The organism is Sulfurisphaera sp. (assembly GCF_059755235.1).
In genome coordinates this window covers 1-56,372 of record NZ_DBPRYF010000046.1, presented here as the reverse complement: position 1 = coordinate 56,372, position 56,372 = coordinate 1, and the positions used below count along the sequence as shown (strand labels likewise).

Below are 56,372 nucleotides of genomic sequence, written 5' to 3'. Positions count from 1 at the left end.
ATCCGGTTTGATCGCAAATGAATATAATTTCTTAACCCAATCAAGACTAACTCCTCTAACTGTGTCTCTTGTATATGCTGTATACACATATCTATCACAAATTACTGCAAAACCAGATTTCAGCATGGGTAAAATATATCTCTCATATCTATCAGAAAAATCAGTAGCATGAATGAGACTAAAAGTTAAGGGGGTTAGTAAGTCTTTCTTTTTAGCTTCTTTAATGATGTCATGAATCCAGTCGGAGGAGTTCCATTCTGTCAAGTAAGCATCTTTTTTCATCTCAATCCAATCTTTTAGAAGAGATGCTTGGCTTGATTTACCTGATCCATCAATTCCTTCAAAGGCTATTAGAACTCCTTTTTTCATAACCTTACCCCATCAACGTATTTCTCTATCGAATTTTTCACAATATTTCCATAACTTAACAACTCTTTCTTACTTATGTCCTCTTTTAGAAGTTTTAATTGCTTCTTTTTGACTTTTTTATAAGCTGACCTACAGATCAAACCCATAAGTAACACTTCATCATACATGAAACCGGGAAAAATAGAGTTTTTAATAAACCTATAACACGCATCAAAAGGATTAAGATATCCTGCCATCTTAAAAACTAAGGTTAAAAACACAGAAGAAGCTACGTAAAAAGAATACTTACCAGTAACAGAATCCAAGATTTCATTAAAAACTTCATCTGGAGGTTCAATGGCATTAAAAAATGAAATGGCTTCTAACCATTCCTTTCTGCCTAATTTTTCCCCTTCTGTTAGAACCCCTTCTCTCATTCCAAAAGATGATACAACTAGTGACTTAGGATTGAAATATTTTATTAATTCATCAATTATAACTGAAGCAGAATGTATGGTGTAAGCTCTTTCCTTTCCTATTCCAGGCAGGGAGGCCCTAGCTTCAAGGTCAAGAGAAGGTAAAAGTGATGAATACTTAGAAATATTATTAAGAGATACTGAATATCCATGAATTGACTTCAAAGGTGAGGAAGACAATTTTGAATCCATTTTAGCTAATGCTCTCATATTACCCCCAGAACCCACAATTATTTCGTGTTTTTTGATATTTATTGTAGATAAATTATCGAGAACTGTTTTTCTTATCTCTTTTTCAGAACTATTCACAAGCTTTAATGCCCCAAAAGGCAACTGGAAAACCTTACTTACATTGCCATTTTCTATTTCTATTAATTCTAAAGAGCCACCTCCTAAGTCAAACGCTATGGCATCGTTAATAGGCAAAGTGTTCAATATACCTATTCCTGCGTATCTACCTTCTTCCTCACCAGAAATGACTTTAACTTCATGACCTATCATTTTACTTAGTGATTCTGCTACTTCTTTTCCGTTTTCCGCATATCTAAACGCACTTGTACCAACTATTTTTACGTCCTCAACTTTTTTATGTTCAATTATCTTTCTGAAAAAAGAAAAGGCTCTTTCAGCTTCCCTTATCTTTTCCTCGTTTATACGGTTGTTTTGTAATCCTTCTCCTAATCTTATGAAGAATTTTTGGGATCCTACTATTCTGAAAGTAAAATTTGAGAAAACTTGATACAGCATAAGTCTAAAGGAGTTAAACCCAGCATCTATTACAACGCTGTACATTCAAATCATCTTTAGCACCTTCTGAGTTAAAAGCATTTTTAGAACTCCTTTACTGTTGTTTAAATCATAGTCTACTAAAGCTATACCACCTTTCTTTAGTTCTATGTTAGCTCCAGTTAAGGCTTTTATCATATTTGAAAGATAAGGATCATGACCAACAATTAACACTGTAATGTTATCTTGGAGATCTTTCAATTTTTCTATAAATTGAGATGGATCTTTGTCTGGTGCGAGGTCCTCGTAAGTTTCAATCTTAATACTATCAGTACCTAGTTTATCTATAATCTCTTCTGCAGATTGATACGCTCTTAAGTATGGACTAGAGAGAACTTTATCTATTTTAATCCCATATTCATCTATGAAATTGGCAACTCTTTTCATTTGCTTTACTCCTTTCTTTACTAACTTTCTGTCTTTGTCATCTTTACCTTCTATCTGGGGTTCGGAGTCCCCATGTCTTACTATTACGAGACTAATCATTATGTATTAGTTATCTAATTTATATTAAAAGGATTTCTAAATAAAGTATAGAGATCTAAATAAAGTATAGAGTCCTACATATTTTTGTTTATAAACTAACAGTAGTTAAACTATATGTGAAGCAATTTTTAGGTGCTTTTCTCTCGACTTTTCTTCAGTGGCATGTATTCTTTTTATTCTCTCAACTCTCCTTTTTCGTGTTCCCTATTTACATTTTTGCTATAGGTTTTATCTTCAGGGTTATTGGGGGATATTTTGTTTGGTTATATAGGTGATAAAATAAGCAGGAGATCAGCTTTAATTTCCATTAACTTAGTTTTATCTACTTTCTCTCTTCTTCTTTTCTTCTTTCCGAACAACGCGAGTTTAATACTTTATAGAGTTATACAAGGGCTAACGTTAGGAGGAGAATGGGGAGGAGCTTCAACAGTATTAATTGAGACGTACTCTTCTTCACGATACAGAGGGTTTATATCTAGTATTATACAACTCACAGTTCCAATAGCAATAATATTTTCATCTATCTCTATTTTCTTAGTCTACGAGATAGGAGAAGAGGCATGGAAGCTCTTCTTAGTCCCAATTTCTATTTTATCATTAATCACTATTCCCCTTCTGAGAGATATAAGTAATGAAAGAAGCTCATCTTTTCCCCTTGTTGAGGCTGTAAAAGAGGATTGGAAGAATATAATAAAAGCAATAGGAATTAAAATAAGTGAAAGTGCCATATTTTATGTCTTTACAACCTATGTGTTTTTAACTGGAAAAGTTGCACTGTTAGTTTCTCTTGCAGTGATCATACAATTATTTGCTATGCCATTTTTTGGTTATTTGACTGATATTATAGGAAGAAAAAAGTGGTTTACCTAGGTGTTGGTTTGATGATTATTTCAACCTTCTTTTTCCCTGGTACAATCGGGGAGATTATAATGAGCATATCTGATTCTGCCCTTTATGCTCCTCAAGCGTCAATATTTACGGAAATCTTTAAAAAGAAATATAGGTATACGGCATCTAGTCTTTCTTATCAACTGGCAAGTTTAATTGGTGGTATAATCCCTCCTATACTTCTATCTGACATAAAACCATTCTTTGTTCTAGTTCCATATGCTATTATCAGTCTTATTTCACTGTATTTTACTCAAGAAACTAGGGGGAAGAGGCTTGAGTAATCTCATATTTACTTAAATATCTTAGCCTCTCTGAGAGGGACGGATGAGTTCTTAATAAAGTACTGTCCTCATAATTGCTTATCAACTCCTGCTTTATGAAATATAGCTGAAAATCTGGAATGTTCTTCAAAAGATAGTTTGGTATAGTTCTCCCTAAATAACCTATTTTTATTAAAGCGTTTTCAAGATACATTGTTAACCATCTGTTATCTTTTACTGCGGTAATATCAGCTCTTTTCTCCATAAGTCTATGAAAAAAGATAAAAATAGGAAACGCCATGATAAACATAATTATAACAAAGACATATGAAATATTAGCTAAGTAGATGTAGAGAATATTGTAACCTATTAATCCAAGCATTTGGACTTCCATATCATGATTCTTTAAGTGAGAAAGCTCGTGAGCTGTCACGGCTATAATTTCGTTATCTTGCAGAGAACTAAGAATGCCAGTAGTATAAGCAATAGCTTTGTAAAACATATTTCCAAAAGCAAGCGCGTTAGAGTAGTTAGTTCTTACAACGAAAATATTAGGCTTTTTCATTCTAAATAAATTCGTCGTATATTCAACTAAATGCTCTAAATTTGGATCGTCGTTTTTCTTTAGTTTAAGAGAAAATATCATTATTAAGGGAGAAATTGAGTACCATACAAAGAAAATAAGCGAGACTTCTCCTATTTCCAAGTAAAGATTTGAGGGGATAAATGTAGATAAAACTAATGAAAGAAAGAGTAATAAACTAAATGAGGCAAAGTAATATCTCAACCACCAAGATTTCATAATATAATCTTACTAAGTTATAGGTAAAATTATTTGTCCAAAAATAACAATACACGTTTCATATGAGTCTTAACTACTACTAGTACATTGAGAGTGTTAAGCAAAAGGATATTCCTTTTGCAAGAATTAATCTCTGTAAATAAGCTCTCCATGATATGGTATTAGAACTTTATAAGGTAATGATGTCAATAATTTAAACGAGTTAACAGCTTGTTCGTAATTCCAGCAGAAAAACTCTAGGGGCGGTGTTAATTCACCTACGTTTCTAACAGCATCGCCAGTTATTACAACTCCTTCTCCAAATAATGCAATATGTCCTTTAGTATGCCCTGGTACGTGAAGTACTTTAAACCCAGATAGTTCTTCTCCTCCTTTTAACTTAACGTCAACAGTAGGTATCTCAATTTTCATATTGTTAATTCTATCTAATGTTTTCTTTATCTCATCTTGATCAATGTCTTTTAACGTGTTTTTTACTTCATTAAAATCAACTTTTTCGACCTTAAATTCTTCAAGTTCATGAGCATAAATTTTTGCTTTAGCCTCTCTCTTAATTCTTTCTGCGTTTCCGAAATGATCAGGGTGGGAATGAGTAATCACGATATCGGAAATATCTGAAATTGAATAACCCCAACTCTTTAAGAATTTTTCCAAGACTTCAAAATTTTCCGGCAAACTCGTATCTATTATCATTAGACCTCCATTAGGTCCATTCTCTACAACGGTGACGTTATGATTTAAAACTGAGCCAAAGAACTCTGGTTCTAATAATTCAGCAATCCTTACTCTTTTAGTTATTCTCACCATCTTTTGTAAACCTCGGTATAAGCTCTATTGGTGGTTTTATTTCATTTTGCTTGGTAAGAGGTTTACCGTCTATTTTAACCACTTTTTCAGCAACTATATCACAATACCTGCACTCTTCACAACTTCTTTCCTCACATCTATTATATTTAAAATAGCTAAGCCAATTTGAAGGAAAGGCTGTGTTATCTATATACACCTTCATTAACGTCTCGTATTCGCTAGAGGCATTGATCTTTCTTAATGCTGAGGTTGTCGCTCTACCTTGAACATAACTTAGGATATCAATTAGGTTTCCTTCGTATTTTCTTTCCGAATAGGCTTTAACCACATTAACTAACCAATCCGTTCTTTTATTCCTTCCAGCAATCTTAAACCTATCAATACCTATTTCTTCGTAATAACGCAAATCTTCTGGTCTTATCCATCTCATTCTTATAAGGTTTGCAAAATCATTTCTTACCTCTGTTGCACAAAATAGAACGGGATATTCGAACCAAACATTCTTAACTCCATCTTTGGCAGAAAGATAGGATGTTACTTGATCATGGGTTAATTTATAAGGACATCCCCAAAGACAAGTGTTATTTGTAATAACCTCAATGTCAACGTTATACTTTTTAGCTAACTTTGAAGAGGCTTCAAGCAATGAGAAGTTCCTATTGGCATCTTCATCCATTATTATGGTATTTGCTCCCATTTTCAAATACTCTTCAACTTTCCTTATATTGGTAATCCTAGCAAAAGAGGAGATTGAAACCTCAATATCCGGGTATTCTCTCTTAATGAAATATACTAAATACGGTAAAGCTACAACAAATCCGTCCACACCAAAACTAACTAGTTTGTGAATTTCTTCTTTAAGATTATTAAGAAATTTTTCATCATATTCCTTACCGTGAAGATTTGCTGTGTTCATTGTGTAGAGGAATTTGATTTTATAAGAATGCAAAACGTTTATGTGTTCCTTTAGTTTTTCATCATCAACTTTAGGTAGGATGAACGAGGCTCTCCCATGACCGGTTAGTGACTCTGTCTGGCTTCCGTACATGTACTTTACTGGATAATTATGGATTTTTTCTGGTAACTGATCATCAAAGTTTGTTGCTACAACTAGCCTCATAATTAATACTATCATAATGAAAATTTAAAATTTGTGTATTTTTCTTATTATTGAAAAAATATAGTAGGACTCAAAGTGATAAAAACATCAATAGTTCAATTTGTCTTCTTCTTAGCTACTACAAAATAGAATAAATTAAATCCTTTCTCTTCATATACTAAAACATCCAGAAGTTTATGGAACAAGCCTTTATAATAACTGTTAGTGTGCAACCTTCTATATATATAGTATATATATTTATAGTCTTTTGGCCTTCCTCCTGCAAATATCGGAATGTAAGGCATTATAAATCTCAAATAAATTGAGATGTAAAGTCTCTTTAATGGGTTATCTGGCTTTTCCATAGCTATAAATCCAATAATATTCCTTGATACTCTGTTCATTTCTTTTATTACAGGTTCTAAATCATTAGCTGCATGCAAAGCAAAACTGCTCATTACAATGTCAAAAGCATTATCTCTGAATGGTAAAGCATCAAATGAAGCCAATACTTTATCATCTTCAATTAATGCATTCATAAGCATTTTCTCTGCATAGTCAGAAATAACGGGGAAAAAACGTCCTTTATAGATTTTCTTAAAAACATAAGTAAGTTCTCCTTTTCCTCCAGCTACATCAAGAGTGATCCTTGGTTTCTTACAATAGTTAAGAATTGTTTTTACTAGGTTAGCTCTCCATTTCACGTCTTGATTGAATGAGATAAATCTGTTTGCTCTATCATATGATTTAGGGATGTTATTGTAAACTTCTCTTAGCTCTTCATCAGTAGCCTTTATTGACATCAAGAGATATTATTTTTACAGTTTAAAAGATAAACTGGATTAGATAGGAAATGCAAAACATTTTTAACCGTAGCATGATAAATATGTATAATGAAATATATTTCCGTTAAGGACGCACTTGGAAAAAAGTTAGGTTATGATACTACTTTAGTGACTCCTCAAGGGGCATCAGTTCTTTTGCCGAAAGGTCATATTATAAAAGAGGAAGATATAAGTAAGCTGATGGATTCTGGCGTCTATTATATATGGATTGACGAAGGTGAAGAGGAAAAAGATATGGTATATGAGTGGGACATAACACCTTATATTGCATCTAAAATAGTTGGAGAAAACGTTAAGATAGTTCAGGGGAAGCAAGGAGCAACATTACTATATTCTAAATTGCCTGGGATCTTAAAACTAGATGTAGATGGGATAGTTAATTTCAATTTAAATCAGAGAGTCCTTGTAATAACTGGTTCCGAAAACGAAGCATTTGGCAAGGAAGAGTTAATAGGATTTGTCGAAGTCATTCCTTTCTCAATGGGAAAATCAGAGCTAGAAAGTCTTGCATCTTCAAGTAAAACGCTGATTGATATAATTCCGTTTAAATATAAGAAAATAGGATTAGTAATTACTGGAACTGAAATTTATGAAGGGAGAAAAGAAGATCAATATTACCCAGTGATAAAAGCAAAATGTGATAAATATGGCTGGGAGATCGTGAGTAAGGAAATAGTGCCAGATGACGAAGATAAGATAGAAAAAGCAATAAGAAATGCAAAAGATAATGGTGCTGAAGCGATAATCGTGACAGGTGGAACGTCCGTAGACGCCACTGACAGGACGATTTATGGTATTCAGAAAGTAGCTAAAATTGTTTCATATGGAATTCCAATGAAACCTACAACAATGTCCATAATAGCATATTGGGATTCAACTCCTATTTTTGGTGTCTCTGCAGGAGGCATTTACTATAGAGAATATAATTCTATTGATAAAGTCTTTACCTTGTTAATGGCGGGATTTGAATTGACACCAAAGGATATAGCAAAAACAGGCATTGGAGGTTTATCATGGACATTTAGGCAAACTATTAAAAGCAAGTAACATCTTTCCTTTTTATCTTTTCTTTTAAACCTATTTATATGCTTGAAAAAGTTAGATTCGACTTACCGCAAGAAGAAATACCAGACAAATGGTATAATATTTTACCGGATTTACCAGAGCCTTTACCACCACCTCAAGATCCTACTGGAAAGGCGTTTGAGATCTTAAAACAAGCATTGCCAAGCAAAGTATTAGAGTTAGAGTTCTCTCAAGAAAGATATATTAGAATTCCAGATGAAGTTCTTCAACGTTATCTGCAAGTTGGAAGACCAACACCAATAATTAGGGCAAGAAAATTAGAAGAATATCTAGGAGGTAATTTAAAGGTATACATGAAGATGGAAAGCCATACATATACCGGGTCACATAAAATAAATAGTGCCCTTGCTCATGTTTTCTATTCAACTTTAGATAATGCCAAATTTGTCTCAACTGAGACTGGTGCAGGTCAATGGGGATCTGCAGTGGCTCTTGCAGCTGCTTTGTTTAAAGTTCCAGCTCATGTTTTCATGGTTAGAACGAGTTATTATGCGAAACCTTATAGGAGATATTTAATGCAAATGTATGGTGCAAATGTTCATCCTAGTCCCTCTGATTTTACTAGATTTGGAAAAGAAGTACTTGCGAAAGACCCTAATACTCCGGGATCATTAGGTATTGCAATTTCTGAAGCCGTAACTTATGCGATAGAGAATGGTGGAAAGTATGTGGTAGGAAGTGTTGTCAATTCTGATATTCTTTTTAAAACAATAGCAGGTATGGAAGCTAAGAAACAAATGGAAATGATTGGTGAAGACCCTGACTATGTTATAGGTGTTGTTGGAGGAGGATCTAACTATGCTGCATTAGCATATCCGTTTCTGGAAGAAGAACTGAGAAAAGGTGAGATAAGAAGAAAGTATATCGCGTCTGGTGCTATAGAGGTCCCTAAAATGACAAAAGGCGTTTATAGATATGATTATCCAGATACAGGTAGAATTCTGCCAATGCTAAAAATGTACACAATTGGTTCCGACTTTATACCGTCTGCAATTTATGCTGGAGGTTTAAGATATCACGCTGTTGCTCCCACACTTTCACTACTTATGAATAAAGGAATTGTACAAGCCAGAGATTATGCTCAAGAAGAAGCTTTTGCCTGGGCTAAACTATTTAGTCAGATTGAAGGTTGGGTTCCCGCTCCGGAAACTAGTCATGCCCTGCCTATTTTAAAGGAGATTGCTGACGAAGTTAAAAAGAGCGGTGAAAAGAAGACAGTGTTAGTAAGTTTCTCTGGTCATGGTTTGTTAGATTTAGCTAACTTTGCTGATGTTCTAGGTTTTTCTAAGGAATAATGATTTATATTTCTTTTTCCATTTTTTTCTTATGAGTAATGATCAAGAAATAAGTGGATACTCGAATTTAAGAATAGGATTTGTCTTAACGTCTTTATCAGAGATTATACTTTTTGTTGCTCTTATCATTATATTGAATGAAGTATTTCAATTAATTTCTAAAATTCCACCAAGTAATTTATCATCATTGAATGCCTCTTCCATATCTAGCTCAGAACTGGGATCCCTTTTATCTTCCATAAGCTCAACAATAGGAATAGAGGTTTTAGGGATTGTTCTTGGAGTAATAGCGTCTATCTTTCTATATATAGGCTTTAATAAGGAAAAAGGATTCTACAATATAGGAAATGCGACTACTGGTGCTATTCTTGTTCTTATAGGCTTTATCCTTTACGCTCTTTTTTCTATTATAGGAGTTATTCTTGGAATTATTGGTTTTATTCTTATGAAAAGCGCTCTAGACTCAATAGGGAATAAATATAATGAGAATTTAGTAAATATTGGTGCCATTCTAAGTATTATCCCTATTATATCAATAATAGGTACTGTCATAGTTGCTGTTGGATTAACTAAGGTTATTAATAAAGCTAAAAGTGGTCAAATAGCTCTTACCCAATCATTATCTTTGCCTAGTGTATCACAGCCAATTCAACAAATCGGTTTAGGTGTTATAAAGGAAAACGGAGAAATTTCACTTACCTTATATTCTCAAGTCCAAGCTACAATAACAAGCGTTAGGATTGAGGGTACTTCATACTTCTCTATTTTATCAATACCTTTGCAAATCGGAAATAATAATATTATAATAAATCTTGGGATGCCAATAAGCTTAGTCAAAGCTACTACATATAAAATTACTCTAATGGTTTCTACCCCCTCTGGTTCGATGCCTGTAAGTGTAGACGCTCTATATAATCCTTAATCTCAACTTTTCTTTTATGTTGAGCTTAGCTTTAATACGGTTCTCAATAACTTTTAACCATGAAAAGGCTGGATGTAAAAGATCTACTTATAGCTGACTTCTCCCCGCTCTTAAGAGCGAGGATTCTCACGGTCTGGGTGGTCTTTTCCATCCTTCACTCTGTGAGCAGTCGAGAGGTGCAGAGTACCCCTCACATATAGATTAAGGACTGAAACAGAATCACGGTTTTCTTCAAAACCACACTTAGGACAACGAAAAGTCCTATAATCACCCTCTTTCATTAATGTACCACACTTAGGGCAAGTAGTTGAAGAGTATGCGGGATTAACCTTAATTACCTTCAAGCCATATTTTCGTGCTTTCCATTCAATCCACTTCTGAATCCTACTATATTGCATAAGATACAACTTCAGTCTGTAGTTTTTCCTTAAATTGTTAACGTGATATATCATTTTGTTTAGTTTTTCTAACACTATGACGTTAGCTTTCAACAGCAAAGCAATAGTTGCCACTAATAAAAATCCACATGGTGCTTTTAGAGGTTCAGGAACCCCACCTCATACATGGGCTTTAGAAAGAGTTATGGATGCAATGGCAGATGAATTAGGTCTTGATAGAGCTGAGATTAGGAAAAGAAACGCAATAGATACATTTCCTTATGATAGTGGTTTCGCCTATTACGATTCTGGTAACCCTAAGGGACTATTAGAACTAGCCTTAAGCAGAAAGGATATTTTATCGCTGAGAGACGAAAATACCGGTGTCGGTTTGCTCTCTCCACTGATCTGAGTACCCCCTCTGGTAGTGAAAGAGTAAAATTAAGCATAAAGAATGGTAAGGTCGTCGTTAAACTCGGCTTAGGGCCAGAAGGGCAGGGCAACGAGCATACGGCAATGCTTCTAGTTTCAAAACTTTTAGGAATTAGCGTTTCCCAGACCATTTCATTTCTAGATACTTCTTGATACTTCTCGATCCATGGTCTGGGTTAGCCCTAGGTGTGGAATCATTAGCTTCAACCACACCGCATGGGGCTCAGTCGAGGCTAACGCCATGAGCCTCCCATGTGCGGTTTTCACTGCCAGCTCCCCTCTCCACGCATAGCGCATCATCTAAGGGAGTTTCATTCAGCTTTACCTCAACGTAATTAATAGTGGTTGAAAGTATATAAATTTATCGTTATATTGGGAACAGCCTTTACTGCTAAATCGTAAGAATCCCCAGTAAAATCTGAAACTAACTGTACTCCATACTCCATGTAGTTGTGACCAAGTATAATTGCATTCTTTTCTTTTTTAAGTTTTTTAATTTCACTTATTAATTCCAAGACATCTGGCATTTCTGATCGAACATGTGTTCTGTGCATTTTAAGTTTTTAAATATTACTATCAAAAATTATTTAATTATATCTAGGGAGAGATCTAAGGATCTTGAGCTGTGGGTTATGTAGCCTGAGGAGATTATATCGACTTGTGTTTTCGCATACTCAGCTACATTTTCTGGAGTTATTCCTCCAGAAGCCTCGATAAGGATTTTCCCTTTTAACTCCTTCACTATGGGGATTATTTCATCTGGTTTCATGTTGTCTAAAAGTATTGCGTCAGCACCAGCTTCATATGCCTCTATTGCTTGGTCATAACTAGTTACCTCTACTTCAATTTTCTTGGTAAAGCTAGTAGCCTTCTTGGCCAACAAAACAGCTTCCCTTACACTACCTACTAAGGCTAAATGGTTGTCTTTGATTAACACAGCGTCTGATAGATTAAATCTATGCGGATCTCCTCCACCAACCTCTATTGCATATTTTTCGAATATTCTTAAACCCGGGGTTGTCTTTCTTGTCCCAGCTATTTTCACTCTGGGGTTGTACTGTTTAGCTATTTTTGTCATTAAATGGGTAGCTGTAGCTATCCCGGAAAGCTTACCTAAAAGGTTTAATGTAAGCCTTTCTACCCCTAAAACTGTCTCTGCGTCCCCTTCTATCTCTAAGATTATATCATTCTTTTTTATTTCTTTTCCATCTTCTATTTGTCTATTTACTTTTACGCTCAAGTACTCTAAAAAGGGAATAATGAACTTTTGACCGGCTAATATACCCTCGTCTTTTGAGACTATAACGGCTTTACATTTTTTACCAGAAACTATTTTACTTGTCACGTCTTCTGGGTAAATGTCTTCTTCGAGAAGCGAGAGCAGTTTATTGATGATTAGCTGATTTATCATCAATAGAATAGAGGTAAGAAGAAAATAAAAATAGCTTGTGGGAGAAAGAAAATAAACTTTAAATCTTATTGTTCAATATCTTTATTTGCCGCTGTAGCTCAGACTGGCCAGAGCGCCGGCCTTGTAAGGTAAGTCTAAGAAAGCCGGCGGTCCGGGGTTCAAATCCCCGCAGCGGCTTTCTTCTCCCTTAAGTATCTTTCTAGTGCTTCTCTTATTATTTCGCTTCTGCTTAATCTACTATTTAGTGCGTATAGATCTACTTCTGATAACAATTTTTCTTCTACTTTAAAAGTGACTACTCTCATTTTACCTCAAGTATTACCTACAAAAGGAGATTAGATAAAGAAATTTGTATATAAGTTAGAATAGAGAGACTAGACCGAAACTATTATCTTACTCTCCGTAAGTATTTTTTCGATTATATCTCTTAGTATTTGGGGGTCTCTTTCTTCTTCGATAAAGCCTTTTATAAGGAACGCCTCTGCTTCTTTTCTAGTTAGTCCTCTGTTTTGTAAGTAAAATATTAAGTCATCTGGAACTCTTGAGACTGAGGCTGAGTGTTTTGCCATTGTCACTCTCCCAGTTTTTACTTCTAACATTGGTGCAACTATTGCTTTAGCATCTTTTCCTAAAATGTATGCTCTTCCTATGATTGATGTAGAAGAGTCTAATGCAGTTTCATTTACTGAAGCGTCTCCTCTTACTACGACAAAAGCGTTATCTGTTGCTATACTTTTTAAATTCCCATCGCTGTAGCTCTTTACCCCTTCATGTTGCACACTTACTTTAATATCTATTTTATCGTCATCAGTGCCTATTGATTTTGCACTGAATATCGACCTTGCTTCTTTTTCTAATGTTGTTGTGTACTCTACATGCGCCATTTTTGATTTTGTTGCAAATACTATGCTATTTAGTTCTCCTTCACATTTAGCTTTTGCATAAGTGTATACGTAAGGTGTGTTTGAAATAAACGTGAAATTAGTTTGTGAGTCTCTTTTTGTGTTTAATGAAATAACTGATGAAATCAAGGAACTCTCTATTTGACTTTCTGCTACATATATTATATCTGCTATTGCTCCTTCCTTTACATTTATTTCTATGTTTGCGGGGGAAATATAATTTTTTTCTGTAACTGTATGATAAATAAATATTTTTTGGGAGTCTTCTACGTTTATTCTTATTTTCTTTGACAATGCTAAAGTTAATGCAACAAGTTTGTGTTCCTCTGGTTTTATTAATGCGTTAGAAGGATCATCCAGACTTTCAATTCCTTCTATGCTATCATTTTGTATGTAAATTTGTTTGTAGCCAGAGGGTAGAGATTCTTTTTTAGTTACTGAAGAAGGATAAATATCGAGGTTTAATTTATCGTATTCGCTCCATTCAGTGTAATGTTTCACAGTTGGAGAATCGTTTATTATTTGATAAGGAAGGGATTCAGATAATGAAAGTAATTTTTGCCTCTCTCCTTTATTTTCCAAATTAGAAATATATTTCTGAGCTGAAGAAAAATTTATTATCATTTTTATGCCACTGCACCTAATTTATCTAATTCAAGCTTTATAACCTTATTCAGCATTGTAGCATATTCAAATGGTAGTTCTTTCATTATTTCATCTATGAAACCTAAGACTAACATTGATACTGACTCTTTCTCGTCTATACCTCTATTCATTAAGTAGAATAATTGGTCTTCGTTCATTCTGAATGTGTGAGCCTCATGAGCTACATCTGCGTCTTCTTCAAACACTTGATTATGTGGGAATGTGTAAGCTTTTGTCTTTTCATCAATCATTAGTGAATCACATTTTACAAATGCTTTTGAACCTACTGCTCCTTTGTTTACCCTTATTAAACCTCTATAGATATTGACTCCGCCGTTAAACCCTATGTTTTTGTTTATCACTTTGCTCTTTGTATTTGGTGCAGCATGTATCATTTTTGAACCGCTATCTTTCCATTCTCCTTCCTCGCTTGCTAATGTTACAACTAAGCTGGTTGATGTTGCGTTTCTTCCTCTTAATATCGTTGATGGATAAGTAAAGCTGTATTTGGAACCGAGTGAGCCTTCTACCCATTCCACTGTTGAGTTCTCATCTGCCCATGCCCTCTTGTTGTTGAAGTTTATCACGTTTTTACTCCAGTTCTGTACTGTGGTGAATTTAATGTGAGCGTTTTTCTTTGCATAAAGTTCAACCATACCATCGTGGAATGAGAATTTCTTGAACTGTGGTGCTGAACATCCCTCGATGAAGTGAAGATATGAGCCTTCATCCGCTACAATCAATGTGTGTTCAAACTGTCCTTCCATTTCACTACCTATGATGAAGAATCCTTCCACTGGTGTTGTTATTTTTACTCCTTTAGGAACGTACATGAATACTCCACCGCTCCATAATGCTCCGTGCAATGCAGCAAATTTATGGTCTGATACAGGGAATATTTTAGTAAAGTGGTCTTTCATAAAATCTGGGTATTTCTGTATTGCTTCCTCAGGTGGCATCATCAGCACTCCTTTCTTTGCTAGTTCTTGTTTTACGTTAGAGTAAATTGATTCTGACTCAAAAGTTGCTACTAAGCCTCCTAGGTATTGTTTTTCTGACTCTGGGATTCCTAGCTGTTCATAATAATTCCTTATTTCTGGTGGGATTTCGTCCCAGTTAGACGTCCTTTCCACATCTGGTTTTATATAAATTTCCATTTTTGAAACGTCAAGCTCTGAGAGAAAGTCAGGTAACCAGTTTGGAGTAGGTAATTTTTCAAACAACTCAAGGCTTTTTAACCTTAACTTTAACATCCACTCAGGCTCTTTCTTCAGTTTTGATATTTCGGCTATGACGTCTTTACTTAACCCCGATTCAACTACACGTTTATGAAATTCTGACTGAGTGAGGTTATTGTTTTTAGCTTCAATCGTGGCGCTGATAAGTTCGTTTATGTCAAGGGAAAATTTCTCTTCTGGCATTTTGGTTTACCTATCATTAACTCTGTTAAAGATATAATATAAGCTTATCTATGAATAAGTAAAAATTTTAAAATATAGAAAATGAAAATAAGTAGATAAAATAAATAATTTACTTTAAAATACCTTCATATCCTTTCTCATCGATTAATCTTGCTAGCTCCATTCCTCCAGTTGCCACAATCTTCCCTCTATATAATATGTGGACTTTATCTGCGTTTACATGGTCCAATATTCTTCTATAGTGGGTTATAATTAGGTAGCCAGTGTTGTTTTCTTGCTTTAATTTCAGTATTGCTTCCGATATTGCTTTCAATCCGTCCACATCAACACCTGAGTCAGGCTCGTCAAGTATCGCTATTTTTGGTTTCATCAAAAGCATCTGTAATATTTCTGTCCTCTTCTTTTCACCACCGCTAAATCCCTCGAATACTCCTCTGTTCAACAGAGCATCTGTAACCCCTACTGCTTTGCTTAGCTCTTTTACATGATTTATTACTTGCATTACTGATTGTGATTGACCATAAATTCTGTTGTATTCAGCAACCAGCAGTGTTGATAGTTTTACTCCCCCTATCTCTATTGGGTTTTGGAAAGCTAGGAAAAGACCTCTCTTAACTTTTTCATTTGTCTCTAGGTTTGTTATGTCTTCGCCGTCAAGCAGTATTTTTCCTTCTGTTATTTTGTACTTTGGATGACCCATCAAAGCGAGTGAGAGAGATGTTTTACCACTTCCGTTTGGTCCCATTAATACGTGGATTTCACCAGAGTTTATCGTTAATGATACTCCTTTTAGTATTTCCTTTCCTTCTACTGTTACGTGAAGGTTTTCAATTTGTAATGTTGCCATACTATATATCACCTCTACTTCCTAACTTAAATTTCTCTCTATCCAAGGGGTTTCTTCAAGGAATAAGGAACAAGATGAATTCGATAATGCCTCTTCTAACATTGATATTAAGTCCTCTATATAGTTCTTTAGGAGTAAATTGTTGATATTAATTCCTCCTGCTATTTGTTTTATTTGTGATAATAAAGTGAAACCGTTTGTTATCCTTTTTATACTAGGGAACAGTATACTCATTATTATCTCGTCAAAGAGGTCATTAATTTTCTGAAATGTGTCTAGTAATGCTTGTTTTATTTGTTGATCAGCCACAACTGTCGAATCTGTCGACACAATCGTAAAAATTTTTTGAATTATATAGTATATTCTCAACAAAATAGAAGAATTTACTGATATTATAAAGTTCCTTATTGTATCCCTTTCGGAGTTATATTTACCTCCCATACTTCTTCTTAGTAGCATTAAGTAAACTCTTCTAAGGTCTTCTGCTGTTGTCTGTACGTCCGAAATAGATTGACCTTTTAGAATAGCTATTATATCATCTACCTTTTTAGCTACTATGTTTAAAATCCTCCTTAACAAAGATTCCACTCCTATTTTTTCTGTATCTAAAAGGCAGTCTAATTTCACTCTATTTTCTGTTACTTCTGCTACTTCTATTCCTACTAGTTGTTTGGAGAGACTAACCGTATCTTCTATTTCTTTATGATCAATGTTCTTTTTGGACTCAAAGATTATTTCATCATAACCGAGGCTATACAAACAAGGTATTGAATTGCTCATTGGCTGTTTATAGCTATCTATATCTATTTTTATTGCTCTTTTATTTGAGTTCATTTTTATTTTTTCTGCGACTAAACGTAAAGTGCCATCTTCAGAAATTTCCATGATTATCTTATCCCCTGGTTTTATTGTCCATTTATTAATCCATTTCTTAGGTAAGGTGATGAAAAGGGAGGATGAACCTAATCTTTGTACTTTCCTAGTTTCTACGTCTTTAGAAATTCTGCTTGTTTCATCAGACAAGAATTTATCCCTATTTTATCTACTTGAACACCGTTTATATAAATGTTTCTAAAGCTTAGTAGTAGTAAGATAAAAAACGTTTTTTCTCCTATTTTCTTTTCTTTATTGATACTTTTAATAACCATTTGGCTCTAGAAACCTCCATGCTTGAGGGATCTGCATCTTCTGGCAATGATATAACTAGTCTATACTCCCTCCCATCTTTAGTTTTGCAAGCTAGAAGGAGTCTTTGAGGTTTAGATTCCACTCTAAGAGTGGATAAATCGACTTTCGGTATATCTATTAGATAATCATACTCACTTTCGGTCTCAGTGAATGAATATAATGGGGAGTAAAAAGTTTTAGATAATCTTTCAAATTCTTTATTTATATCTTCCTCTATTCTTCTGAACTTCTTTTCTTCACTTTTTATTAGGTTTTTTATTAACTCATCTAAGTCTTTAAATACTGGCATTCTTGGTCACGCATATGACATTGGTCTACTTGAAGCGTAATTGGGCAACTCTTGTTTAGTTTGTTCCATTAACCCTCTAATTTTTTCTCTTATATCTTCTGCTTCTTTTAATAGTTCATCGACGTTAATGTTGAAACCTATGTATTTACTTAATATGTTTAAGGCATTTGCCGAGGCTTCTGGATCTGGTAAATCAAGAAAAGATTCTACTACAATGACAAAGTTATTTATACTGTTTTTAGATGCTTCAGTTAATAATGGTGCGTAAGGACCTGCAATATACCCATCTCCAAACTTTTCCATTAATCCAAGTTTTTGCAACTCGTTTGCAAGATCTTGCTGGTTTGCAATCCAATATGCGTTTAGCTTTTCTGCGTTTAATCTATCTTGTATCGGTAGACCAGTTATCGATATAATATGTGAAACGTTATATCTTTTTGCTACGTCAACTATCATCTTTGTTAATGGAACTATTGAAGGCGAAGGGATTGCTATCCAAGAGTGAAAGACTATCATATTGTGGTTATGATAAATCCTTACTGGTGATTTTGCTACACCGTCTTGAACATGAGAAATTGGCGGTAAGATTTCTGGGGCATAAATTTCAGCAAATTCTTTTAGCCCAAGTTTGTCAATCAAATATTCTGTAGCTATTACGCCAACTAATCCAGCATCTGGTAATCCAACAACTAAATACGTTGGTTTACTTAATTGAGGTTGATATTTTTCAATTATCTCATACTGAGTCATTTTAATCCCTCTTTTTGTTTTATTAATTCACTATATTTCTCCGCATTTAACAATTTTTCGATTTCGTTTTTGTTAGAAATCTCTATTTTAAATATCCAACCATTACCATAAGGATCTTTGTTCATTAGCTCTGGTGAATCTAACAACCTCTGGTTTGTCTCAATTATTTTGCCAGATAACGGGGAATATATATCTGCTGCAGCCTTAACTGACTCAACTACTGCAACAGCATCTCCCGATACAACTTCCTTACCTATTTCCGGTAACTCTACTCCCACAATATCACGTAGTTTTTTCTGTGCGTAATCTGTTATTCCTACTGTAGCAACGTTACCTTCTATTAAGATCCATTCATCAGTCTCAGTATAGTATCTATCTTGCAAAACTTTGTATTTGCCACCGACTACTATCTCGCTCATAGCTCATCACTAAATAAATGGAAAGTCTTGCATTTTAGCTTCAACTAGTTTATTTCTCACTTCAATATCCACTGAATAACCAAACAAGGAGTGCTTTGAATCTATATAGCCCATGCCTATTACCCTGTTTAAATACGGGGAAAATGTCGAACTTGTAACTTGACCAATTTCTTTGTCAAAGATTTTTATTTTGTTTCCTTTTCTAGGTATGCTTCTCTCACCTTTCTTTAGTTTTAGCCCTATTCTTATTTTATCAACTCCTGTTTTTAACTGTTCAATAATCCTTTCTTTGCCTACAAACTGCTTATCTAAAGAAAATACCCAATATCTTGCCTCTAATGGTGTTATATTTTCATCTATATCTTCTTCATAGAGCACAAAACCCATTTCTTGTCTAATGCTATCCCTACAAATTAATCCAGCTGGTTTCACGCCAACAGAAATTATCTTTTGTATAATCCTTGAGGCTACTTCTGGTGTCCCCCAAACCTCTACTCCATCTTCTCCAGTCCAACCAGATCTACTTAGCAAAAAGACGTCTTCACCTAGAAACTTTGTATTGAGCTTGAACTCAAGCGGTTGCAATTCAGTTTTTTCTATATAATTCCATACTGTTTTTCCTTGTATTGCTATCATAACATATTTAAAAGTTAAATCTTCTACGTTCAACGAGGAATTATTTTTTATCCAATTTATGACTTTTTCTCTATTTATTGCATTTGTAACTACCAAGAATTCGCTGTCATTAACTTTATATGTCATAACATCATCTATAAATCCAGCCTTATCATTAAGAAATGCAGTGGGGCCAACCATTTTGTTGTTTTGAGAGTTTCTGAAATTCTTAGCAATTAAGAAATCGAATTCATCTATTTTTCCAGTAACTTTTAGCCTACCCATATGTGATAAATCAAAGAATGCTGCAGATGATCTAACTGCCATATGCTCTTCTTGATAAGAAGAGTACTTCATTGGCATTTGCCAACCTGCGAACTCGCCTATATCAGCATTAAGTTTTAATTCAATGTCCAAAAGAGGCGTACTAAACATTTTTAATTCATGTTATGAATACTAGTAGGCATATTTATATGGAGATGCATCCTTGGTTACCTAATATAAAAAACATTAAAGAAATGCTAGAGAGCATAGGTGTCAGTAGAATCGATGAACTCTTCAAAGACGTACCAGAAGAAGTAAAATTAAAAAGAGAACTTAACATTGATTATAAAAAACCTCTTTCAGAATACGAAATATCTCTAAAGCTAGAAGAATTAAAAAATAAAAATAAGAAATTAGTCGCACCTCCGTTTTTAGGAGGAGGAATTTGTCCCCATTACGTGCCAGAAGCTGTTAAATTCATCATAAGCAGATCAGAGTTTTATACAGCATACACTCCCTATCAACAAGAAATTTCCCAAGGTTTACTTCAAGCTCTTTTTGAATATCAAAGCCTCATAGCTGAACTTTTTGAAATGGAAGTAGTAAATGCTTCACTTTACGACTGGGGGAGTGCTTTAGCAGAAGCTATCTTGATGGCTAACAGAATAAATAAGAAAAAGACCGTTTTAGTGCCTAGATTGATGAACCCTTACCATAAGGAAGTTGTGAAAACATGGACTTATGGCAAGGAAATAAAATTAGTTGATATGCCAGAGAAAAAAGACACTGGCACGATAGACATTGAAGAGCTAGAAAAAATGATGACCGATGATGTTTCCGCAATTTACATCCAGCAACCAAACTTTTATGGAGTAATTGAAGATGAAATTGAGGCTGTAGTTGACTTAGCTAAAAAGAAGAAAATTATAACTATTATGGGTGTTTCTCCACTTGCCCTTGGTTTAATAAAACCACCAGGGGAATATGACGTTGATATTGCAGTAGGGGATGGACAAGAACTAGGATTGCCTTTAAACTTTGGCGGACCTTTACTAGGAATTTTGGCTACAAGATGGGAAGGACAATTAGTCAGACAAATGCCCGGAAGAATTGTGGGCCTAACTAAAGATACCGATGGCAACAGAGGTTTTACATTAATTTTACAAACTAGGGAACAGTTTGCAAGAAGAGAAAAAGCTACATCTAACATAACTACTAACGAGGCTTTAATGGCTATAGCTGCTGCCGTATATCTTTCGTTGCTTGGGAGGAATGGTTTACAAGATCTTGCAGAAGAGATATATGTGAGGAGCCATTATGCCAAAAAGAAGTTGGAAGAAATCGGAGCTAATACAATTTATAGAGGAGACTTCTTTGAGGAGTTTGCTGTAGATTTTAACAGGGACTATGACGAAATTCACAGTAAACTTTTAGAAAACAGCATCCAAGGAGGATTAAACCTCTCGAAGACTCAAGCACTATTTTGTGTTACTGAAGTTCACACTAAAGAAATGATAGATAATTTAGTAGAGGTGATAAGGGAGTGAGGTGGCATCAAGCAGTATGGGATGAGCCGTTGGTTTTTGAGTATAAAGGGAAAGGAAGAATAGGGACTAAAATACCATCTGAAGAGGAGTTAAGGAAAGAGATTAAGGTTGAAATACCAGAAAAGCTTAGAAGAAAAGAAATAAACTTACCTGAGCTAAGTGAATTAGAAGTTGTAAGGCATTTTATCAGATTGTCCCAAATGAGCTTTGGTGTAGATAATGGTATGGTCCCATTAGGATCTTGTACTATGAAGTATAACCCTAAAATAGAAGAAAAAACTGGAAGCTTAACGCAAGATTTGCACCCATTACAAGACGAGTCAACCGTGCAAGGAGTTCTTGAAGTAATTTATGATATGCAAAGATGGTTAGCTGAGATAACTGGGATGGATCTATGTAGTTTGCAAGTCCCTGCAGGTGCATCTGGAGAACTAGCTGGTGTTCTGATGATTAAAAAATATCATGAGACAAAAGGAAGAAGGAACAGAGATGAAATGCTGGTTGCTGATACTGCACATGGAACTAATCCAGCAAGTGCCTCGATGGAGAATTTCAAAGTTATCTATATTAGATCTAATAATGAGGGGTTAGTTGATATAGATGTTCTAAAGGAAGTTGTAAGTGAAAAGACTGCTGGGTTTATGTTAACTAATCCTAATACGCTTGGTTTGTTTGAAGAAAACATACTTGAAATTGCAAAAAGTATACACAATGTCGATGCAAAACTCTATTATGATGGGGCTAATCTTAACGGAATTTTAGGTGTTGTAAGACCAGGGGATATGGGGTTTGATATAGTTCATTTGAATTTACATAAGACTTTCTCTGTTCCACACGGTGGTGGAGGACCTGGTGCTGGGGCTGTCTGTGCCAAAGGTGAGATGGTTGATTACTTACCTTATCCTTTGGTGGAGAAGAAGAATGGTAATTATACATTATCTTACATACCTCGTTATAGTATAGGTAAAATTGCTACATTTTATGGAAATATTGGTAACGTGGTTAGGGCATATTCCTATATCCTAGGTTTAGGTGCTGAAGGCATTAGCTTAGTTGGTAAGATGAGTACAATAGCAACTAATTACTTAATCTCAAAATTAAAGGAAACTAAAGGTCTAGAGTTAATTGCCCCTCATAGACCTAGAAAGCATGAGGTTGTATTTTCAGCTAAGCCTTTAGCTAAGGAAACTGGAGTTACTGCAAATGACATAGCTAAAGCTTTGCTTGATAGAGGATTTTATGCTCCAACGATTTACTTCCCACCAAATGTTGAGGAAGCTCTTATGATTGAACCTACTGAGACAGAGCCTAAAGAGGTTTTAGACGATTTTGCTAACGCTATAAAGGATATAATTGAACTTTCATACAAAAACCCGTCAGAAGTGGTTAATGCTCCCAGGAACACTGCTGTTAGGAGATTAGATCAAGTTGTTGCTAATCATCCTTCTAGCGTTACTCCTACATTTAGAGTTAAAAGATTAAGAGAAGAAGGAAAAATTGGTCCCTTAAAGTGAAGAAAATAATATGGAGATGTATCCTAGGTAAGGTATCGATATAACTAATCCGTTAACTTCAGCTACTTTTCCGACAACACGTGCTTGTGATATGCCATAAGGGGATTCTAAGCCTATTTTACTATCTGGCTGTGGATTTGTTATATTATCAACCCCTTGCGTTACATAGTATTTTTGCCCATCAACAAAATTTATCGCTATTACATGGTGAATGACATATGTATTAAAAGTAGGAGATTTATAAATTATTATATTACCGACGCTTATGTTATGTGACGTGGTATAGAATGTTAGGTCACCATTTTGAAAAACTGGATACATTGAAACTCCTTCTACACTTGCAGTCTGTACTATACCAGAGAGCACTACAATATATATCAAAACGATAACAACTAAAAGAAAAATATCACTCTTCTTCATCTAGGTCACTTAAATCTAACTCTATTACTTCTCCTCTATCTTCCTCTTTTTGTTCCTCTTCACCTATTTTCTTTACTCCTTTTTTACCTTCTACTTCAACAGAACTTCCTCCGGCTCTGATTTTAGAAACTACAGCTTTCCATTTATGTCCGTTAGGGCATTCAAACGATCCCATAACAGTTATTGTTATTCTTCCATATGCATCTGGCAATGGAGAAACTAATTGCCATGTCTTTACTGGTTTTTCCACTCTTGTTCCGCATACAGGACATACATTTGGGTCAGTTTGCTTTTTCCTAGGCATAATTTGTATGTTGAAAAACAAGACTATAAATTAATTCTCCTAATATTGCTGTTAAAAACATTGTTACGACTAGGAAATTTATCTTTATTTTTAACGCGAAAATATATGAGATAAAATTAAAAAAGAGAAGAAAAGGATATAGAAGAAAAGGAGAATAAAAATATGATATGAGATAAGGAGCTGTTGTCCAAGCTAAATAAAACCCTTTTTCATTACTTAATTTTCCTTTAAGGAGTTTAGCATAAAATGGAGTGAGAAAACCATAAACCACAAATGGCAAAAAGCAGAGACATAATGACATATTAATCCTTGTCTCTAAATATGAATGGGGCTTATTTATGAGTGATCTATTTAGAATTAAAAAAATAAAGGGATACCAGATACTTGATTCTAGAGGAAATAAGACAATTAGAGTGAAAGTAGAAACTTATGGAGAGATCTCAGCTACAGGTGACGCTCCAGCAGGAGCCTCCAAGGGAAGTAGAGAAGCTATAGAATTAAGAGATCAAGATGGTGGAGTTACCAGAGCCGTAGAGTTAGTTAACAGTTTGCTAAATGATTCGTTAAGAGATTTCGATGTAAGAAATCAGTTAGCTATTGATGAGACGTTAATAAAAATGGATGGAACGCCCAATAAATCAAAAATTGGTGGAAATACTACAATTGCTACTTCTATAGCAGTATTAAAAACTGCAGCAAAAACATTAGGGCTAGAGGCTTTTCAATACATTGGAGGACCTAGAGTAAAATACTTGCCAGTACCACTATTAAACATATTAAATGGAGGTTTACATGCGGGTAGTCAATTGAAAATTCAAGAGTTTATTATAATTCCTCTTAAGTTCGATACGTTTAGTGAAGCGTTATTTGCTGCTGATGAAGTTTATAAAAACCTAAAGGGGTTGGTCACGGAAAAGTATGGAAAAGTTTACACTATGCTAGGGGATGAGGGTGGAATAGCGCCACCACTAGAGAAAACGGAAGACGCATTAGATCTTGTGTATACTTCAATTAAGAATTCTGGTTACGAGGATAAGATCATGATGGGTATTGATGCAGCTTCAAGTGACTTCTTTGATGGATCAAATTATGAGATTGATGGTAAGAAGTATACTCCAGATGAGATGATAGATTATTATACCCAATTAGCTAACAGATATCCGTTATTATATATAGAAGATCCATTTAATGAGAATGATTTTGAGAGATTTTCTATTTTACAGCAAAAATTAAAGAAGAGCATAATTACGGGTGATGATCTATTTACAACTAATATTGAGTATTTAAAGAAAGGTATTGAGAAAGGATCTGCAAGAGGTACAATAGTAAAGCCAAATCAAATAGGAACATTGTCTGAAACATTTGAATATATAGAATTTGCAAAAAAGAATTCTATTAAAAACATTGTAAGTCATAGAAGTGGTGAGACAGAAGATTCTTTTGTAGCTGACTTGGCAGTAGGTGTTCAGAGCGATTTCATAAAAACTGGCGCTCCTGCTAGAGGCGAAAGAACTAGTAAATACAATAGATTATTAGAAATAGAAACAGATTATGGGCTAGAATATTATGGAAAAAATATCTCACTTTAAGGTAGAAGAATTCCTACAACTATCATGAATATGGCTAAGACAAGCATTAGCATTATGAACTGTCTAACTGGCATATTAGGTAACTCTTTAAACGCTTTAACTAAGCCGTATATTATTGCCCCTATTATAACCATAAGGGCTATTGATATCCCTACTACTATTAATGCTGTAGCTATTGGCGATGTATTAAAATGAAACATTCCTGCTATTTGAGAAGTAACATTAGCAAGATTTTGTAAGCTCATACCAAATCGTAAAGTATAATTTACTCATACACCTTTTTTAAGTTTTATTACATAATATTTTCCTAGCCTATGATGACGGTTAAAAGCGCTTATAGGTGCTGAGTCCCTACCTTCTGAGGTGCCCAAATCCTTTTAAATGTATTACTACAGAGCTCTTACTTTTGAGGAGTATTACCATGCCAGTTTCAGTTGATGTATTAACGAAATTTGTTGGGCAAAAGATTAAAGATATTTATGGAAGGGATGTAGGCAACATAATACATGTATATACAGAGATTGATGGCACGATAACTGGAATTGAAATTTCTTATGGTAATTCATTTGTTACTGTAAACCCTGAAAGCGTGAAATCTGATGGCGATAATGTCGTGTTATTGCCAGAGTGGAAAACTGATGCGATAAAAATCTTAGGTTATATGGATAAAATAAGAAGAAGACAGAAAGCATTAGAAGAGCTGTATTCCAAACAAGAAATTCCAAAAAGTATGTATGATGAAATGAAAAGAAAACTTGACGCGGAATTATTAAAGGTTAAAGAGGAACACGTTAAGTTAAAGAATAAGTTAAAGAATAGGCTAAATGAGATTGAAGACCAGTTAGCCAAAATAGATAAGGCTACTATATCGTTAAAAATGAGTTATATATCAAGCGAATTACCAGAAGTATCATACAAAAGTTCTATGGAAATATTAAGACAATCAAAGGAGAGCTATACTCTAGAGAGAGATGATATAAAGAAAACATTGGATAAATTGGATGGCTTAGACAAAGAAACAATAGATATTAAGCCTTCTCCCTCATTATCCACGACACAAGACCAATCTATAAAGAATGATAACAATAAATCGGAAGTACCGGTACCAATACCCGTAAGAGTAATAAATACTTTGTAACCAATTTAGTGAAATAGTATGTTTGACAAGTTTTCCTCTCTTTTTAACAATGATAAGAAGCGTAGGGCACAGTTGGGTAAAGTTATTATAGATATTTCTTTGAAGTTAAAAGAACAGCAAGATAGACTAGATGAGGGAATGAGAAGATTACGAGATCGGGATAAAGAGCTTTATGAGAAGGTTGTTAGGGCTCAAATTGAAGGAGATGTTGCAAAGGCTACAATTTACGCTCAAGAGATATCTGATATTAGAAAAATAATAAAAATTATATACACAGCGTATTTGGCTATTGAAAAAGTAAGAATAAAATTAGATACAGTAAAAGAGTTACAAGGTGTCTCGTTAGTCCTACTTCCGATTATGAAAGTCTTAAATCAATTAAAAGACCAAATAAGAGGGGTTTCCCCAGAAGTTGCAATGGCACTAGATTCTATCACTAGTAGCGTAAATAGTATAGCAATAGAAACTGGTGTGTTGAGCGAAAAAAGTGTAGTTCCTACTGTAGTTGACGAAGAAGCTCAAAAGATATTAAATGAGACAAAGAACATGGCAGAAAATAAATTAAAGGAATTATTACCAGAACTACCATATCCACCCTCTGAAAGTCCAAGAAGACAAGCCATAGAAGTAAAAGTAGAGTCAAAACAAAAAAGAAAAATAAGCGAAAACGAGCTGTTAGATTATATAAAGCAAACAGGCGGATTCTTAGACATAGATCATTTCTCTAAATTATATAATGTAGAGAAAGATGATGTGCTTAACCTCTTGAAGAGTTTGGCAGATAAGGGGCTAGTATCTTTGGAGGGGTAACATGAATGTCTGCACAATCAATGTTAGAGGAAATGGCAAGAAAATATGCTATTAATGCTGTGAAGGCTGATAAAGAAGGAAATAGTGAGGAAGCAATAAATAATTACAAGAAAGCAATAGAAGTTCTTTCACAGCTAATATCTCTTTACCCTGATTCCTCATCCATTAAAGTTTATCATCAGATGATTAATGAGTATAAAAGAAGAATAGAAGTATTAAAGGAGGCATTACCGGCTGAGGGAGGAGACTCCAAAAAACAAGTAGAAATTGACGATTTAATCGTAAAGGAAAAGCCAAAAGTCTCATTCAATGACATAATTGGTTTAGATGATGTAAAAGAGGCACTAAAAGAAGCAATAGTTTATCCAAGTAAAAGACCAGATCTATTCCCATTAGGTTGGCCTAGAGGAATTTTACTTTATGGTCCGCCAGGTAATGGAAAAACAATGATAGCCGCAGCTGTTGCAAATGAAATAGATTCCTATTTTATTCAAGTTGATGCTGCCTCAATAATGTCAAAGTGGCTTGGAGAGGCAGAAAAAAATGTTGCAAAAGTGTTTAATAAAGCAAGAGAAATAAGCAAGAAAGAAGAAAAACCCGTAATAATATTCGTTGATGAGTTAGACGCTATACTAGGTATCTATAGTAGTGAAAATGGTGGAGAGGCAAGGGTTAGGAATCAGTTCTTGAAAGAAATGGACGGGTTGCAAGATAAATCAGAGAATTACAAAGTATATGTTATTGGAGCTACAAATAAACCGTGGAGATTGGATGAACCATTTCTTAGAAGGTTCCAAAAGAGAATATATGTAAGGCTACCAGATTATCAACAAAGATTAGCATTGCTGCAGTACTATACTTCAAGGATAAAAATGGAAAATATAGATCTAAATAAGCTTGCAGAGATCACTGAAGGTTACACTGCAAGTGACATTAAAGATATTGTACAGAGTGCACATATAAGAGCTGTTAAGGAAATGTTCGTAAATAATCTAAATGAACCAAGGCCTGTGAATATGGAGGATTTCATTGAAGTGTTAAAAATAAGAAAACCAAGCGTTAATCAAGAAATGATTAAAGCGTACGAAGCCTGGGCCGAGAAATTTAAAGCGTTATAATCAGATACCCCAGAGTTGCTATCACCACTCAATCTGGCATGACTCACATCATCTGTGATATAATATCTTTTACATATTTCCCGGTAGACTTTGAAGTATAAATTTTTTTCAAAATTTGTTTCTCTTCTAATTTTGTCCTATTCTTCCATAGGTTTATCGCTTCTTTTAATTTAATAGATGCCTCGTAATGATACTTACACAATCCATTATACTCTGCCTCTAACTCACAGAATTTACATCTCTCATATTTCTTTAATCCTAGTATCTTAGAAAGTTTAATTCCTATCTCATCTTTAACTTTCTCGTAATTTTCTAAATAATTTGAAAGAGTGAGAGTGGTTTCTTTAACTACATCGTCTACCGTGACTTTGCCCTCTGCTATGGTGTCTAACTTTTCTTCCATTTTTGATGTAAATTCTACACTTGTTATATCCTTAAAATAGTCCTTAAGAATTTCTACTACCACTATTCCTAAAGGTGTAGGAGAAATTGAGCCTCTTTTTTGTATAAGATATTTCCTATCGAATAAGGTCTCAATAATTCTACCTCTGGTCGCTTCTGTTCCTAATTTTGAGTTTTCCATCCACTTTAGTAACTGTATTTTATTATACCTTTTTACTGTGGGTTTTACTAGATCCATCTTAATTGAGACTGCATCTATTTTTACTTCTTCCCCTTCCTTCACATCTAAAAACTCTTCATCTTTTATTTCATGATAAGGATACAATATTAGCCATCCTTTAAACTTGGTTTTTTGTCTAGTTATTTCTTGTGTTAAATTAATCCCTTTTAGTTCTATTGAAACTCTCTGAGTCTGAATTACTGCATCTTTTGATATACTAGCTAAAAATCTTCTTGTGATTAACTCATATAATTTATATTGTTGTAAAGGAAGTTTGTTCTGTATTTGATTTCCAGTAGGATAAATCGCAGGATGTGCAGGATCATCTTTGCTTCCTTGCCTAACTATGTATTCTCCTTTTGTTATGTTTCTTAGGATTCCAATCAGACTTTTGAAATTACCTTCTAAACCGCTAACGATTCCTTTAATATCAACTGAGGGAGGGATTTTTTGGCTGTTAGTCCTTGGGTAGCTTATTAATCCATCAAGATATAGCTCTTCTGCAAGTCTTTCTACGTAATAGGGAGAATAATTCAGATATCTGCCTGCTTCTACTTGTAGATCCCCTAGATTAAACGGTGGAGGTCTTATTAACGGTTTTTCTTCCAGTCTAATTTCTTTTACAATAGCTTTTGATTTTTTAATTTTATTAGCGAGTTCTTGCGCTGTCTCTTTGTTATCAAAAGTTCTATCTATGGAAAAACTAATAGTTTGATTACCTATTGCTATTTTGACGTTGATTTTGTAGAGTGGTAAAGGTACATATTGTTCCCTTGAAATCTCATTATCTACTACATGGATTAACGTGGGGCTTTGAACTCTTCCAGCACTTAGCACCACTCTCTTGTTACTGACTGACTTCACTGCTATCATCAATGCTCTACTTACATTAATTCCCCATAACCAGTCTACTTTATGCCTAGCAATACCTGCATTTATCATATTGTAGTCTAGCGAAGATAAATTAGTATAAGCGCTAAGTATATCGTGCTTAGTTAAAGCGGAAAATTTCATTCTTTTAGCTCTTTTCAGATCACCAAAGAATTTTATTATCATATAACCTATAACTGAACCTTCAATATCATAGTCACATGCGTTTATATATTCTAGAGCACTTTTTGATAAAGAGCTCAAAAGATAATAATATTTTTTTGTATATTTAGCTGAATCATCAATTTCCCACAAAGGTTTCCATTCCATTGAAAAAACAGGAAATGAGTTGTTTCCATAAAGGTTAAACAGATGACCAGCAGCTGGTGCAATAACATTAATTTTTCCTTTGTAGTTAACAATCCAATAATTAACAGAATATTTTTTACATGTTTTGGGTTTTTCAGCTAGTGCTTCTGCTATTTTTTTAGCAGCTTTGCTCTTTTCTGCTATAATTAAAACATAATTTTTGGGATCACAACTCATGTTATTTAAACTCGACCTTTTTAACGGAGACTAGTTTTACTTTCCCATTTGGATAAACTCTCCTTACAGTTATTGGTAAAACTCCACGTTTTAGTTCTTCTTCTGCTATACTTATCACATCGTTATACGGCAGATTGTTTGTATCAATCAAAGGAGAAGCACCCATTGCAAGTTGTAATGCTCTTGCGCTTATAATTCTCGCGATTTCGTATTTAGTAAGTCTATTTTCCCAGCTTTCCTCAAAAATTTTATTTATACTACTCACAGTTATTCACTTCGTAAGGTGTTAAATAAGATTAACTCCAGATTACTTCTTTTTGTAGCAGTTCGGGCAGTTTGCAGTCTTTTGGCGGAGTAAACTCATATTTTTTATCTAATATTTTTGCTGTAGCCTCTAATAGTTTATTGACTGCTCTATCATCTACCACTCCCAATAATCCAAACCTTACAATTTTGTCTTTTAACTCTCCTATTCCTCCCGATATCTCTATGTTAAATTCTTTCAATTTCTTTTTGTAGTCTGGGACTGGTGGTACTCCTGCAACCACTGTATTTGAGAAGTTGGTTTCATTGCCTAAAAGTGAAAATCCATATGAGGATGTCGCTTCCCTTACAAATCTTGCACAAGCTTCATGCCTCTTCCATCTGTTTTCAATACCTTCCACAGCTAGTAACTCTGCAGCTCTCAATGAGGAATTGAACACACCTACTGCTGGTGTAAACGGTGTTTCCCCTTTATCTTGGAACTTTAAATGAAGAGCTATATCAAGATATGATGGTAATGATTCTTTAACCAATTCATTCACACTCTCTTCAGATAAAGCAACAAAAGCCATACCAGGTACAGAAGCAAGAGCTTTTTGACTCCCTGTGGCTACTGCATCTATCTTCCATTCGTTCACAAGAATTTTATATGCAGCAAAACCAGACACAGAGTCTACAAGAATCTTTAATCCCCTTTTCCTAGCTATGTTCACGACCTCTTCTAAGTTCCTAAAAGCCATACCAGAGCTTGTCTCATTATGAACTATTGCAACTGTAGTTGCATCTTTATTTTCATCTAACGCCATTTTTATCTCTTCTAGTGAAGGTATACTGCCTACGGCTTTCTCATATATTTTAACATTTGTACCTCTTCTTTTTAGAGATTCTGCCAGTCTCTTCCCAAATTCACCATAAGGAAATGTTACTACTTTTTCATTAGGTTTTGTAAGTGAATAAACCATGGCTTCTACTGCTAGTGTACCTGAGCCAGTAAGGAGAGCAACTCTATTAGCACTAAAGTGTTTTTTCATTAAACTTTCTAAATTGGTCACAATCTCTCTGAATTTTTCACTTCTATGATTTATTACCAAAGTAGAAGCTTCTTGTACGCTTCTTGGTACTTCGACCGGTCCTGGTATTAACATCATTTTAAATCATCCCTAGTTCTCTCATGGCACTAACTAGGTTCTGTGCCGTAATGTGGGCTACTCTTTTTTGGGCTTCCTTGGTCTGAGCACCTATGTGAGTAGTTACTATTACTCTTTCATGTTTAAGTAACTCTAATTCCCATTCTTCTTTTGGTGGTTCGTTCCAAAACACATCTGTAGCATAGGCATAGACTTTGCCTTTTTTGATATAATCAAGTAGTGCTTTTCCGTTTACTGCAACAGCTCTACTTGTATTTACAATAATTACATCATTTTTCATCATTTCGAATTGAGGATAATCTATTATTGGCTTTGCATTTTTCCCAACCGTTACATGTAAGCTTATAACATCCGATTCTTTTACCAACTCATCTAAAGTTACAGCTTTAGCACCTATCCTTTCTGCTTTTTCTTTAATGTCCACAACGTCATAAGCTAACACTTTCATACCCATTGCACTAGCTATAATACCAACTTTTGTTCCTATTCTACCAAAACCCACTATTCCAATAGTTTTGCCAGCTAATTCAAGCCCTTCTAATTTTTTAAAGATACCAGATTTAGCGAGATTCATTGATGTATACATTTTTCTTGCACCTGCAATCATTAGACCTATTGTTAATTCAACTGCAGAATCAGTAGAAGCACCTGGTGCATATACAATTTTTATATTTCTTTTTTCAGCCTCTTCTGTATCTACGTTGTCTAAGCCTATTCCTGCCCTAGCAATAATCTTTAGTTTTTTGCCTCTTTCAATAACTTCTTTATCTACTTTTGTTCTACTTCTTACTACTATTATGTCATAGTTAGCTATTGTATTTAATAGCTCCTCTCTGCTTATATCTGGAATATAATCTACTTGTACTCCTTTATCTTTTAGTGTTTGAATTAGTATATCATCTATTGGATCTGTTATTAAGGCTTTTATAGTGTACAAGGCCATACATATTACACCCCTTTTAAATGAAGCTACAAAAGAAGTTTAACATGAAATTGATGATGATGAGAAGAAGAAAGAGTAGGAAGTATAATAGAATATGTTGCTTATCTTACCAAGAAGTTTGACCAATTTAGTTGTATTCATTTTTAACTCATGTTATCCATTTATTACTCACTTTTATATTTTTTTATTCTACTTTACGATTGTATTAGTCTGTTTAAAAAATATAAACAAGTCTAACAGACCTACTTGAATATTCAAATTAGAAGCGATCGACTTTAGTATACTTTCACCTAAATAATAATCCTTATTGCTTTTAAGTTTTAAATTACTAGTTCCTATTTGATTTAAGAATCTTAGCAGATGCCTATCTATAATAGCTAGGTCAAAATAACCTACGTTTCTTAGAAAATGGCTTGCTTCTTTTAATCCTAGTCCATATATATTTTCTATTATATATTCTCGAGCTTCCTCTTGTGATTCATTAGCCATTTTCTTTATTTTAACGGATAAATTACCGTACCATTGTTTTGCTTTATAAATATATTTCGATTTTAAATTATAAAATCTATAACCGGCTTCACGCAATCTTTTGCTTATTTGCTCTTGATCCAAATATAATACATCATCAAAAATATAATTTAGAGCCTTATAGGCTGATATAAAAGAACTATTAGAAGTTAAAATACATAAAATCAATTCTCTAAACCAAACGCCTTCTCCTGCTCTGTTGTTTAGCTTAAACTCTTCTGCTCTTTCTAGCACTCTTGCCCTTAGCTTTTTGTTTTCCACTAGATCTCTTAGCACTCTTCTTCTTCCTCTTAGTTTTCTTTGTCTTTCCCTTCTTTTCTTTTACTGATTTAACTTGGACTGGTACAGCTCTGGCAAATTCATCTTTGAGAATAACTTTGGTAAAGCCTTCCTCAAACTCTAAAACTACAAACGGTTTGTCAAAATTATCTGTAAGATCTATCCCTATCAGAATATAGTCTTTGTCAAAGAATGTGATATAGTCCATAGGAACTTGGTCTGGGTTATCTACAGATTTTGGTACACCTATTTTTAGTAATTTTAATGGTTTAGGAAGTACATATTTTACATTAACTCCTTGAACTAGAAGAGGAACAGAATTATGCACATATACAATTCCTTCTTTTAATTTAATATTTTCTATCTCATCTTCCGTTTTCAAATCTATTTCCTCTTCTCCTACTTTATTAACCTTAATACCTATAATACCATGGTATAATTGTACTTCTTCGCCCCTAAAATATTCTGCAATAGCTTTCAACATATCTCATATATTATAACTCAAAAGAACTAATTAAATCCACTTTTTGCGGAAAACAGTATAACTCCATCCTTCACGTTAAATATAAATATCTCAGTATTCCATTTTCTAACCATGAGTATTAGAATTAGAGGAACGAATGCTTATGGGCACAGCGGATGGTTTACTGTAGAATGCATAATATGTAATAGAAAGTTAAAGATAGGCACTGATTTAGTATATAAATGCCCTAAATGTGAAAAGAAATATAATGCATATTTCTGTGAAGCAGACGCAAGAGGCCTAAAGCATAAATGTCCATACTGTGGCACGGAGTTAGTGCCTGTAATATGAATACAAAGAAATTTTTTATAAACGACAAGCAAGTTACTATATTAAATGGTTCTTTAGTCTATATGGATACGGATTTTATTATTGATAGTAAAAAAGATTTTATAAGCAAATTAAATTTTGTGAATAATAAGATAGCATATGTAGACCTAAGTTATTCTACAGACAATTTTACTTTATTAAAGTTAATTTTCTGTAGAACTAGACTACATACTTACCTTTGTAATGTAGTTTTAAAGCTTAATAATGAAAATGTTAATTTTGAAAATATCTATGTAGAACTAGAGAAAGTCCTAGATAAAGTCATTACATAGCCTTCTTGCCTTATTTTCTTATTTATCTTATCGATTAATTGAACTAATGTCTGGGCGTCTAAAGATTCGACTCTTATGTAAACATTAAGTTGCTTAGTTTCATTAAACGCAGTATAAACAACTATCAGAGAATCCCTTGATGGAGCACACATAATGGTTGCTCCTGCTTTAATTGGAGTACAAACATCACTAAGTTCTCTTTCTATACTTTCTATGGCATAAGGTAGTTTTGACGTACTAAACGGATCAGAGCTCAGAAGAGTAAATTCTACTCTAAACATCATCTTACCTCTTTAAGATTTATCTTCTTGATTGGAATATTTAGTCTTTCTAATATACTTTTTACTATTTCCGCATAATTCTTATCTCCAGTGATTAGTTTTAACTTTAATTTTCTGTAATTCATTCTTAACTTTTCTTCCCCTCTAGAATAAACTATTACTCTTCCTTTAACTTTATTTTTGATGGTTTTTACTATAGTTATATAAACAAAGGTTTTATCGTTAGGTAGATCTATTATTTCTGCTTCTCCTATCCTATAAATACCTTGAACTTTTCTTTTTATTTTAAATTGCTTATATTCTATTATATTATTACCGTCAACAAGATAAATTAATGTTCTAATAGCATGTTTACCAGATTTACTCTTGCTGTTTTCAACGTACAATTCCATCTTTAATAAACCTCGCTGATTCCATAATTCCTTCTAAAGTTATTTTATCTTCTAAGTATGCATCTATAAGTATATCGCTCTTAAATAAAACCTTCAATAAAGATTTCCTTAATGAGAGAGAAGAGTTACGATAAAGCTTTAGTGCCAAGTGCTGTATGTTAAGAGCATTATACAATTTCTTAAGTGATTCGTCCATATGGGCTTCAAAATCTTTCTCCTTGTACAAGGCTTCGAATGCTTTTTCAGCTGATATAGCAGAAGGTCGTATCCCTTCACCGCTTAATGGAAAAACTAAACCCCTGGCCTCACCTATTTTGAACTTTTTGTCTTTTATCGGAGACACAGATATTGGAGCTCCTCTTATATCAAGAAATTGCGCATCTCCATATCTCTCTTTTATATAATTAAGGATTAGCTCTTTAGAATTCTTATACTCTAAAAATCCTGCACCTACATTTAATACCCCTTCTTCACTGGGAAAAACCCAATAAAAACCGGTATATTTTGTGTTGAATTCGAATATAGCAATGTCGTCAAACTTATTCGTTTTTATCAAAGCTCTAGTTGTGTAAACCACGTTTCTATCCATATCATAAGGGCCTTTAGCATCTATCACATAATCAAAGTCATTTTTGTTAAAAAGTGACACGTGGTTTACTCCTACTTTTTCCCTCATTTTGTTTATCCATCCCCACTTATCTATTACCAGCCATTTAGTATTTCTATACTCAACTTCATTCATTAATTCGCCATCAAGATAAAATGCGAACCTCTTTATTCTGAATTTCACATCCCAGGGTATTGGAGGTGAATAAACGTTTGGTACTATATCTCCACAAGGCTTTACATATTTTTCTCTCAAATCAAATAATTTTATATCATAATTAGTTCTAGTTTTAATCAAATAAGATAACAATGAACCGGAAACTCCACCACCTAAAACCGCTATTTTTGTCATTTTAAATGCTTTTTAAAGCAGATCCTAATAAATTAGTGTTAAGGTGATTTAGTTATTGTTATCCCAAGAAGAGATCAATAAGAAAATGGAAGAATGGCCTAAACATTATGACCCAAAAGAAATAGAATTAAGATGGCAAAAGATATGGTTAACAAAAGAGTATTGGGAAAAGGTATTTAGATTCAGAGATGAGGATGAGCAATCCCCAGTATTTGTGATAGATACTCCACCACCTTTTACAAGTGGAGAACTTCACATGGGTCATGCATATTGGGTTACGATAGCTGATACCATAAGTAGATTCAAAAGGTTACAAGGCTATAACGTACTTTTACCTCAAGGATGGGATACTCAAGGATTGCCCACAGAGTTAAAAGTTCAATATAAGCTTAAAGTGCCAAAAGATAATAGAGAGCTATTCTTACAGAAATGTATTGAATGGACAAACGATATGATAAGTAAAATGAAAGAGGCAATGACAAGATTAGGCTATAGACCAGAATGGGAAAAATATGAATATAAAACTTATGAACCTAATTATAGAAAGATAATACAAAGAAGCTTGTTAGATATGCATAAAATGGGATTGATAGAGCTAAGAGAAGGACCAGTATACTGGTGCCCAAAATGTGAAACCGCATTAGCACAAAGTGAAGTTGGTTATCTTGAAAAAGAAGGTCTAATCGCTTACATTAAATTCCCACTGAAAGATGGCGGAGAAGTGATTATTGCAACTACAAGACCAGAACTTTTAGGGGCTACTCAAGCAGTTGCTGTTCATCCGGAAGATGAAAGATATAAAAACTTGATAGGAAAAACCGTTATTGTTCCTATTTTCAATAAGGAAGTAAAGATAATAGCTGATGAAGCAGTAGAAAAAGATTTCGGAACTGGCGCTGTGATGATAAGCACTTACGGTGATCCACAAGATATTAAATGGCAACTAAAATATAATTTACCAGTCACAGAATTAATCGATGAAAGAGGAAGGATAAAGAATACTAATGGAATTTTAGATGGATTGAAAGTAGAAGATGCTAAAAAGAAAATGATTGAGTTACTAAAAGAGAAGGGCTATTTAATTAAAGTAGAGAAGTTTAAGCATAACGTACTTTCACATACTGAGAGAAGCGACTGTTTATCTCCCATAGAATTTCTTGTGAAAAAACAAGTATTTATAAAGACGTTGCAGTTCAAGGATAAATTACTAGAAGAGTATAAGAAAATGAAGTTTACTCCAGCTAGAATGGCATATTACTTAGAAGACTGGATAAAGAGCCTTGAATGGGATTGGAATATAAGCAGACAAAGAATTTATGGTACTCCTTTACCATTCTGGTATTGTGATAATAATCATCTAATCCCAGCTAAAGAAGAAGACCTTCCTATAGATCCAACAAAGACTAAACCACCATATGAAAAATGTCCATATTGTGGTCTTCCATTAAAACCTGTTACTGATGTAGCAGATGTATGGATAGATTCAAGCGTTACAGTTATTTATCTAACAGGATTTTATACTGATAAGGAGAAGTTCAAGAGGACATTTCCAGCTTCCTTAAGAATGCAAGGAACCGATATAATCAGAACTTGGTTGTTCTACACGTTCTTTAGGACATTAATGCTCACGGGTAATGTACCATTTAAAGAGGTTCTGATAAACGGACAAGTCTTAGGACCCGATGGAACAAGAATGAGCAAAAGTAAAGGTAACGTGGTAAATCCGCTAGACAGAGTTGATGAATTCGGAGCTGACTCCATTAGGCTGACTCTACTTGATGCGAGAATAGGAGATGATTTTCCATTTAAGTGGGAGACTGTGAAAGGAAAGAAACTGTTATTGCAAAAAATATGGAACGCAGGAAGGCTTTCGTATCCTTTTATAGGGAAAAAGAAGTTTAATAAGCCGAATGTTATCCATCCAATTGATCAATGGATTTTACAAGAACACAAGAAATTCGTAAAGAAAACAATAGAAGCTTATAACTCATATGACTTCTATACAGTAGTAGAGTCCTTATACTCATACTTCTGGGAAACTATAGCTGACGAATACTTAGAATTGATCAAGCACAGACTATTTGAAGAAGATAAATCGGTATTATACACGCTAAGCAGAATATTCAAGGATTTATTGATTTTGCTTCACCCAGTGGCACCGCATATAACGGAGGAAATCTATGGGAAACTTTATGGAGACAAAATGTCTATACTTCTGGAGTCATTACCAAACGTAGATGATATAGCAGAAGATCCTAGGATAGATACTTTAGGAAACTATATAAAAGCGACCACTTCAGCTGTAAGAACTCTAAAAATTCAGAATAGAATTCCTATGCCAGTAACTATAAATGTAAAGTTGCAAGGGCCAAAGGACTATATAGAGACTATAAAAAGCATAGAACAAGATATAAAGAAAACACTAAAGATCGAAAAAATAGATTATGAAGAGCAAAAAGAAATCAAAGCCGAACTCATTAAGTAATCAGCCCATGGGAGTTTCGTTCACCTTTTCACGCTGTTAAGATGTCATCAACATTTCAATAAACTCTTTCATCCTTTTTATACCTTCTCTTATATCGTCTTCATTAACAGCAAAGCTCAATCTAACGAATTCTTTTCCTACATCTAATGGGAAGACCTCGCCGGGTATTGTTGTAACTCCCTTTTCTTCAATTAATTTTAACGAGAAATCTTTTACATTAAGCTTACTTTTCCTAAGTACTTCCCCTATGTACGGAAACATATAAAATGCACCAGAGCTCTTATATACTTGTATACCTTTTATTTTCTTTAACTCTTCATACATTACATCACGTCTTTTTCTGAATAACGATATCATGTCTTTAACATCCTCAAAATCATTAAATGCTTCGACTGCACCTTTTTGTGCGAAACTTGTAGCACAAGTATAGATATCTGCTGCAATCGATGCCATTTTCTTTATAACATTCTCTTTTGCAACTACGTAACCTAACCTCCATCCGGTCATCGAAAAAGTTTTACTAAATCCATTAACGTAAAGCACGTAATTTCTCCATTCTGGGTCTTCTAATACACTCTTCATCTTTCCTTCATATATAAAATAGTCATAGATCTCATCTGATAGAAGAATAACTTTCTTTTCTTTAGCTATTTGCATCAGTTTCTCTATCTCAATAGGATCAAATGTCATACCGGTAGGGTTGTGAGGATTATTTAACACTATCATTTTTGTCTTCTTAGTTATTTTAGACTCAATTTCAGATAAGTTAAGAGAAAACCCTGTGTTTTCGTTAAACTTCATCTTTACATAGACCGGTACTCCTCCTAACATCTTAACTACTTCTGCATAAGAGTAGAAAGAAGGATCGAAAATTATGACCTCATCCCCTGGATTAATGTAAAGGAGAAAGGCTAAATATAATGCAGTCTTGGCACCAGGGGTTACTATTACTTCTTCTTTTTTCACTTTCTCATATCTACTACTTAAATGCTCAGCTATTTTTTGTCTTAATTCGTCAATACCATAAGCTGGGGTATACGCAGTAAATCCATCATCTAACGCTTTCTTAGCCGCATCCCTAATCTTCTTAAAAGTCGGTAAATCGGGTTGACCTATACCAAAATTAATTATCTTTATTCCTTTATTTTTCTGCACTTGTCTGGCGAAGTCTTGATATACTAAAGTCGACTCACCAGTTATACTGTTTGCCGAAGATGAAAACTGGTCTAATGACATATGAAAAAATTATATTAGTTCCTTAATTTTGTTTGGGTCTCTCATTAAGGTCGTGCCAATAAGGAAAGCATTAGCGCCAGCCTGTTTTAACTGCATGATGTCTTCTCTTGTTTTTATCCCGCTCTCAGCTATTTTAATGATGTCTTTAGGGATTAATCCAAGAAGATTTTTGACGTGTTGTGTATCTACTTCTAGGGAACTTAAGTTCCTTGAATTAATACCTATAATATTAAAATTATGTCTTAAAGCTATTTTAAGATCATCTTCATCCGTTATCTCCACAATGACTTCTAATCCAAGAGCTGTAGCATAATTGTACAAATCTACAAGCTCTTTTTCTGTTAGTATTTTTACGATTAAAAGAATTACATCTGCCCCTAAGTCATAAGCGTTATCAATTTGCTTTTCAGTGACTATAAAGTCTTTCATTAGAACTGGAATCTTAACTAAGCTAGCCACTTTTTCTAAATCAGAATAACTACCTCCAAAGTACTTTTCTTCAGTCAGTACACTTATTCCAACAGCTCCGTTTTCCTCCATAAACTTGACGTATTCTACGATATCTCTATTCTCATTTAGACCAGAAGGAGATCTTCTTTTAAATTCAGCTATTATTGGATTTCTCTTACTTTCGGTAGCCTTTATAAACCTAGAAAGGGAATAAATAGGTCTTTCTCTTACTTTCTTAACTCTTCCTCTAGCTAATGATAAGTTTACTACATCAGCTAACCAACCTTCTAAAAAGCGTGGCATCAAGTTATACTTTATTTAGGAAATTATAAAGGATTCTTCTCCCTAACGACGTACCAACACTCTCTGGATGATATTGTACACCGTATATTCTTAGCTCAGAGTGGTGTAAACCCATAATTTCTTTATCCTCGGACGAATAAGCGTCAACAATTAAAGGCTCCTTTATATTATCTACAACCAAACTATGATACCTTGTAGCTTCAAATTGTTTTGGAAGGCCATCATATATCGCTGAATTACCCACAACTTCAATTTTACTTATTTTGCCATGATATACTTTCTTAGCTTTCCTTATATTTGCACCAAAGGCATAACCAATAGCTTGATGCCCTAAACATATACCTAGAATTGGAATTCTCTTACCTAATTGCTTTATCACATCTATAACTATTCCAATATCTTCTTTTTTATCTGGAGATCCTGGGCCGGGGGAAATTATTATTCTATCCGGATTTAATCTTTCCACCCCTCTAACAGTAATCTCGTCGTTCCTTATTACTATAGGATAACTTCCTAATTCACCAATAATTTGTGCAATATTATAAACAAAACTGTCATAGTTATCAATAATCAGAGTTAAGTCCATTAAGCAACACCCATTGCAACCTTTAATGCTCTCATTTTATGTTCGGTCTCATAATACTCCATTTCTGGGATAGAGTCATAAACAATTCCGGCTCCAGCTTGAATTCTAAACAAATCCTTGTTAGCAAATGCACTACGAATAGTAATTGCAAATTCTGCATCTCCATTAGCTGATACAAATCCAACTCCTCCTGCATAAGGACCTCTTTTATAAGGCTCTAATAGCTCAATTATATTCATAGCCATTGGTTTTGGAGCCCCACTCACAGTGCCAGCCGGGAAAACAGCTTTTAAAACATCAAAAGCATTATTGTTCCTTTTTAATGTACCAACTACTTTAGTTACAATATGTTGTACATGGCTATATTTTTCTATATACATAAACTCTGGCACTTTCACAGATCCCATATAGCATACTTTTCCAATGTCATTTCTTGCAAGATCAACTAGCATTATATGTTCTGCTCTTTCTTTCTCAGAAGCTAATAGTTCTTTTTCTAATGCTAAGTCCTCTTCTGGTGTCGCTCCTCTTGGCCTTGATCCTGCTATTGGATAAGTCTCAACTATCCCATCTTGTAAACTAAATAATGTCTCAGGGCTAGAACCTATCACTTGTCTGTCATAAAATTTAAGATAATACATGTAGGGGGATGGATTTATTTTCCTTAGATTATAGTAAAAATTCATTAAATCACCCTTGTAACCATATCTTAAAAACCTAGAAATTACTACCTGGAAAGCATAGCCATTTTTTATGTAATCCAAGATGTCTGAAACTGATTTTTCAAATTCCGTTTTCCCTAAAGATTCGGTTTCAAACTCGAACTTTACGTTACCAATATCCATACACGAGAAAATCCTAGGTAACTCTCCTTCTACGTAGACTTTACCCTCTACATGATCATAAATTATTACATTTTCTGGAATGAAGAACTCCATTTGTGGCCAGTTCTCTGCCTCGGGTTTCAAATTCTTTATAGTCTCCCAATATCTAACTGAATCATAACTTGCATATCCAATCATCCCTCCCTTAAATTTGCCAGGTAAATTAAGTTGGGGGGCCTTGCTAAGAAACTTCTGAAGTACTTCTATTGGATCATAAAAAGAGTCTGTTATATCACCATAAGAGGAATTCCCTTGAATGCGGAGATATCCTCTCTTGCCCCAAGCTATTATACTATACCTAGCCTTATGCTGAGGACCTGCACCGCTTTCAAGTAATCCGGCTATGTTTTCCTCTTCGGTTATGCATTTAAAAACTTCATAGGGTTGAGCAAAGGATGTTATTGGGTAAATATCCATGGTTTCACCTTTTCTGCAATTTTAACCATCTTGCCTTGATCTTTTTTTGACTTAAACTTCTCAATACCAGACGATATATCTAACCAATAAGGTTCTAATTTCAAAAACTCATCCACGTTCTCCGGTGTTATCCCTCCTCCAATTCCGACCTTATCATGTTCCTTAACCCATTTTCTTGCGATATCAAGATTTACTTTCTCTCCTTTCTTTTCTGAGTCTATAAGCACTAAATGATTAGTTTTCTTTACTATTAAGTTAAAATATTCCTCGTATTTAGGTGAAGAAGGCACGTAAAGAATAAACTTCTTTTCTCCGTATGAAAGGGTATTTTCAAGTTCCTCTACAGTTAGAACTCTGTGGATTTGTATATAGTCAGCATTTGATTCTCTCACAATATCTTCAATTTTGCCATTCACTTTTACATTAACTACCGGTCTATCCACAAGAAGTTTTACTATGCCAATAAACTCTGGTTTGACAAATCTAGGGCTTATAGGATCTGTTACAATACCAATGAAATCAGCATATTTAGATGCAATTATAGCATCTTCTACGTGAGAAATTCCACAGAATTTTATTTTAATCAATTGTAGACACCAGGTTCATGAACTTGTTTATATCACCATTCTTTTCTACTAAAGACCTAATATGTGGAATTCCATTATCCATTAGTTGTAAAGAGTATTCGTATCCGTCTTTCAAATCTTTAACTTTTCCAATCAGATATAATGCCATAGCTGTATTGATTCCAATAAATTCCCTCGCCTCTTTATCTTTTCCTTTAAATGCCTTTAGAATTCTTATTGCAGAAGTTGTTGAATCATCTACTGTAAGCTTAGCAATTGGAACCTCTTCTTTTAAGCCAAAATCCTTGACAGAAATTGTATAATTGTCTATTTTCCCCCTTTGAATCTCATAAACATGTGTCTCTCCTTGAGGAGAAATCTCGTCAAGTGAAGGATAGCCGTTGTATAAAACTACTCTCTCATAATCTAGTTTAATAGTCGCTTCAGCTAATTTTAGTAAAAAGTCTTTGGAAAATACTCCTATCATTTGATATCTTGCAGAGGCTGGATTTGTTAGAGGACCTAAAATATTAAAAATTGTACGAATGCCTAATGTTTTTCTTACATTAGCTACATTTTTCATTGCAGGATGATAAAGCTGAGCAAAAAGGAATACGAAATTTTGTTCTTTCAATAATTTTTCTGCAATCTCTGGTTTAACGCTTATGTTGTAACCTAGAGCCTCTAATACGTCTGCACTACCAGATTTACCACTTACTGCTCTATTGCCATGTTTTGCTACTGGGAAAACTTGACTTACTAATAAGCCTACAGCTGTACTCACATTTAATGTGTTAAAACTATCTCCTCCAGTTCCAGCAGTGTCAAGTGCGTTAGGAAAGTTAATATGTAGTCCGTTTTCTCTCATTGCTTTAGCGAAACCCACTATTTCTTCAACACTTTCGTTTTTTGTTGCTAGTCCAACTAAAATCCCTGCGCTAAGAATTTCTGGTACTTCTCCTTTCATTATAGCATTTGCAATACTTCTAGCCTCTTCTTCTGACAAATTTTCTCTCCTAACAATCTTTTTTAGTAAGTCAACCGTATTCATCTAATATTCCCCTTAAAGTCTTAACAAGTTGTAATGCGGATTGAAGACCATTCTTCTCTATTTCTTCTATAAAAGCTGTTCCAATAGCTACTCCATCAGCGCCTGCACTTAGAGCTTTTCTCATATCATTAAAATCATTTAATCCAAATCCGACAACTAATTTGTTTTGTACAAGGTTTCTGACTCTTACTATGAGGGAATCTACACTTACTGGTATTGGCACACCAGTAGTGGGTCTAACTCCATAGTACAAGAATAAATCTGAAATTTTAGATACTGCAACGATTAAATTATCTGGTAATGATGGTCCAGTAAATAATACTGCTTTCACCCCTTTTTCTTTAATGCGTGAAACATAAGTCTCATAATCATCAATATAATCTATTAGTAAATCTGGGAAAAGAATCCCGTCTATACCTATTTCATGTAGAGTAGTTAAAAAGGAATCTAAGTTAGGTAAATAGTCTTCTAAATAAGTTAAAATAACAATTGGTACGCTCACTCTTTTCCTAACTTCTTTTAATGGAGATATATAATCCTTTAACCAACTTGTTACAGCCTTGTAACTTTTTCTTATCACGGGTCCGTCATATTTTGCGTATTTTGGTGGTAAACCTACTTCTAAAATATCAGTCCCAAGTTCTACGCTTTTTTCTACGAACTGATAAAAAGTCTCTAGGTTTGGATACCCTAGTGTCATATAGGTTACTAGCATTCTTTTCATTTTCCAACCCTTTTCCTAATTGAATCGTAATTTCCAAGGTCTAATAGCCCATGCCCGCTTAGATTAAACACAATTACTCTTTTCTCATTATTCTTCTTGGCTATTAATGCCTCTTCAATTACTGCTCTAATTGCATGTGCTGACTCTGGTGCTGGCACAATACCTTGAGTTTTCATAAATATTTTTGCTGCCTCATATATTTGTTCCTCCATATATTCTCTCCATTCAATAATTTTCTCTCTAACGAGCAAACTTAGAGTAGGCGCAATACCATGATATCTTAGTCCTCCAGCATATATCGATGGTGGCACATAATCTTTCCCTAGAGTTATCATCTTTACAAGTGGTAACAAACCAGCAGTATCTGGGTAATCATACTCATATCTTCCAGTGCTAAACTTAGGTATCTCTGCAGCTCCAACTGCTATAAACTTCTTACCTTTTTTGGCTCCAATAAATGGATATACAAACCCACCAAAGTTACTTCCCCCTCCTACACACCCTATTAGCGTATCTGGCTCTTCTCCTAGCTCGTCAAGTTGAGCTATAGTTTCCATTCCTATAACAGATTGATGAAGTAAAACTACGTCAAGTACGCTACCGACAAGATATCTATAATTGTGATCTAAAGCATATTCAATAGCTTCACTCATTGCCACTCCTAATGAGCCAGGGTGGTTAGGATTCTCTTTTAATACCTTTCTTCCAAACTCTGTTAAATCAGTTGGACTTGCATAGACTTCCCCACCATAAAGCTCCATTATTGTCTTTCTCATAGGTTTTTGCTCATAACTTACTTTCACCATGAATATTGTTGATGTCAAATCATACATTGATGCTGCTAGGGCTACTGCAGTACCCCATTGTCCAGCTCCAGTCTCGGTTACTACATGAGAATTCCCTTCTTCTGACGCAAAATACGCTTGTGGTATAGCGGTATTTATCTTATGAGAACCGGTTGGTGTTGCTCCTTCATATTTGAAATAGATTTTTGCTGGTGTACCTAAATATTCTTCAAGTCTTTTAGCTCTCATTAATGGGGTTGGTCTTCCTATAACTTCATATCTGTCTCTTACCTCTTCGGGTATCTTTATAAATCTCTCGATAGTGAATTGTTGTCTTAAAACTTCCTTTGGCAAAATCTTCTTTAATAATTCAATTCTTGAGAATTCTGCATCTGGAGGATCTCTTGGTGGAGGTAAAGGCTTAGGCAAATCTGGTATTACATTATACCAATACTTTGGTAGTAGATCTGAATTTACCATTGGTGCAACAAAAACACCTAATAGACTAAAAACCCATCTGACTTATAAGTTTTGATGGTCTCATAGTGTATCAAAACCGTCAAACTCTCCTTTATATTCACAAAATCTATAATCTATCTTTTCAACTCTAGATAAAGGTGGGCCGCGCTTTATGTATTCTAATAATTTCTGTAAAGCTTCTTCATAACCTTCTGCTATAACCTCTACCGTTCCGTCTTCGAGGTTTTTTGCATACCCCTTAACCCCAAGTCTAACGGCATGAATTTGAACATATCTCCTAAAGCCTACACCTTGAACCATTCCATAAACCCTTACATACATCCTTCTTAGCATAAAATCACCTCAGAGTCGCTCCACTTCTTCATCAATCTGTTAATTTTTTTCATCACGCGGTATATTTTATTAACTACTTTTCTTGTTTAAAAACATATGATTAGAGTAGCAATAGCTGGTCTAGGAAATTGTGCATCAATGTTAATTCAAGGAATTGAATATTATAAGCAAAAAGGAGATAATTACTATGAAGGACTTATAACTCCTATAATAGGAAATTATAAGGTTACCGACATTGAAATAGTTGCTGCTTTTGATGTTTCAAAGAACAAAATTGGAAAAGATATAAGTGAAGCAATATTCGAAAAACCAAACATAACACCAAAGATAGTCGATATGGAGAGAAAAGGAGTGAAAGTTAAACCTGGACCGGTTCTTGATGGTGTAGCTAATCATATGAAAGATGTATTTAATCCTAGTAAGAATGGTACAACAGAAAGTGTAATTCAAGAATTAAAGGATAGTAAAGCGGAAATTCTCATTAATTTGCTACCAGTAGGAAGTGAGCAAGCTAGTAGAGAATATGCAAAAGCTGCATTGGAAGCGAATGTTGCATTCATTAACGCAATTCCTGTTTTCATAGCAAGTGATCCAACGGGTAAATTCCCTCAGATGTTTAAAGAGAAAAACTTACCAATAGCTGGAGACGATATAAAGGGACAAGTAGGTGCTACAATTCTTCACAGAACTTTAACCTCACTATTTAGGCTAAGAGGAGTAAAAGTGGAAGAAACTTATCAGTTAAACGTAGGAGGAAATACTGACTTCTTAAACATGAAAACTGAAGAAAGACTTTACTCAAAAAGGATAAGCAAAACTAAAGCAGTTACAAGCACACTTAATGATAATAATTACTTGGAAAAAGAAGGAAAAATTAGAATAGGACCTTCAGACTACGTACCTTTCTTAGGAAATACAAAAGTAGCATATATATATGTAAAAGGATCTGGGTTTGGAGGAATGCCGATAAAAATTGAAGCCTCATTAGAGGTAGACGACAAATCCAATTGTGCAGCCGTTCTTTCTGACGTTACTAGAGCAGTAAAAGTTGCATTAGATAGAAAAATAGGAGGGCCATTAGTTGAAGTTTCTGCATTCTACTTTAAACATCCACCAATACAGGCTAAAGATGATGAAGAAGCCTACAGATGGTTTAGGAAATTCCTTGAAATGTGAAATTTGTGAAGAAAGAGAAGAAAAGTATACTTGTAAAATTTGTGGTAGGAGAGTCTGCGAAGAGGATTACCTAAAAGTAAAAGAGATTTGTAGAGTATGTGAGATGAGTCTCTGTGAAATCTGCAAAATAAATCTTGCTATTGGAAAATGTGAAAAATGTGGTAGAATTATTTGTGAAGAATGTACCGCATATTTTGATGGCACAAGAAGAATATGTAAAGAGTGTTTTACTTCTTTTTCTTAAGACCTTCTAGCATAATCTTCTGTTCTATCGAAGCTACATGCCTTCTCACTTGAACTACTGCATCTGGGTTAACACTTATACTATCGATCCCTTGCCTAACTAAGAAGTCTACTACTTCTGGATAGACACTTGGTGCTTGTCCGCATATTGATACAGTCTTACCGTATTTATGAGCGGTCTTAATCAGTTTCTTTATAGACTCTAATACAGCAGGATCTCTCTCGTCATAGTAACCCATCCTTGCTAAAAGGTCTGAATCTCTATCAACACCTAGAGTTAATTGTGCAAGATCGTTACTGCCTATGCTAAACCCATCAACAATCTGAGAGAACTTATCAGCTAATACAATAACAGAAGGCACTTCTGCCATAACCCACACCTTGAAGTCTTGCCCTCTTCTTAAACCTTCATCTTCCATAATCTTAATAGCCTTCTCCAATTCCCAAGTTGTTCTTACAAACGGGAACATAACCCAGACGTTCTTTAATCCCATCTCTTCCCTAACTTTTCTAATAGCTCTAACCTCTAATCTAAATGCTGGTTCATATTGAGGACTAACATATCTAGATACTCCTCTCCATCCTATCATTGGGTTTCTTTCTTCCGGTTCAAATTCTTCTCCGCCAATTAACCTCTTATATTCATTAGTCTTAAAATCAGAAAATCTGACTACAACAGGTCTTGGATATATTGCTGATGCTACTAATGATATCCCTTCTGCAAGCTTATCTACAAATACTTGTGGTTGACCAGTCTTTATTAAATATAGAGGATGATACTTTATCCATTCGCTTACTATAAATTCTATTCTCATTAAACCTATTCCATCAAACGGTAAATCAAGATATTTATGAACAATATCAGGCTGACCTAAATTCATGTAGATTTTAGTTGCTGTAACAGGATATAAACTGAGTAAGACATCTCTACTAATTCCACTAACTGCTGTTGTTGTCTGCTGGGCAGTAGTTGTCTCTTCTTTATGTTCAGTTTCGAATGTTAATTTCCCTTCATATATTATACCTCTAATGGCGTCGACTGTAATCTCTTGTCCGTCCTTAATAACCTTAGTAGCGTTACCCGTTCCTACAACTGCAGGAATCCCTAACTCTCTGGACACTATTGCAGCGTGACTTGTCATCCCTCCCTCATCGGTAACAATTGCTGAGGCAATTTTCATTACTGGAACCCAATCTGGATCAGTCATTCTTGTAACCAAAATATCGCCTTTTTCGAATTCCTTTGCGTCTTTTACATCAAGAATAACTCTTGCTTTTCCATATGCTATACCGGGACTAGCAGGTAGTCCTCTCGTTAATATTTTTCCGACACCAAGTTTTACTTCCTCTTTCTTCTCTTCTTTCTGTTTACTCGTCCAATAGGTCTCTGGTCTAGCTTGTACTATAAATACATTATCTGGGAATTGTATATCGGCATCTATGGCCCACTCAATATCCATAGGTCTGCCATAATGCTGTTCTATTTTCAATGCTAATTTTGCTAGTTCTATTGCCTCTTCATCTGTGATTGACATCTTATCTGCTTCTTCTCCAGTTAAGTTTATGATAACATTTTCTCTTTTCTCTCTATCATAAACAATTTTCAAAATTTTATGGGATACTTTCTTTTCAACTATCTTTAGGGACGGCTTTTCAATCAAAACTTCGTCTGGCGTTACTTTACCACTTACAACAGCTTCTCCTAATCCCCAGCTGGCCTCAATCATAATATAGTTTCTATCTCCAGTAGCTGGATGTAAAGTAAACATAACTCCAGCTGCTTTTGAATTAACCATTTTTTGAACAACAACTGCCATCTCAACTGTTACTTGGTTAATGCCCTTAGATCTTCTATATGAAATTGCCCTTACAGAATATAAACTAGCCCATACTTTTTTAACTGCATTAATTAATTCATCTCTTGTAACGTTTAAGTAAGTATCTTGTTGCCCAGCAAAGCTTGCAGACTCTATATCCTCTGCAGTTGCAGAAGATCTAACAGCAACAAGAATCTCTTTTCCAACCATTTTAGCTAAACTATCGTAAGCGAAAAGGATTTGATCGCGTAAATCATGAGGAATTTCTCCATCTAAGACCAATTTCTTTATTTTTTCACTTATAACTTCATCGTCTTTTTCTTGTTCAAGTAGTTCCCTAATTTTTTCATCTAATTTATTATATGAAATGAAATACTTATACGCTTGAGAAGTTATAACAAAACCAGGGGGTACTCTTATTCCCATTGATATTAATTCTCCTAAATTAGCTCCCTTACCTCCTGCTATATTAATCATATCTTTTCTTATATTTTTAAGATCGACCACAAGAGCGCCTTCAATAAGGGAAGAATCCAAATTTGTCTCCCAATAAAAAATACGACTTATACATTAAAAAATGTTTTTGACTCTTCAAAAAACCTAAATACAATTGATTATTTTTGATTTTCGTTAGTTTTTTGTGCAGACGTTGAAGTGACAAACGATGGTAACGAGGGGAATTTCTCTTTCATTCTTTGCTCTGCTACAGTTGATGCTTCATCCAATATCTTTCTTGCTTCTGGTGATGTTATTGTGTAATCAACACCCGAACCAGTGAATTCACCAGCTTCTATTACAACTTCTTGTAATCCGTCCTCTAGTTCTCCTAATTCCACGGAAAGTTCTGGCATAACTCCCTTCATAGCTTGCCTTAATTCTCTAACTACCCCTAACACTGGGATTATTGAAGTAAATACATCTCCTAATTCGCTTACTGTTTCTAATCTCAACTCAACTTGCTCTAAAGCAATCTGTGTAGTTAGCAACTGTTTTGTGACTTTTCTTATTTCAGCGATCTCATTTGCGTACATTGAAGCCCTAGCAGTATCTTTATTCATCTGAGCTTCAACTACTTTTTCAAATAATACTCTATCTCTCTCTTGAAGTTTTGAGATGTAAACATCGAGTCTGCTTATAGTAGTCTTTAACCTATAATGGGCCATTATTAGTCTATATCTTAAAGGTTGCTGTGGTTTGAAGAGAGACTTTACTTTTTCAGCTATACTTGGCTCTTGCTTTCCTCCGCTCCAATTCCTTACAAAATCGTCTACGCCAGCCATTTTACTCAATTTATCCATTGAATACAAAATCCTTATAAACAAGGAAACCAAATAATACTAATGAAGAGAGTGATTTCTAATGCGTCAAATTGATGTAAGCTTACAAGACGGATCATTAGTACTAACCAATAAAAGCAATAAAAAAGTTCTAATAAAGACGATCATCCTTCATTATCAAGTAACAGTTATTACAGTAGAAGAACAGAGAACTACTAGATCGATAAGCGAAGAAAGAGAGATAGAAAAAGAGCTAAAGCCAAATGAAAAAATACAAATACAAAACGTGCTCCCAGAGATAAAAATGGTTAGCGTTATTTATACTGTAGATGATAGAACGCTCAGAGACGATTTTGAGATTTAATTTTTTCCCATAAAGGCGTGATCTTTTTCACTGTATTTTCATCACTAGTTAGCTCTTCTGGCCATTCTTTACCAAGTTCCTCTTTAAATTTTCTAGTAGCGTCTATCCCGATCTTACTACCTAATGGAGGATAAGGGGTTGTATGATCTAAGGAGTCTGTTATAACGTTATCTACTATAAGTACATCCCTTTTAGGATCTACAGTAGTAGAAATTGCATATAGTACTTGATTTAAATCTTGGACATTAACATCTGAATCTACAATAATAACCATCTTTAACAAACTAAGTTGACCTAACCCCCATATACTCATCATAGTCTTTTTAGCTTGTCCAGGATAGCGTTTCTTTATGGAGAAAATTCCAATCCCGGTAAATAATCCATACTCTGGTAAATTCATATCCACAATCTCTGGGATAAGCATTCTGATAAACGGCATGAATAGTCTGTCAACAGCTTTGCCAATCCATGCATCTTCTAAAGGGGGTTTACCCACGGAAGTAGCATGAAATATAGGATTTTCTCTAGCATAAGCTCTTTCTATCTTAAACACCGGGTAATAATCTGGAGGAGTATAGTAACCTAGGTGGTCGCCAAAAGGCCCTTCAAGCCTCACATCATTTATATCAACGTAGCCTTCAAAAACAGTTTCAGCCGAAGACGGAACAAGTAAACCGTTATCGAGTTCATGAACTGAAACGCCTTCATTACGTAGTATACCTGCAAACAGATACTTATCTAATCCAGGAGGGACTGGAGAAGCCGCTACAAATGCCAATATAGGATCGACACCATTCACTATAGCTGCAGGAATTTTAGTAATCCCTCTTTCTTTATATTTAAATGAGGTAAGCGCACCTCTTTTTAATGCCTGCCAATGTACAATAGCTTCCTTTTCATTTAGTAACTGTATTCTATAAACACTCAGATTATGGACACCAGTATCTGGATCTTTAGTTATTAAAATGGAAAAAGTCAAATATCTACCAGCATCCTTTGGCCAAGTTTTAAGTGCAGGTATTTTGTTAAAATCTAAATTTGCTTCCTTAAATTCAGGTTTCTTACTTTTAGGAAGAAGTTTACCAAGCTTCAACATATCAAATAGACTTCTGATCTTCCCAGAAAAACTAAGAGGCATAGCTCCAAGCATATTCTCTAGAAAAGAAGCAGTTACTTCTTCTAAGTTGTTTGTGTTAAAAAGTTCATAGAAAGCTTCTATTGAATAGTAAATATTAGTAATTACAGACCAGTTAGGGTAACCTTTTACGTTTTTAAATAGTAGAGGAGGTAAGTGACTATATGTAGCTCTTCTAGATATTTCAGCAATCTCAAGTATAGGATCCACTTCGTCATTAATTTCGATAATTTTTTTCTTTGAACGCATGAAATTTATATATTCACGCAAATCATCAAACGCCATTTTTAATCACTAAGATAATACACATAAGATAAAGCTTATAATTTAGTATACAAAAGAGCTTAACGTTAGTGGTGAGCTATAGTTGGAAACATGCAAGGACATCTAAAATGCTTAGATTGTGGAACAGAATATCCAATTGAACAAGATCTCATAACATGCCCCAGATGTGGAGGATTACTCGAAATAATACTAGAACCTAAAAAAGATTTCTCCTTTAACAAGTTAAAAGGAAAAGGAGTATGGAGATATAAAGAATTAATTGCTGGTGAATACAAGGAAATAGTAAGCCTTAATGAAGGAAATACGCCATTAATAAAGTCTGCGTATAACTCTAATTTGTACTTTAAATTTGAAGGGGCAAATCCAACTGGGAGCTTTAAAGATAGAGGAATGACAGTAGCGATAAGCTCAGCAAAATCACTTAATTATAAAGTAGTCGTAGCTGCGTCTACTGGCAATACTGCAGCGTCCGCTGCTGCCTATGCTAGTAGGGCCTCTTTAAGGAGCTATATAGTTTTACCTAAAGGCAAAGTAGCTATAGGTAAACTAGCTCAATCAATTCTTTACGGTACAACGATATTAGAAGTTGATGGTAGCTTTGATATCGCAATGAATAGCGTAATGAGATTGTATAAAGAGCTAAAAATAGTTTATCCATTAAATTCATTTAACCCATGGAGACTTGAAGGACAAAAGACCATAGCTTTCGAGATAACTGAAGATATAGGCGTACCAGATAATGTAATAGTACCAGTAGGTAATGCTGGAAATATTTATGCTATTTGGAAAGGATTCACAGAGTTGATGAGCATGGGAATAATAGATAAAGTTCCTAGAATGATAGGAATACAAGCTGAGGGGGCTGCCCCCATAGCAAAAGCAATAGAAAAAGGATTAGACAAACCAGAGTTTGTAGATTCGCCAGAAACTGTAGCTTCTGCAATAAGAATAGGAAAACCAGTAAATTGGAAAAAAGCAATAAAGGCAATAAGATCTTCTAATGGATTTGCAACCTATGTGTCAGATTCTGAAATTCTTGAAGCACAAAAAGAATTAGCGAGAAAAGAGGGAATAGGCGCAGAACCCGCTTCAGTAGCTTCTTACGCAGGTTACTTGAAACTTCTAAAAGAAGGTAAAATAGATAAAAATGAAAAAACGGTCCTAATTCTAACAGGACATGCACTAAAAGACCCTGATGCCATGACCAAGGCGGAAGCTAGAAGAATATTAGTTAACCCAGAACATATAAGCGAGATAATTCTAGGTGATCTAAAATGAAAGTGATTAAAATAGGTGGATCAATTCAAAAAGATGAAAAAGATTATGAATTAATCCTAGAAAAGTTAAGAAAAGAAATAGATAGTAATGATAAAAATATTATAGTTACATCTGCAATAAAGAACGTAACTAATCAGCTCTTAGAAATCATAAAGAACATGGATAAATCGATGGATATTATTACTGATATTTATGATAGACACATAAGATTGTTATCAAAGCTATCGAACGGAATTGAATTTGAAAGAACATTTAAAGAGTTATCAAAGCTATCAGATGAATTATACAAAATAGCCTGGTCAATTAGAGTAATAGATGAAGTAACCCCTAAAGTAAAGGATTATATTTTATCATTTGGAGAAAGATTTGCAGTTGCACTACTTTCAACTTTCTTAAAATCAAATGGTATCTCGTCTACGTATATTTCTGAACCAGTATTAATTACTGATGAAAATTTCGGCGAGGCAAACGTTCTGTTTTCACAGTCTAAAGAGAATTTGCTAAAGAAGATAGATGGAATAAAAGAGAATGTAATAGTGGTGCCAGGTTTTATTGGCAAAAGTATGAATAACAAATACACGACAATAGGACGTGGAGGAAGCGATTATTCGGCTACAGTAGTAGGAAAGATACTGGGAGTAAAAGAAGTAAAACTAATAACTGAAGTTCCAGGGATAATGACAGCCGATCCTAAAAAGATTCCAGAAGCGAAAACAATACCTAGGTTATCACTAGAGGAAGCCATAGAGTTGTCTCAATTAGGAGCTAAAAAATTGCATCCTAGAACATTTGATCCTATATTTAATACAGATATAAAAGTAGTGATTGAGGGACTATATGAAGAAGGGAATACGGTAATTGAAGGGAGTTGCACAAAAGAGGATACATTAAAAGGTATAGCTACAAAAAACAACCTTGAACTAATTACAATAGAAAGTACAAATATTGTAGGTAAAATAGGTTCTGCAGCAGCTATAATGACTGAAGCACGGAACTCTGACGTTAACATAATAGCAATTTCACAGCCAGTATCAGAAACAGTTATCCAACTAGTAATAGATTCGGAAGATAAGAACAGATTAATGGAAGGACTAACAAGGCTAAGTAATCTAATAGAAGATATTCAGTCAAGGAAAGTCAGTGCAATAAGCATAGTTGGCTGTGGATTAAGAAACAAAGAAATTTCCTCAAAAGTGATAAGCAAAGCTTCTCCTTTAGACCCATTATTTATTTCTAGAGGATTAAAAGGTGTTAGCTTAACATTTATAGTTGATGAAAAAGATGAGAATGAATTAGCAAAAGAACTTCATGAGGCGGTTTTAGAATGGCAGACAAAATAAAAGTCTCTTTACTTGGTTCTACTGGAATGGTAGGACAAAAAATGGTAAAGATGTTAGCAAAACATCCTTACTTAGAACTAGTTAAAGTTAGTGCATCACCATCAAAAATAGGGAAAAAGTATAAGGATGCAGTAAAATGGGTTGAACAAGGGGACATACCAGAAGAAGTCCAAGATTTACCAATTGTTTCGACAAACTATGAAGACCATAAAGATGTAGATGTTGTTCTTTCAGCATTACCTAATGAATTAGCCGAGACGATAGAGCTTGATCTAGTTAAAAATGGTAAAATAGTTGTATCAAATGCTAGTCCATTCAGAATGGATCCTGATGTCCCATTGTTAAACCCTGAAGTAAATTGGGAACATTTGGAGCTCCTCAAGATCCAAAGAGAGAAAAAGGGATGGAAAGGACTGTTAGTTAAAAATCCAAATTGTACGGCAGCAATCATGTCAATGCCATTAAAACCGTTACTTGACATAGCGCAAAGATCTAAGATCTTGATAAATACGTTACAAGCTGTAAGCGGTGCAGGATATAATGGGATATCTTTTATGTCGATAGAAGGGAATATTATACCTTACATAAAGGGAGAAGAAGATAAAATAGCCAAAGAATTAACAAAGCTGAATGGGAAATTCGAAAATAATCAAATTATACCAGCTAAACTTGACTCTAGTGTTACCTCGATAAGGGTGCCTACAAGAGTAGGACACATGGGAATAATAAACATAATTACAGAAGAAAAAATTAACATTGAGGAAATAAAGAAAACTTTAAAGAATTTTAAATCCTTCCCACAACAAAAGAATCTACCAACTGCACCTAAACAGCCGATAATAGTTAGAGAAGAAGAAGACAGACCACAGCCAATAATAGATGTAGGTGCAGAAAACGGAATGGCAGTTAGTGTTGGAAGAATAAGACACGAAAACAACGTTTTAAGATTAGTAGTCTTAGGGGATAATCTGATTAGGGGGGCTGCAGGTATAACTATATTAACAGTAGAAGTAATGAGAGAATTAGGGTACATTTAATGCTAAAAATTGATTTTCATACACATACTTTTTATAGTGATGGTAAAGAATCCCCTCAAAC

General features: G+C 34.4%; 62 protein-coding genes, 1 tRNA gene and 2 pseudogenes (1 of these 65 running past the window's edge). 21 read left to right on the top strand and 44 right to left on the bottom strand.

The features are described 5' to 3' along the window. The 3 genes in view from tmk to sixA are tightly spaced (each overlapping or abutting the next) and all read right to left on the bottom strand, a layout consistent with a single transcriptional unit that may run on beyond the window. Nucleotides 1–369: the 5' portion of a dTMP kinase gene (gene tmk, locus AC3OCB_RS07180; RefSeq protein ID WP_498341673.1), read on the bottom strand. 273 nt of this gene lie to the left of the window's left edge; the window shows 369 of its 642 coding nt (coding positions 1–369); it begins with the start codon at nt 367–369; its stop codon lies off the left edge, out of view. Further along, nucleotides 366–1,616, bottom strand: coding sequence for a Ppx/GppA phosphatase family protein (locus tag AC3OCB_RS07175; RefSeq protein WP_498341672.1), 1,251 nt, complete (start codon nt 1,614–1,616; stop codon nt 366–368). Before AC3OCB_RS07175 ends, tmk begins: the two co-directional genes overlap by 4 nt. Continuing rightward, nucleotides 1,617–2,096 carry a phosphohistidine phosphatase SixA gene (gene sixA, locus AC3OCB_RS07170; protein ID WP_498341670.1) on the bottom strand — a complete coding sequence of 160 codons (480 nt, stop codon included), beginning with the start codon at nt 2,094–2,096 and terminating at the stop codon, nt 1,617–1,619. It lies immediately after the preceding gene. Nucleotides 2,097–2,351: 255 nt separating this feature from the next. On the opposite strand from sixA, the gene AC3OCB_RS07165 reads away from it, so the two are divergent. Both AC3OCB_RS07165 and AC3OCB_RS07160 read left to right on the top strand, forming a co-directional pair. Continuing rightward, a complete protein-coding gene (locus tag AC3OCB_RS07165) occupies nt 2,352–2,966 on the top strand; it encodes an MFS transporter (protein ID WP_498341669.1) in 615 nt (204 codons plus the stop codon). Nucleotides 2,967–2,977: 11 nt separating this feature from the next. Further along, entirely contained in the window at nt 2,978–3,268 is a 291-nt protein-coding gene (locus tag AC3OCB_RS07160; RefSeq protein WP_498341668.1) for a hypothetical protein, read from the top strand. On the opposite strand, the gene AC3OCB_RS07155 is transcribed toward AC3OCB_RS07160, so the two are convergent. From AC3OCB_RS07155 to AC3OCB_RS07140, 4 genes are all read right to left on the bottom strand, one after another. After that, nucleotides 3,246–4,049, bottom strand: a complete 804-nt coding sequence (locus tag AC3OCB_RS07155) for a M56 family metallopeptidase (protein WP_498341667.1) — start codon at nt 4,047–4,049, stop codon at nt 3,246–3,248. The two genes, AC3OCB_RS07160 and AC3OCB_RS07155, sit on opposite strands and share 23 nt — an antisense overlap. Nucleotides 4,050–4,175: 126 nt before the next feature. Next, nucleotides 4,176–4,856 (bottom strand): MBL fold metallo-hydrolase, encoded by a 681-nt coding sequence (locus tag AC3OCB_RS07150; protein ID WP_498341665.1) that lies wholly within the window; start codon nt 4,854–4,856, stop codon nt 4,176–4,178. Further along, a complete protein-coding gene (locus AC3OCB_RS07145) occupies nt 4,840–5,976 on the bottom strand; it encodes a U32 family peptidase (RefSeq protein WP_498341664.1) in 1,137 nt (378 codons plus the stop codon). The genes AC3OCB_RS07150 and AC3OCB_RS07145 overlap by 17 nt, the downstream gene beginning before the upstream one ends. 95 nt (nt 5,977–6,071) lie before the next feature. After that, nucleotides 6,072–6,758: a class I SAM-dependent methyltransferase gene (locus AC3OCB_RS07140; protein WP_498341663.1), complete on the bottom strand. Its 687-nt coding sequence runs from the start codon at nt 6,756–6,758 to the stop codon at nt 6,072–6,074. A 90-nt stretch (nt 6,759–6,848) separates the two neighbouring features. Here AC3OCB_RS07140 and AC3OCB_RS07135 point away from each other — a divergent pair, with 90 nt between their 5' ends. Genes AC3OCB_RS07135 through AC3OCB_RS07125 form a run of 3 tightly spaced genes read left to right on the top strand, consistent with a single transcriptional unit; the run spans nt 6,849 to nt 10,103 of the window. Further along, nucleotides 6,849–7,847, top strand: a complete 999-nt coding sequence (locus tag AC3OCB_RS07135) for a molybdopterin-binding protein (protein WP_498341661.1) — start codon at nt 6,849–6,851, stop codon at nt 7,845–7,847. Nucleotides 7,848–7,885: 38 nt separating this feature from the next. Next, nucleotides 7,886–9,181 (top strand): TrpB-like pyridoxal phosphate-dependent enzyme, encoded by a 1,296-nt coding sequence (locus tag AC3OCB_RS07130; RefSeq protein WP_498341659.1) that lies wholly within the window; start codon nt 7,886–7,888, stop codon nt 9,179–9,181. A 31-nt stretch (nt 9,182–9,212) separates the two neighbouring features. Then, nucleotides 9,213–10,103, top strand: a complete 891-nt coding sequence (locus tag AC3OCB_RS07125) for a DUF973 family protein (protein ID WP_498341658.1) — start codon at nt 9,213–9,215, stop codon at nt 10,101–10,103. A gap of 110 nt (nt 10,104–10,213) precedes the next feature. Here the strand turns inward: AC3OCB_RS07125 and AC3OCB_RS07120 are convergent, their stop codons facing one another. Continuing rightward, entirely contained in the window at nt 10,214–10,594 is a 381-nt protein-coding gene (locus AC3OCB_RS07120) for a zinc ribbon domain-containing protein (protein WP_498341657.1), read from the bottom strand. Between the two features lie 10 nt (nt 10,595–10,604). Between AC3OCB_RS07120 and AC3OCB_RS07115 the strand changes: the two are divergent. Then, nucleotides 10,605–11,062 (top strand): annotated as a pseudogene (locus AC3OCB_RS07115) (molybdopterin cofactor-binding domain-containing protein); the annotation flags it as partial. Here AC3OCB_RS07115 and AC3OCB_RS07110 read toward each other — a convergent pair. From AC3OCB_RS07110 to nadC, 3 genes and pseudogenes are all read right to left on the bottom strand, one after another. After that, entirely contained in the window at nt 11,051–11,179 is a 129-nt protein-coding gene (locus tag AC3OCB_RS07110) for a hypothetical protein (RefSeq protein ID WP_498341656.1), read from the bottom strand. The pseudogene AC3OCB_RS07115 and the gene AC3OCB_RS07110 sit on opposite strands and share 12 nt — an antisense overlap. 110 nt (nt 11,180–11,289) lie before the next feature. Continuing rightward, a pseudogene (gene nadA / locus AC3OCB_RS07105) lies at nt 11,290–11,439 on the bottom strand (quinolinate synthase NadA); the annotation flags it as partial. A gap of 56 nt (nt 11,440–11,495) precedes the next feature. Beyond that, nucleotides 11,496–12,323 (bottom strand): carboxylating nicotinate-nucleotide diphosphorylase, encoded by an 828-nt coding sequence (nadC, locus tag AC3OCB_RS07100; RefSeq protein ID WP_498341655.1) that lies wholly within the window; start codon nt 12,321–12,323, stop codon nt 11,496–11,498. Nucleotides 12,324–12,410: 87 nt separating this feature from the next. Here nadC and AC3OCB_RS07095 point away from each other — a divergent pair. After that, nucleotides 12,411–12,500: transfer RNA gene (locus tag AC3OCB_RS07095), tRNA-Thr, on the top strand. On the opposite strand, the gene ccr1 is transcribed toward AC3OCB_RS07095, so the two are convergent. The 9 genes from ccr1 to gcvT form a co-directional block, all read right to left on the bottom strand. Beyond that, nucleotides 12,482–12,628, bottom strand: a complete 147-nt coding sequence (gene ccr1 / locus AC3OCB_RS07090; RefSeq protein WP_498341959.1) for an aCcr1 family cell cycle regulator — start codon at nt 12,626–12,628, stop codon at nt 12,482–12,484. The two genes, AC3OCB_RS07095 and ccr1, sit on opposite strands and share 19 nt — an antisense overlap. Nucleotides 12,629–12,697: 69 nt before the next feature. After that, nucleotides 12,698–13,849 carry a SufD family Fe-S cluster assembly protein gene (locus tag AC3OCB_RS07085; RefSeq protein ID WP_498341653.1) on the bottom strand — a complete coding sequence of 384 codons (1,152 nt, stop codon included), beginning with the start codon at nt 13,847–13,849 and terminating at the stop codon, nt 12,698–12,700. 2 nt (nt 13,850–13,851) lie between these two features. Beyond that, nucleotides 13,852–15,291, bottom strand: a complete 1,440-nt coding sequence (gene sufB / locus AC3OCB_RS07080; RefSeq protein ID WP_498341652.1) for a Fe-S cluster assembly protein SufB — start codon at nt 15,289–15,291, stop codon at nt 13,852–13,854. A gap of 109 nt (nt 15,292–15,400) precedes the next feature. Then, nucleotides 15,401–16,138 carry a Fe-S cluster assembly ATPase SufC gene (sufC, locus tag AC3OCB_RS07075; RefSeq protein ID WP_498341650.1) on the bottom strand — a complete coding sequence of 246 codons (738 nt, stop codon included), beginning with the start codon at nt 16,136–16,138 and terminating at the stop codon, nt 15,401–15,403. Nucleotides 16,139–16,159: 21 nt separating this feature from the next. After that, the gene (locus AC3OCB_RS07070; protein ID WP_498341648.1) at nt 16,160–17,161 is read right to left on the bottom strand and encodes an AbrB/MazE/SpoVT family DNA-binding domain-containing protein; all 1,002 of its coding nucleotides are present in this window, start codon (nt 17,159–17,161) and stop codon (nt 16,160–16,162) included. An 88-nt stretch (nt 17,162–17,249) separates the two neighbouring features. After that, entirely contained in the window at nt 17,250–17,615 is a 366-nt protein-coding gene (locus tag AC3OCB_RS07065) for an Hsp20/alpha crystallin family protein (RefSeq protein WP_498341647.1), read from the bottom strand. A 6-nt stretch (nt 17,616–17,621) separates the two neighbouring features. After that, nucleotides 17,622–18,365 (bottom strand): proteasome assembly chaperone family protein, encoded by a 744-nt coding sequence (locus AC3OCB_RS07060; protein ID WP_498341646.1) that lies wholly within the window; start codon nt 18,363–18,365, stop codon nt 17,622–17,624. Then, entirely contained in the window at nt 18,362–18,784 is a 423-nt protein-coding gene (gene gcvH / locus AC3OCB_RS07055; RefSeq protein WP_498341645.1) for a glycine cleavage system protein GcvH, read from the bottom strand. Before gcvH ends, AC3OCB_RS07060 begins: the two co-directional genes overlap by 4 nt. 9 nt (nt 18,785–18,793) lie before the next feature. Beyond that, nucleotides 18,794–19,834, bottom strand: coding sequence for a glycine cleavage system aminomethyltransferase GcvT (gene gcvT, locus AC3OCB_RS07050; RefSeq protein ID WP_498341643.1), 1,041 nt, complete (start codon nt 19,832–19,834; stop codon nt 18,794–18,796). 38 nt (nt 19,835–19,872) lie between these two features. Between gcvT and gcvPA the strand changes: the two genes are divergently transcribed. Both gcvPA and gcvPB read left to right on the top strand, forming a co-directional pair. Next, nucleotides 19,873–21,210: an aminomethyl-transferring glycine dehydrogenase subunit GcvPA gene (gene gcvPA, locus AC3OCB_RS07045; protein WP_498341641.1), complete on the top strand. Its 1,338-nt coding sequence runs from the start codon at nt 19,873–19,875 to the stop codon at nt 21,208–21,210. Beyond that, nucleotides 21,207–22,724, top strand: coding sequence for an aminomethyl-transferring glycine dehydrogenase subunit GcvPB (gcvPB, locus tag AC3OCB_RS07040; RefSeq protein WP_498341640.1), 1,518 nt, complete (start codon nt 21,207–21,209; stop codon nt 22,722–22,724). The genes gcvPA and gcvPB overlap by 4 nt, the downstream gene beginning before the upstream one ends. On the opposite strand, the gene AC3OCB_RS07035 is transcribed toward gcvPB, so the two are convergent. Continuing rightward, nucleotides 22,716–23,144 carry a signal peptidase I gene (locus AC3OCB_RS07035; protein WP_498341639.1) on the bottom strand — a complete coding sequence of 143 codons (429 nt, stop codon included), beginning with the start codon at nt 23,142–23,144 and terminating at the stop codon, nt 22,716–22,718. The genes gcvPB and AC3OCB_RS07035 overlap by 9 nt on opposite strands. Then, the gene (locus tag AC3OCB_RS07030; RefSeq protein ID WP_498341638.1) at nt 23,131–23,448 is read right to left on the bottom strand and encodes a chromatin protein Cren7; all 318 of its coding nucleotides are present in this window, start codon (nt 23,446–23,448) and stop codon (nt 23,131–23,133) included. Before AC3OCB_RS07030 ends, AC3OCB_RS07035 begins: the two co-directional genes overlap by 14 nt. 338 nt (nt 23,449–23,786) lie before the next feature. Between AC3OCB_RS07030 and eno the strand changes: the two genes are divergently transcribed. Next, the gene (gene eno, locus AC3OCB_RS07025) at nt 23,787–25,037 is read left to right on the top strand and encodes a phosphopyruvate hydratase (protein ID WP_498341637.1); all 1,251 of its coding nucleotides are present in this window, start codon (nt 23,787–23,789) and stop codon (nt 25,035–25,037) included. Here the strand turns inward: eno and AC3OCB_RS07020 are convergent. Then, the gene (locus AC3OCB_RS07020; RefSeq protein WP_498341636.1) at nt 25,034–25,282 is read right to left on the bottom strand and encodes a hypothetical protein; all 249 of its coding nucleotides are present in this window, start codon (nt 25,280–25,282) and stop codon (nt 25,034–25,036) included. The genes eno and AC3OCB_RS07020 overlap by 4 nt on opposite strands. A gap of 176 nt (nt 25,283–25,458) precedes the next feature. Here AC3OCB_RS07020 and cdvA point away from each other — a divergent pair, with 176 nt between their 5' ends. Genes cdvA through cdvC form a run of 3 tightly spaced genes read left to right on the top strand, consistent with a single transcriptional unit; the run spans nt 25,459 to nt 28,103 of the window. Further along, nucleotides 25,459–26,175: a cell division protein CdvA gene (gene cdvA / locus AC3OCB_RS07015; protein ID WP_498341635.1), complete on the top strand. Its 717-nt coding sequence runs from the start codon at nt 25,459–25,461 to the stop codon at nt 26,173–26,175. 18 nt (nt 26,176–26,193) lie between these two features. Continuing rightward, nucleotides 26,194–26,985, top strand: coding sequence for a cell division protein CdvB (gene cdvB, locus AC3OCB_RS07010; RefSeq protein WP_498341634.1), 792 nt, complete (start codon nt 26,194–26,196; stop codon nt 26,983–26,985). Nucleotides 26,986–26,990: 5 nt separating this feature from the next. After that, on the top strand, nt 26,991–28,103 hold the full coding sequence (gene cdvC / locus AC3OCB_RS07005; RefSeq protein ID WP_498341632.1) for a cell division protein CdvC: 1,113 nt from the start codon (nt 26,991–26,993) through the stop codon (nt 28,101–28,103). Between the two features lie 43 nt (nt 28,104–28,146). Here cdvC and AC3OCB_RS07000 read toward each other — a convergent pair whose 3' ends face one another. The 6 genes from AC3OCB_RS07000 to AC3OCB_RS06975 form a co-directional block, all read right to left on the bottom strand. Continuing rightward, nucleotides 28,147–30,141, bottom strand: coding sequence for a DNA topoisomerase I (locus tag AC3OCB_RS07000; RefSeq protein WP_498341630.1), 1,995 nt, complete (start codon nt 30,139–30,141; stop codon nt 28,147–28,149). A 1-nt stretch (nt 30,142) separates the two neighbouring features. Beyond that, the gene (locus AC3OCB_RS06995; RefSeq protein WP_498341958.1) at nt 30,143–30,412 is read right to left on the bottom strand and encodes a DNA-directed RNA polymerase subunit K; all 270 of its coding nucleotides are present in this window, start codon (nt 30,410–30,412) and stop codon (nt 30,143–30,145) included. Nucleotides 30,413–30,437: 25 nt separating this feature from the next. Next, entirely contained in the window at nt 30,438–31,553 is a 1,116-nt protein-coding gene (locus tag AC3OCB_RS06990) for a pyridoxal-phosphate-dependent aminotransferase family protein (protein ID WP_498341629.1), read from the bottom strand. Nucleotide 31,554: 1 nt separating this feature from the next. Beyond that, nucleotides 31,555–32,496: a D-2-hydroxyacid dehydrogenase gene (locus AC3OCB_RS06985; RefSeq protein ID WP_498341628.1), complete on the bottom strand. Its 942-nt coding sequence runs from the start codon at nt 32,494–32,496 to the stop codon at nt 31,555–31,557. Nucleotides 32,497–32,685: 189 nt separating this feature from the next. Beyond that, nucleotides 32,686–33,300, bottom strand: coding sequence for an N-glycosylase/DNA lyase (locus AC3OCB_RS06980; RefSeq protein WP_498341627.1), 615 nt, complete (start codon nt 33,298–33,300; stop codon nt 32,686–32,688). After that, nucleotides 33,233–33,784, bottom strand: a complete 552-nt coding sequence (locus tag AC3OCB_RS06975) for a hypothetical protein (protein ID WP_498341626.1) — start codon at nt 33,782–33,784, stop codon at nt 33,233–33,235. The genes AC3OCB_RS06980 and AC3OCB_RS06975 overlap by 68 nt, the downstream gene beginning before the upstream one ends. 114 nt (nt 33,785–33,898) lie before the next feature. Here AC3OCB_RS06975 and AC3OCB_RS06970 point away from each other — a divergent pair, with 114 nt between their 5' ends. Beyond that, nucleotides 33,899–34,117 (top strand): hypothetical protein, encoded by a 219-nt coding sequence (locus AC3OCB_RS06970; protein ID WP_498341625.1) that lies wholly within the window; start codon nt 33,899–33,901, stop codon nt 34,115–34,117. 268 nt (nt 34,118–34,385) lie between these two features. On the opposite strand, the gene AC3OCB_RS06965 is transcribed toward AC3OCB_RS06970, so the two are convergent. The 3 genes from AC3OCB_RS06965 to AC3OCB_RS06955 are packed head-to-tail and all read right to left on the bottom strand — an operon-like array spanning nt 34,386 to nt 36,059. Further along, entirely contained in the window at nt 34,386–34,712 is a 327-nt protein-coding gene (locus AC3OCB_RS06965) for a hypothetical protein (protein WP_498341624.1), read from the bottom strand. After that, nucleotides 34,709–35,101: a hypothetical protein gene (locus tag AC3OCB_RS06960; RefSeq protein ID WP_498341623.1), complete on the bottom strand. Its 393-nt coding sequence runs from the start codon at nt 35,099–35,101 to the stop codon at nt 34,709–34,711. The genes AC3OCB_RS06965 and AC3OCB_RS06960 overlap by 4 nt, the downstream gene beginning before the upstream one ends. Further along, nucleotides 35,085–36,059 (bottom strand): geranylgeranyl reductase family protein, encoded by a 975-nt coding sequence (locus tag AC3OCB_RS06955; RefSeq protein WP_498341622.1) that lies wholly within the window; start codon nt 36,057–36,059, stop codon nt 35,085–35,087. Before AC3OCB_RS06955 ends, AC3OCB_RS06960 begins: the two co-directional genes overlap by 17 nt. A gap of 85 nt (nt 36,060–36,144) precedes the next feature. Between AC3OCB_RS06955 and AC3OCB_RS06950 the strand changes: the two genes are divergently transcribed. Beyond that, on the top strand, nt 36,145–38,544 hold the full coding sequence (locus AC3OCB_RS06950) for a valine--tRNA ligase (RefSeq protein WP_498341956.1): 2,400 nt from the start codon (nt 36,145–36,147) through the stop codon (nt 38,542–38,544). A gap of 36 nt (nt 38,545–38,580) precedes the next feature. Here AC3OCB_RS06950 and AC3OCB_RS06945 read toward each other — a convergent pair whose 3' ends face one another. From AC3OCB_RS06945 to AC3OCB_RS06905, 9 genes are read right to left on the bottom strand one after another with little or no spacing between them, the layout of a single operon-like run. After that, nucleotides 38,581–39,780: a pyridoxal phosphate-dependent aminotransferase gene (locus AC3OCB_RS06945; protein ID WP_498341621.1), complete on the bottom strand. Its 1,200-nt coding sequence runs from the start codon at nt 39,778–39,780 to the stop codon at nt 38,581–38,583. 9 nt (nt 39,781–39,789) lie between these two features. Beyond that, nucleotides 39,790–40,533, bottom strand: coding sequence for an indole-3-glycerol phosphate synthase TrpC (gene trpC, locus AC3OCB_RS06940; protein WP_498341620.1), 744 nt, complete (start codon nt 40,531–40,533; stop codon nt 39,790–39,792). 4 nt (nt 40,534–40,537) lie between these two features. Then, nucleotides 40,538–41,119: an anthranilate synthase component II gene (locus AC3OCB_RS06935; RefSeq protein WP_498341619.1), complete on the bottom strand. Its 582-nt coding sequence runs from the start codon at nt 41,117–41,119 to the stop codon at nt 40,538–40,540. Then, nucleotides 41,119–42,420, bottom strand: coding sequence for an anthranilate synthase component I (locus AC3OCB_RS06930; RefSeq protein ID WP_498341618.1), 1,302 nt, complete (start codon nt 42,418–42,420; stop codon nt 41,119–41,121). The genes AC3OCB_RS06935 and AC3OCB_RS06930 overlap by 1 nt, the downstream gene beginning before the upstream one ends. Then, nucleotides 42,402–43,007, bottom strand: coding sequence for a phosphoribosylanthranilate isomerase (locus AC3OCB_RS06925; protein WP_498341617.1), 606 nt, complete (start codon nt 43,005–43,007; stop codon nt 42,402–42,404). Before AC3OCB_RS06925 ends, AC3OCB_RS06930 begins: the two co-directional genes overlap by 19 nt. Further along, the gene (trpD, locus tag AC3OCB_RS06920; protein ID WP_498341616.1) at nt 43,000–44,037 is read right to left on the bottom strand and encodes an anthranilate phosphoribosyltransferase; all 1,038 of its coding nucleotides are present in this window, start codon (nt 44,035–44,037) and stop codon (nt 43,000–43,002) included. The genes AC3OCB_RS06925 and trpD overlap by 8 nt, the downstream gene beginning before the upstream one ends. After that, a complete protein-coding gene (trpA, locus tag AC3OCB_RS06915) occupies nt 44,024–44,761 on the bottom strand; it encodes a tryptophan synthase subunit alpha (RefSeq protein ID WP_498341615.1) in 738 nt (245 codons plus the stop codon). Before trpA ends, trpD begins: the two co-directional genes overlap by 14 nt. Further along, nucleotides 44,758–46,026, bottom strand: a complete 1,269-nt coding sequence (locus AC3OCB_RS06910; RefSeq protein WP_498341614.1) for a TrpB-like pyridoxal phosphate-dependent enzyme — start codon at nt 46,024–46,026, stop codon at nt 44,758–44,760. The genes trpA and AC3OCB_RS06910 overlap by 4 nt, the downstream gene beginning before the upstream one ends. Before the next feature lie 60 nt (nt 46,027–46,086). Continuing rightward, nucleotides 46,087–46,359, bottom strand: a complete 273-nt coding sequence (locus AC3OCB_RS06905) for an acylphosphatase (protein ID WP_498341613.1) — start codon at nt 46,357–46,359, stop codon at nt 46,087–46,089. Nucleotides 46,360–46,455: 96 nt separating this feature from the next. Here AC3OCB_RS06905 and AC3OCB_RS06900 point away from each other — a divergent pair, with 96 nt between their 5' ends. Then, nucleotides 46,456–47,535, top strand: coding sequence for an inositol-3-phosphate synthase (locus AC3OCB_RS06900; RefSeq protein ID WP_498341611.1), 1,080 nt, complete (start codon nt 46,456–46,458; stop codon nt 47,533–47,535). Continuing rightward, nucleotides 47,492–47,779 carry a hypothetical protein gene (locus AC3OCB_RS06895; protein ID WP_498341610.1) on the top strand — a complete coding sequence of 96 codons (288 nt, stop codon included), beginning with the start codon at nt 47,492–47,494 and terminating at the stop codon, nt 47,777–47,779. The genes AC3OCB_RS06900 and AC3OCB_RS06895 overlap by 44 nt, the downstream gene beginning before the upstream one ends. Here AC3OCB_RS06895 and ppsA read toward each other — a convergent pair. Both ppsA and cdvB1/B2 read right to left on the bottom strand, forming a co-directional pair. Beyond that, nucleotides 47,763–50,132 carry a pyruvate, water dikinase gene (gene ppsA, locus AC3OCB_RS06890; protein ID WP_498341609.1) on the bottom strand — a complete coding sequence of 790 codons (2,370 nt, stop codon included), beginning with the start codon at nt 50,130–50,132 and terminating at the stop codon, nt 47,763–47,765. The two genes, AC3OCB_RS06895 and ppsA, sit on opposite strands and share 17 nt — an antisense overlap. A 77-nt stretch (nt 50,133–50,209) precedes the next feature. Further along, nucleotides 50,210–50,875 carry a cell division protein CdvB1/B2 gene (gene cdvB1/B2 / locus AC3OCB_RS06885; protein WP_498341608.1) on the bottom strand — a complete coding sequence of 222 codons (666 nt, stop codon included), beginning with the start codon at nt 50,873–50,875 and terminating at the stop codon, nt 50,210–50,212. 79 nt (nt 50,876–50,954) lie between these two features. Here cdvB1/B2 and AC3OCB_RS06880 point away from each other — a divergent pair, with 79 nt between their 5' ends. Then, entirely contained in the window at nt 50,955–51,236 is a 282-nt protein-coding gene (locus tag AC3OCB_RS06880; protein WP_498341607.1) for a hypothetical protein, read from the top strand. On the opposite strand, the gene AC3OCB_RS06875 is transcribed toward AC3OCB_RS06880, so the two are convergent. After that, complete coding sequence (locus AC3OCB_RS06875; RefSeq protein WP_498341606.1) at nt 51,214–52,656, bottom strand: UbiD family decarboxylase; 1,443 nt, start codon at nt 52,654–52,656, stop codon at nt 51,214–51,216. The two genes, AC3OCB_RS06880 and AC3OCB_RS06875, sit on opposite strands and share 23 nt — an antisense overlap. Before the next feature lie 90 nt (nt 52,657–52,746). Here AC3OCB_RS06875 and thrC point away from each other — a divergent pair, with 90 nt between their 5' ends. The 3 genes from thrC to asd are packed head-to-tail and all read left to right on the top strand — an operon-like array spanning nt 52,747 to nt 56,311. Beyond that, nucleotides 52,747–53,934 carry a threonine synthase gene (thrC, locus tag AC3OCB_RS06870; RefSeq protein ID WP_498341605.1) on the top strand — a complete coding sequence of 396 codons (1,188 nt, stop codon included), beginning with the start codon at nt 52,747–52,749 and terminating at the stop codon, nt 53,932–53,934. Beyond that, nucleotides 53,931–55,274, top strand: a complete 1,344-nt coding sequence (locus tag AC3OCB_RS06865; RefSeq protein ID WP_498341603.1) for an aspartate kinase — start codon at nt 53,931–53,933, stop codon at nt 55,272–55,274. Before thrC ends, AC3OCB_RS06865 begins: the two co-directional genes overlap by 4 nt. After that, complete coding sequence (gene asd / locus AC3OCB_RS06860) at nt 55,259–56,311, top strand: aspartate-semialdehyde dehydrogenase (RefSeq protein ID WP_498341602.1); 1,053 nt, start codon at nt 55,259–55,261, stop codon at nt 56,309–56,311. Before AC3OCB_RS06865 ends, asd begins: the two co-directional genes overlap by 16 nt. Nucleotides 56,312–56,372: the final 61 nt, after the last annotated feature.

Coding starts and splice junctions, on each gene's coding strand:
- AC3OCB_RS06935 (WP_498341619.1), bottom strand. CDS start 41,119: ATGGACTTAACTCTGATTATTGATAACTATGACAGTTTTGTTTATAAT.
- asd (WP_498341602.1), top strand. CDS start 55,259: ATGGCAGACAAAATAAAAGTCTCTTTACTTGGTTCTACTGGAATGGTA.
- AC3OCB_RS07060 (WP_498341646.1), bottom strand. CDS start 18,365: ATGACTCAGTATGAGATAATTGAAAAATATCAACCTCAATTAAGTAAA.
- AC3OCB_RS07035 (WP_498341639.1), bottom strand. CDS start 23,144: ATGAAGAAGAGTGATATTTTTCTTTTAGTTGTTATCGTTTTGATATAT.
- AC3OCB_RS07085 (WP_498341653.1), bottom strand. CDS start 13,849: ATGATAATAAATTTTTCTTCAGCTCAGAAATATATTTCTAATTTGGAA.
- AC3OCB_RS07130 (WP_498341659.1), top strand. CDS start 7,886: ATGCTTGAAAAAGTTAGATTCGACTTACCGCAAGAAGAAATACCAGAC.
- AC3OCB_RS07150 (WP_498341665.1), bottom strand. CDS start 4,856: ATGGTGAGAATAACTAAAAGAGTAAGGATTGCTGAATTATTAGAACCA.
- AC3OCB_RS07000 (WP_498341630.1), bottom strand. CDS start 30,141: ATGAGTTGTGATCCCAAAAATTATGTTTTAATTATAGCAGAAAAGAGC.
- AC3OCB_RS07020 (WP_498341636.1), bottom strand. CDS start 25,282: ATGAGCTTACAAAATCTTGCTAATGTTACTTCTCAAATAGCAGGAATG.
- AC3OCB_RS07125 (WP_498341658.1), top strand. CDS start 9,213: ATGAGTAATGATCAAGAAATAAGTGGATACTCGAATTTAAGAATAGGA.
- AC3OCB_RS06970 (WP_498341625.1), top strand. CDS start 33,899: ATGAGTATTAGAATTAGAGGAACGAATGCTTATGGGCACAGCGGATGG.
- AC3OCB_RS06930 (WP_498341618.1), bottom strand. CDS start 42,420: ATGGATATTTACCCAATAACATCCTTTGCTCAACCCTATGAAGTTTTT.
- sufB (WP_498341652.1), bottom strand. CDS start 15,291: ATGCCAGAAGAGAAATTTTCCCTTGACATAAACGAACTTATCAGCGCC.
- AC3OCB_RS07065 (WP_498341647.1), bottom strand. CDS start 17,615: ATGCCAGTATTTAAAGACTTAGATGAGTTAATAAAAAACCTAATAAAA.
- AC3OCB_RS06910 (WP_498341614.1), bottom strand. CDS start 46,026: ATGGTAAATTCAGATCTACTACCAAAGTATTGGTATAATGTAATACCA.
- sixA (WP_498341670.1), bottom strand. CDS start 2,096: ATGATTAGTCTCGTAATAGTAAGACATGGGGACTCCGAACCCCAGATA.
- AC3OCB_RS07175 (WP_498341672.1), bottom strand. CDS start 1,616: ATGTACAGCGTTGTAATAGATGCTGGGTTTAACTCCTTTAGACTTATG.
- AC3OCB_RS07140 (WP_498341663.1), bottom strand. CDS start 6,758: ATGTCAATAAAGGCTACTGATGAAGAGCTAAGAGAAGTTTACAATAAC.
- cdvB1/B2 (WP_498341608.1), bottom strand. CDS start 50,875: ATGGCTGGCGTAGACGATTTTGTAAGGAATTGGAGCGGAGGAAAGCAA.
- AC3OCB_RS06945 (WP_498341621.1), bottom strand. CDS start 39,780: ATGTCATTAGACCAGTTTTCATCTTCGGCAAACAGTATAACTGGTGAG.
- AC3OCB_RS06950 (WP_498341956.1), top strand. CDS start 36,145: ATGGAAGAATGGCCTAAACATTATGACCCAAAAGAAATAGAATTAAGA.
- AC3OCB_RS07160 (WP_498341668.1), top strand. CDS start 2,978: ATGATTATTTCAACCTTCTTTTTCCCTGGTACAATCGGGGAGATTATA.
- AC3OCB_RS07145 (WP_498341664.1), bottom strand. CDS start 5,976: ATGAGGCTAGTTGTAGCAACAAACTTTGATGATCAGTTACCAGAAAAA.
- sufC (WP_498341650.1), bottom strand. CDS start 16,138: ATGGCAACATTACAAATTGAAAACCTTCACGTAACAGTAGAAGGAAAG.
- trpA (WP_498341615.1), bottom strand. CDS start 44,761: ATGAAAAGAATGCTAGTAACCTATATGACACTAGGGTATCCAAACCTA.
- AC3OCB_RS06900 (WP_498341611.1), top strand. CDS start 46,456: ATGATTAGAGTAGCAATAGCTGGTCTAGGAAATTGTGCATCAATGTTA.
- nadC (WP_498341655.1), bottom strand. CDS start 12,323: ATGATAAATCAGCTAATCATCAATAAACTGCTCTCGCTTCTCGAAGAA.
- cdvA (WP_498341635.1), top strand. CDS start 25,459: ATGCCAGTTTCAGTTGATGTATTAACGAAATTTGTTGGGCAAAAGATT.
- cdvB (WP_498341634.1), top strand. CDS start 26,194: ATGTTTGACAAGTTTTCCTCTCTTTTTAACAATGATAAGAAGCGTAGG.
- AC3OCB_RS06960 (WP_498341623.1), bottom strand. CDS start 35,101: ATGGAATTGTACGTTGAAAACAGCAAGAGTAAATCTGGTAAACATGCT.
- AC3OCB_RS06895 (WP_498341610.1), top strand. CDS start 47,492: ATGAAGAAGCCTACAGATGGTTTAGGAAATTCCTTGAAATGTGAAATT.
- gcvPA (WP_498341641.1), top strand. CDS start 19,873: ATGGAGATGCATCCTTGGTTACCTAATATAAAAAACATTAAAGAAATG.
- trpC (WP_498341620.1), bottom strand. CDS start 40,533: ATGCCACGCTTTTTAGAAGGTTGGTTAGCTGATGTAGTAAACTTATCA.
- thrC (WP_498341605.1), top strand. CDS start 52,747: ATGCAAGGACATCTAAAATGCTTAGATTGTGGAACAGAATATCCAATT.
- AC3OCB_RS07155 (WP_498341667.1), bottom strand. CDS start 4,049: ATGAAATCTTGGTGGTTGAGATATTACTTTGCCTCATTTAGTTTATTA.
- AC3OCB_RS06875 (WP_498341606.1), bottom strand. CDS start 52,656: ATGGCGTTTGATGATTTGCGTGAATATATAAATTTCATGCGTTCAAAG.
- eno (WP_498341637.1), top strand. CDS start 23,787: ATGAGTGATCTATTTAGAATTAAAAAAATAAAGGGATACCAGATACTT.
- ccr1 (WP_498341959.1), bottom strand. CDS start 12,628: ATGAGAGTAGTCACTTTTAAAGTAGAAGAAAAATTGTTATCAGAAGTA.
- AC3OCB_RS06880 (WP_498341607.1), top strand. CDS start 50,955: ATGCGTCAAATTGATGTAAGCTTACAAGACGGATCATTAGTACTAACC.
- AC3OCB_RS06990 (WP_498341629.1), bottom strand. CDS start 31,553: ATGATGTTAATACCAGGACCGGTCGAAGTACCAAGAAGCGTACAAGAA.
- cdvC (WP_498341632.1), top strand. CDS start 26,991: ATGTCTGCACAATCAATGTTAGAGGAAATGGCAAGAAAATATGCTATT.
- AC3OCB_RS06985 (WP_498341628.1), bottom strand. CDS start 32,496: ATGGCCTTGTACACTATAAAAGCCTTAATAACAGATCCAATAGATGAT.
- AC3OCB_RS06865 (WP_498341603.1), top strand. CDS start 53,931: ATGAAAGTGATTAAAATAGGTGGATCAATTCAAAAAGATGAAAAAGAT.
- gcvH (WP_498341645.1), bottom strand. CDS start 18,784: ATGAGCGAGATAGTAGTCGGTGGCAAATACAAAGTTTTGCAAGATAGA.
- AC3OCB_RS07135 (WP_498341661.1), top strand. CDS start 6,849: ATGAAATATATTTCCGTTAAGGACGCACTTGGAAAAAAGTTAGGTTAT.
- trpD (WP_498341616.1), bottom strand. CDS start 44,037: ATGAATACGGTTGACTTACTAAAAAAGATTGTTAGGAGAGAAAATTTG.
- gcvT (WP_498341643.1), bottom strand. CDS start 19,834: ATGTTTAGTACGCCTCTTTTGGACATTGAATTAAAACTTAATGCTGAT.
- AC3OCB_RS06965 (WP_498341624.1), bottom strand. CDS start 34,712: ATGATGTTTAGAGTAGAATTTACTCTTCTGAGCTCTGATCCGTTTAGT.
- AC3OCB_RS06955 (WP_498341622.1), bottom strand. CDS start 36,059: ATGACAAAAATAGCGGTTTTAGGTGGTGGAGTTTCCGGTTCATTGTTA.
- AC3OCB_RS06905 (WP_498341613.1), bottom strand. CDS start 46,359: ATGCTAAGAAGGATGTATGTAAGGGTTTATGGAATGGTTCAAGGTGTA.
- AC3OCB_RS07030 (WP_498341638.1), bottom strand. CDS start 23,448: ATGCCTAGGAAAAAGCAAACTGACCCAAATGTATGTCCTGTATGCGGA.